Raw genomic sequence first — 43,450 nt, forward strand, 5'->3', positions numbered from 1 at the left:
GGAGTTTTTATTATCAAGGAATTTTTCTTGTAAATAATGGGTAGAAATCGTATATTATAATTAAAGAGAGGATTATTGGGCTTGACGATAATATTTAAAACAATCTATGTATGTACATGGAGAAAGGGGCATTTTTATGAAAAAACTGTTTCTCGTTTTATGCCTAATCTTATCAGGCTGTACAAAATACGAAGACCCATCTATCAGTGAAAGTCACAAGCTGCCGGAAGAAACCGCAACAAACAGTGAAATTGAAAATAATAATGAAACCATTATCGCGCCATCAGCGGATAATGAGAAAATAGATTATAAAGCAATGCTGGATGCGTTAATTCATGATGAACGCGATCAAAGAGCGGCTGATTTATTTGATGAAATGGTCTCAAGCCGTTATGATAATGCGGTATTCACAGCTGTCTTTGCTGACCAGCAGACACAGGTGCAGAGCTTTGATATAAATCAAATCACTCGATTTTTCAGTCTTTTGAAAAATGGTGAAATCATTGCCCTTAATGAATCACAAACGGTAAAGGATAATGACTTAAAAATTGATCTTATCGCATCTAATGCGATGAATCAGCATATTCATTGTCAGTATATTTTTAATGAAGCTGACCCATTGCTGATATTAATGGATAATACGGATGAATATCAGATTCATTTTAAATCGGCATTGGATGAGCCGATGTATAATTATTTTCAATTTCTGAAATTAGGAAACGATGTAGATGCTGATGATGCTGATAATTATGAAAAACAATTTATTAATGAAACCGATATAACAGCAGAATATGATAGAACAGCATATCTATTCAAAGAGAATCTAAGCTTATCCGAGGGGTTAATCAGAAAATCACACAGTGATACGTATGGTCAAAACCCAAATGATCTTAATCGGATTTTAGCGATGTTATTCTATACTGGAGAAATGTCGTCAGCGCCTTCTTTTGATGAGGGAATATTTCGATATATTATCCTGAATCATGAATCAGAACGCATCATCGGCGGTGATGTGGAAGCTCTTTCTGAAATAACTTTTATGCGTGATGGCGTCGAAGAAACAATCAGTTTAGATCGGCCGATTGCCGGGTACAGTATTCTGATGAATGGTGAAGTTTTCCGATCCGCATATCGTCAATTATTCAATCAGGAGTTCAATTGGGATGAATCAAAGTCATATCACAGCGGTGCTTTGGGCCGTGACGGTTATGGCTACTTTGCAGATCATGATCTCTATTATTATGCGTGCTATTGCTTGGGTGCTGTAGGCGGATATGCTGGCTGGAATCTGCTGATTGAAGATGTGTTGGAAAATGATTCGATGGTTAATATCAAGCTGCTTGATTTTTATACAAACTATGATTGGATTGGCAATGATAATTATGCCAAGCTTTATGATAAAGATTGGCAGCCGGTAAGCATTGCGGAGTTAGGGTGGGCAGAAGGCTTACCGCTCAGAAATTTTCTTTTGGATCATCGTGACCGTTTTTTACAATGGGAGGTAAAATTGCTGCATCGAGAGGATGGCAGCTATGCTTTTCTATCAGCGTCGTGCCTCAATCAAAATGAACCTTATATCATGAATGAATCAATGATTGAAATTGTAAAGAAACCAATGGGTCGTATATCATCAAGTGATTTATATTTGATGCCGCAGTTTACAATATCGGGATTGGATGCTTATCTGATTAATCAAGAAATTGCCGACAGCAGTTCTTCAGTCCGCGGCTTCATAGTCGAAAATGATGGTAAACAAGTAACCGTAAAGGCTATCGACCGCTATTTATTGCCATTCAAGTATCAGTATCTATATTTTGTGAAGGCTTCTTATACTTACGATAAAACGACTCAGGCATTTATTAATGCAGAGAAGATTTTAGCTTGGAAGCAATACTACTAAATCGAAAAGGGGGATTGTCATGTGGAAACTGCTGCTTTTGCTTGCACTGTTTATTGGCGGCTGTTCAGTATCAATTAATTCAAATCAAAGAAAAATTGAAAATCATGACTTAAACATGAAAATTGCCAGCCGCTGGATTCAAAAGAATTCCGATATCAATGAATATTCAGATTTTAACTTAGTAAGGGCAACAATTCATTCACCGATTCTGATGCCTGAAGATAATGCTTATTATTTCAGCGATGAGGATTGTTACCGTGATTTTATAGGTTTTTATTGGCGTGATGAACCAAGCAATTTTGACCTTGCCATATATAGTTTTTTCTATACCGGTGAATTTACCAATCAGCCTGAGGAAAATACGTTTAAGTTCATATTTAAGACTACGCCGTATAATATAACTATGGATAATTCCTATAACATGATTACTGATATCAGTTATCTAGAAAATGGCGAAGTAAAAAATTTTCAATCCGATATTGAAATTGGCGCTGACAGCCGTTTGATAAAGGGAGATGTATTTCGCAATCGCTACTTTGAATTGTTTAATTGTGATGCACCCTTTGATGAATCACAGAGCTGGTCACTGACAGATTTAGGTACAACCTATGGTTATATTCATGGCGCGGATATGTACTTTTACAGTCACATTGCGGCAGGTATCGTAATGCCGGGATATTCCGGCTACAATCTTTTAATTGATGAAAAGAATGAAACCGGTAATGAAATAGAAGTATCGGCCCTGCTGTTTTACAGCGAAACAGAATTAAATGAGAAAAATGATTGGGATTCAGGGACACATACTGTTATTTACAAGGCGGATGGCTCAAGACTCAAGCATGCCGATACGCAAAACTGTAATGAAGAATCGCTGAAGGAATGTGTCCTTGCGAATAAGGAAGATTTTAAACAGGTAACTTTGCATATCCTGCACCGTGAGGATGATACGTATGCTTTGCTGTCAGCCAAGATTTTTAATGAAGTTCTTGAAAGAGTAGAGCTGAATGATCCATCTCAGCCCATTATTATGGTTTATCGTGATGCACAAGATTCATGCTTAATCCCGAGTTATAAACAGGCTGTTCCACAGTTCAATCTAAGTGGCAGTGCTGCTTACAAAGTGAATAATTATATTAAGAATACATCAGAATATGCTGGCTATGAAATAGAAATAAATGATCAACAAGCGATTCTGCGATGTTATGCGGAAAATGATTATAATACCCCAAGTAACAAGGCGCTGATAGTGAAGCATGAATATATCTATGATCTAACAACAAAACAGCTCCATGATCAACAGGGGTTTGTATATGGCATAAAAACATTTAAGGAATATCTTGAATATAGTAAAGTGCGTTAGGGGGAAGTATGAAAACATTAAAAATGATCCTATGTTTATCCTTATTATTGATTGGCTGTGCTAAAGAGAAAAGTCAGCCGGTCATGAAATATGGCAGCTCACTGACCGAATTGATTGAAAATGATACGGATCAAAGGACAGCAGAGCTTTATCAGCAGCTTGCAAATAAAGAATATGTCTCAACTGCTTTCAGTTATTTTAACAGTGGCATGATGAACAGTGTTGAATTTGATAATGCCGATAAGCTAACCGAACTCTTTGATTTGATTGAATCGGCAATCGTTGATTTGAATTATTATGGCCCCGGCAGAACCATTCAAGAACTGGATGCTGCCAATTCCTTCTTCATCATCAGTGCGGTGGATGCGATGGGTGAAACCTCTCAATTTACCCTTTATGCCATTGTACCTCATGTGCTGAGAATTAAAGATAATTCTAAAGATTATCTGATTGATTTAGGCGCAGATTTTAACTTATACTCTTTTTTTGATTTTGTTTATGTAGATACCCAACCGAAATCAAATGAATTAATGGGTAAATGGATCTGGGCAAATGCCGATACACCGAATATCTACGACAGTGGAAAGGCATTTAAAATTGATGATTGGCAAGCGAATAATTTTTATCTACAGAAAAAAGATTTAAACTATGACAATGATTTAGATTCTTTTGATAAGGCAATGAATGCAATTATCAATTTAGGCAGTGTGCCAATCCCGCCAGAACCCTCTTTTGAACTATTTATTTATATCATGAAAAACTATCCGAACATACACGCAATATATCCCGATTTGACGGTTACCAGTGATGAAATTCATTATCTTGATGGTGATGAGGAAAAAACCATTCACTTAGCCGAGCCGATTCCTGCAAACTCTACAATCATGAGCGGCGAGCAATTCAGGGCTGCTTATCGTGAATTATTTGACCGTGAATCAAGCTTTGATGAATCTACTTCATGGTACTATTCACCGCAATGGTTTGTGAGCGGACAATATATTAAGCATGAGGATCTATATGTGTACTATGTTTATGCTGACGGTGCAGTATCTAATGATTATACAGGCTGGATCATGAGGATCAATGATCAGCATGAACGGGAGGGTATTGCTATAATTGAAGCATCAGTGGCTTATACTGAGATAAAAGATAATGTTCAGAAAGGCAGAACTGACTGCTTCCTCTATCGTCAGGATTACTCTTTAATTGATGCTTCAACGATTAATTTATCCCTCAATAAGCTTGATGAGCTTCTAAATGTTTTTAAGGATGATTTATTGCAGCTTGGAATTAAATTAAAAGCTCATGCTGATGGAACCTACTCGATTGTGTCCATAGAAACATTGAATGAGCGGGATGTAATGCAGGTTATTGATTCCAGTAAGCCAATCATCAATGTCTATAAAGTCTCAGATAATGATTGGACACCAATTCCACAATTCAATCTCAGCGGTACGCTTGCCAGAGAGGTTAATGAACAATTATATTATCACAGCAATTATCAAAAGGATAAATATAAATTAAAAGCTTATGAAGACGATCAACAGGCATATATTGCTGAATTAGATAAAACTAAGTTAAACGATGAGCCAATCAGCGGCTATCGTTATGATAAAATTACCCATGAGCTTACCGATTTTAATGGTTCAGCCATCACTTTTGGTTATCTTGACCAATTCGGTATTACAGAAGATTATCGTTTATATCATGATTTTAATATCGATAACTGCCGTCGATAAGGGGGAATTGACATGAGGAAAATAATGCTGTGTTTACTGCTTATTCTATGCGGCTGTCAGCATCAGAATGAGAAAATTGATGATCCGCAGGATACGAAAGATATTTCTAATGATGAAAACATTCAGCTTAATGCAACATCAAGTGACAGTGATATTGAGAATCAGAACGATGAAAAATCAGAGACATCGTTAGAGGATTGTATAAAAAATGATTTTGACCAGCAAACCTTGGATTTATTTAATGATATCCGAAGATATGAGTATGATGAACTTACCTTTGAATTATCAATAGGCAATCGAAAAAAAGCTGAAACCATTGCTGATCCTGAAAAAATCAGTGATTTCTTTAAACTGTTTGATATCGCTGAACCCATAAGTTTTAATCAATACTTTCCGGATTATTATAATCAAGATAAAAAGATTCATGCCGATGTAAAATTGCTTACTCAGGATAACGAAGAAATTAATTGCCGGCTCGCGATTGGTTTAAACAATCCAAGTTTTATAATGTGTGATGCTTCCAATACTGAGTATTTCATATCTTTTTCCAATGAATTTCAAAAAACATTTGAAAATTATTTTGATTTTATTAATCTGGGCGTGAGTTTAAAAGGACCAGGAGAAGTGGGTGCTTATGAAAATCAATTTGCTGAGGCATCAGCCAATACGCCTTATCTAATCAATCAAGATGAAGTTTATCCTCAATTAAACATCGGCGGTGATCTGATTATAGATAATAAATTTACCTTTGATGAAACTGATCCGCTGCGCAAAGCTTTATCTTCAGTTTTTATAACAGGAAGTTTTAATGGTACTTTTCATGATATTGGCGAGGCTTATCAGTTTATCATGCTTAATTATCCAACAATACCAATTACCAGCAATTGTTATGAAAAAGATGGTGAGACGATAGTGATGGATTGGGGTTATTCGTTGTCTGATCAAACACGAATTATGCCGGGTGATGAATTCCGTGCGCATCTAAAGGAAGTAACCGCACAGACATTTACTGAAGCTGAAATGAGGTTAGCAGGCTATATTGAAAAATATGATTGTTATGAAATACCTCATGATAATGTATTTAGATATGAAAACTGGCAGATTCTTGTCACTCAGCAAAGCGTTGAAAATGATTTTATATTTGTTGACGCACTAGCTTTCTATACTGAACCAATCATGCTGAACGATCAGCCGCGCATCCTGATTTATGATCAGAATTGGAAACCATTAAAACGTTCAGAATTCAATTATTATGAAGGAATATCGTATGGGGAAGCATTGCTTGCTAATCAAGATCGATTTACGCATTGGACATTTAAAATAAAACAAAAGGAAGATGGTGAACTTATTATGGTGGAGGCGGCTCATGACGCAGTAGATACCAAAAGCGGTTTACTAGATCCTGCTTTGCCCATAGTAAATGTTTACCAAAGTAATGGCTTATATGAAGGGAAATACACATATCCTTCTAATTACCAACAAGCGATGCCGCAATTTAATCTAAGCGGTTATTCAGCCTATTTAATCAATCATCAAATTCAGATGATGCGTGGAACAATTAACGGTTATATCATTGATGAAGATGAGGCAAAAATCGAAGTAAAAGCGATTCGGCGTGATTTAAAGGGTTATGACAACGGCAGTGAATTTGTCTATTATCCCGCAGCGGTATTCATTTATGATAAAGCGAACGGACAGCTGACAAGTGACTTGGATTTGGAGGCTATGAGGATTGTTGAGGTTTTACAATAATGTTTGCAGTTAATCTTATGCAGTGCTCAAAATGTTAATGATAAACCTATAACTCAATGAGCATTTAGTACCTATTTCACTGTACTTTATAGTATAATAAAATCATTACTTGGAGGTTTTGTTATGAAATTAGTCAGTTGGAATGTCAATGGGCTTCGCGCCTGTGTAACGAAGGGTTTTTACGATGTGATGAAAGAGTTAGATGCTGATATTTTTTCCATTCAGGAATCTAAAATGCAGGAGGGTCAGCATGACTTTGCGGCAGATGGCTATCACATTTATATGAATAGTGCTGAAAAGAAAGGGTATTCGGGAACGATCGTTTTTACTAAGCAGGAGCCGCTTTCTGTAAGCTATGGAATCGGTATTGAAGAACACGATCATGAGGGCAGGGTAATTACCTGTGAATATGAGAAATTCTATCTGGTGGACTGTTACACGCCAAACTCAAAGGAAAAGCTTGCCCGTCTTGATTACCGCATGGTTTGGGAAGATGCCTTCCGCGCTTATTTAAAACAGCTGGAAAGTAAGAAACCAGTTATTTTATGTGGGGATCTTAATGTTGCTCATCAGGAAATCGATTTGAAGAATCCATCAAGCAATCGTCAGAATGCTGGTTTCTCTGATCAGGAAAGAAATAAATTCAGCGAATTGCTGGCGGCTGGATTTATTGATACATATCGCTATCTTTATCCGGACAAGGTTGAATATTCTTGGTGGAGTTATCGCTTCAACGCGCGTAAGAATAATGCCGGATGGCGAATTGATTATTTTGTGATTTCAGATTGCTTAAAGGATGCGGTTAAGGATGCGAAAATTCATACGGATATTGTCGGCAGTGATCATTGTCCCGTTGAATTGGAAATCGATCTATGAGTTTTCTGCATATTTTTGATATGGATGGCACCTTGCTTGATTCTATGCATTTGTGGCGTGATATAGATCATCGTTATTTGGCGATGCATCACATTACTTATACAGATGAACAGCTGGATGTGATTAAGAACATGACCAACCGTGAATGTGCCGATTATTTTATCAAGACCTTTCATATCGATAAAGCCCCGGCAGTGATGATGGCTGAATGGGCGGCGATGGCAAAGGCCAGTTATGAGCATGAACTGCAGCTTAAGCCATTTGCGGCTGATTATTTAAAGCTCATTCATCAGCGGCAGGATCGAATGATCGTGGCAACTTCCTGTGATGTCCAATTTGCGTCAGCCGCTTTAAAAAGACTGCATGTGCTGCATTATTTTGAACGCATCATAACTACTCATGAGCTTGGTATCGGTAAGGATAAATCGGCTTTTTTTACTCAATGCGCTAAGCTGATGAACGCTGAGCCAAATATGTGCATTGTCTATGATGATTTGAATACAGCCATCTGCAGTGCGGCCGCTGCCGGTATGCAGACGATAGGTGTTTATGATGCCAGTTCTCATGATGACCAGCATTTATTGAAGGAAAATGCGGCAAGGCTGATAAAAAGCTTCAAAGAATTACTATAAGGCGTGGAATGCGCCTTTTCATATTGGGACAAAGATAGACTGTAAAGGCACCTAGTTTCATGATATAATAAGGCAGGTGATAGCATGATAGCATTTGTGAAAGGAATCGTATTCAGAACCTTAAAAGACTATGTAATTTTAGATAACAACGGCATCGGGTATCAGATTTTCACACCGAATCCGCAAAGCTTTCAGTATGGCAGTGAGGTAACCTTATTTACTTATCAGCATGTTCGTGAGGATGCAATCCTGTTGTTTGGTTTTGCTAAATGGGAGGAATATGAGCTGTTTCTCAGATTGATTGAGGTAAAGGGTTTAGGCCCTAAAACCGCGGTAAACATTCTTAGTGTCAGCTCAGCGGCCCGATTGGTTGAAGCCATCGAACAAAATGATGTGGCTTATCTTAAATCAATGCCAGGCATCGGCGCTAAAACAGCCCAGCAGATCGTATTGGATCTGAAGAATAAATTAGTTGTCGTAGAAAGCGAACTGGGCGGTAAAAAAGAAGTGCTCAGTGACAGCCTGCAGGATGCGAATGACGCTTTGTTGGCATTGGGATATAAACAAAGTGAAATCAATAAGGTATTAAAACAGGTGTCAGCCATGGAATATGCAGGCAGTGATGAGGCAATCCGTTTATCACTGAATCTGCTGGCAAACAGAAAGTGAGAGACTTATGGAAGAAAGATTAGTATCAGCTGAAGAAAGCAGTTTTGATGAAGATGCGTCACTGCGGCCTAAAACGTTGGATGAATATATCGGCCAAAAGGATCTGAAACAGAATCTGACAATATTTATTCAGGCGGCGCTGCAGCGGAATGAAGCGTTGGATCATGTTCTGCTTTATGGTCCGCCGGGTTTAGGCAAGACGACGCTTTCTTATATTTTGGCAAATGAAATGGGAACCCAGATTCGTACAGCCAGCGGTCCTTCCATTGAAAAGGGCGGTGATCTGGCAGCGATTCTGTCAACGCTTCAGCCAGGTGATGTTTTATTTATTGATGAGATTCACCGGCTGCCAAAAGCAGTAGAGGAAATTCTTTATCCGGCGATGGAGGACTTCTGCATCGATATCGTCGTCGGCAAGGAATCAACGGTGCGTACAATTCGATTGAATCTGCCGCCTTTTACCTTAGTCGGCGCGACAACACGTGCCGGTGATCTGACAGCCCCTTTGCGTGACCGCTTTGGGATCGTTTCCCAGCTGCAATTTTATGATTTGGAGGATCTGTCACAGATCGTTCGACGAACAAGCCGGGTGATGGGCAATGCTATTGATGAACAAGCTGTATTAGAAATAGCCCGCCGCAGCCGCGGTACACCGCGTATTGCTAATCGGCTGTTCCGCCGCGTCCGTGATTTTGCACAGGTGATGAATAATGGCATCATCGATCAAAAGATTGCCGCTATGGCTTTGGATCGTTTAAAGGTTGATCATCTTGGCCTAGATCATGTCGATCATCAATATCTTAGAGGCATTATTGAACGCTTCAGCGGCGGCCCGGTAGGACTTGAGGCAATCGCTGCTTCTATCGGTGAAGAAGCCATGACACTTGAGGATGTCTATGAACCGTATTTGCTGCAGATCGGTTTTATTAACCGTACACCGCGCGGCCGTGTTGCGACACCTAAGGCATATGAGCATCTTGGTATTTCCTATCAAAAAGATCTTTTTGGTTTTGATGACTAAAAAGATCTTTTTTCTTTATCGGTTACTGATAATCATTCCCAAAATACAGCCGATACACAGACAGCAGCACTTTAATATTACGCCAAGAATCGGAAAGAACGCTTTCTCACTGATCAGCAATAATATGATGAGCAGAACCGCCGCTGCCTCCAATGCATAGAGGAAAGGCTTGCGGTTAATTTTGATACCGATTATTGATCCGGCACCAAGATAGCATAAACAACCAAGAATCAGTGATGTAAGCTTCATGCTTTTTGGTGAAAAAAGGCCAAAATGGAATAAGAGTGCAAAAATCAGCGATAATAAAAATGTAGATCCAAGCAGGATGCCAAATGAAATTGAAATAGTTATTGCTTTTTGTTTCATGATTCACCTCATTGTAGGATATGAAAAGAAAAATCAATTTATGCTGGGAGGACGTTTATGAGCGAATATTTCACCTTAATCTGGAAGTGTTTCTTCTTTTATTTTGTTATTATTTTTGCCCTGCGCTTAATGGGCAAGCGTGAAGTCGGCGAATTAAGTGTTTTTGATATCGTTATCTATTTAGTTATGTCAGAATTACTGGCATTATCCATCACTGAAGCTGATGATTCCATCTTTAAAGCACTGGTGCCTTTATTTACCTTGGCCTTTCTGCAGATTCTTTTATCGCAGATACTATTGCGCTTTCAAAAAGTCCGCGACTTTGTTGATGGCAAACCGGTAATTCTGATTGATCATGGCGTAATTAATCAAAAAGCCATGCGCAAGGAGCGTTACAGTATCGATGATTTGATGACCCAATTGCGGGATAAGAATATCGGCACCCCGGAAGAAGTTGCTTTTGCGATTCTTGAAAACAGCGGTTCACTTTCTGTACTGCCAGCCAACTGCAATCATATGAAATATCCTTTTCCTTTGATTCAGGATGGCGTTATGCATCATGAGGTCATGGATACCTTAGGTGTTAATGAAGCCGAGTTATTAAAGCTCTGTAAGGCAAATGGGATTGATAAGATTGAAGATTGCTTTATCTGTCTCTATCAGAAAAATGGTTATTTTATGCTGAAGAAGGCTCCTTCCACAAGTAAAAACTAACTCTGATTGCATGCATGAAAGTAGTAATCAGCATGGAGGCAGTCAATGCCAGCGGCAGCGCTGCTTCATTTAATACAGGTGTTAAAAAGGTAATGATCAAGAGGCGAATGACAGACCCGCTCAGGGTATCGATCATCGCCTTTTTACTTTGTCCAAACGCGTGCAGCATGCTGGATAAAACCGGCTGCAAAGCATAGAAGGCAAATGGCCATGCCAATGATTTTAAATAAGAGGAGCCCAATGTATTGTGATAAAACAGATTAAGGCATTGATCGGTAAAAAAGAAGGAAATGGCCGAGCAGCTGAAACCGATCAGCAGACAGATCCAGAAAATAACATTGAAGATTTTCATACCGCGCTTGCGGTTGCCATGGCTTGTCTCATACGTAAAAGAGGGCAGCAGCGTGTTGGCCAAGGTGACAGTAATGAATGAGGGCATCGTTAAGATCGGCAGCACATAGCCGTTTAACTGTCCATAAGTGGCAACGATTGACGATGCATTGCTGACACTGAGCACCATCAGCATCGGTTCAAGAAAAAAGGTCAGTGAGCCGATTAATCTTGAGGAAGTCATTGGAATCGATACCCGCAGTATCTCATCAAAGCTGGCCCTATTCAGCTTTAAGATCAATTCGTTAACCGGAAAAGCGGCCGTCCTTTTAATCATGCAGAAGATAAACATATAGAGTGAAGAACCGCATTCACCGACAAATACGCTGAGCATTGCAATTTCGGCCATTCTTACCGGCGTCATAACTGGCGCGTTGGTAAAACTGATCAATAGATAAATAATGCGGAAGATTTCCTCAAACATTTGGGAAGCACAGGCGCTGACATGTTCCTGCTTGCCCTGCAGATACCCTTTAAGCAAGCCGGACAGCGTCACCATCGGAATCATTGGCAGCATCGCTTTCATGACTGGAATTATTTGAGCATCCTTTAAGATGATCTGCGCTAAAAAAGGGATCAGCAGCATAAATAATGTGATAACAATAATATTATTCACAAGTGAAAGGATGATGCTGGTCAGCAGTGCTGATGCTGAGGATTTACTCTGCGCGATCACTTTTGATAAAGCGGCCGGAATTCCCATTTGGGCAATGGTAATAATGAAAACCAGCGTTGGTGATGCCAGGGAATAGATATTCATCGCATCCGCACTCAGCGTCCGGGCCAGATAAATTCTTACAAAAAAGGACAGTACCTTAGCAATCACTGAAAAGATGATTAAAAGAATTGTTGATTGAATTATTTTATTTTTCAAAATTACCACTCCACATTTATGAGTATATGCTATATAATAGACAAGTATGATTGGAGGGGCTTGAATGGAGAAGTTTGATCTTCAGCAAAATTCACAGATTGATTTAGCAATCGCGATTAAAACAAATCAGCTGCGCCGTGAATATCTCGAGTCGCTTACCGCCAAGCAAGTCAGAGATACTTTATTCGGCTTTATATGGTCTCTTCATACGCCTAAGACTTTAAGTGAAGCTGTTGATGACATCTTAAAATTAAATGTCAATGAGGTTGTTGCCTTCCTGTCTAATCAGGCAGTCGTACTGGGAGCGCAGATGAGTTTGGATGAATTCAGTGATTTATTCGAAAGTTCAGGCATTCAGAAATGAATGTTTTTTCTTTTGTGTTAGAATAGAACCAGAGGTATTTATGAAAATAAACAATGAATTAGTAAAGATCGTATTAGACGCATATGATCTTGATGAAGAAAAACTGAATGAAATATTTAATGAGCCTGTCTTATCAAATCCATATGAAGCAAAGGGTATCCTAGAATGCGGCCGGATTTTGAAAAAGGTAAAAGATGAAAAAGAAAAGATTCTGGTCTGCGGTGATTATGATGCGGATGGCATCTGTGCGACAGCGATACTGGTAATGGCTTTGAAAAAGGCGGGCATTGAATGCGGCTATTATATACCTGATCGCTTAACTGAAGGCTATGGGCTGAATGTCAACACGGTGAACAATGCGTTAGCAAAAGGCTATAAGTATTTTATTACCGTAGATAACGGGGTAAAGGCCGTTGAGGCGATGCAGGCAATCAGGGCAGCCAATGCAACCTTGATTCTCACTGATCATCACAATTATGATGAAAGTGAAATTCTTTGTGACTGCTTTGTGCATCCTTTTAAGATGGATTCAAAGTTTCAAACGCTCAGCGGTGCTGGTGTCGCCTGTCTGATTGCCAGAATGCTGATGAAAGAGAGCCGGGAGGCGGTCATTCTTGCCTGTGTGGCGGCGATTGCTGACTGCATGCCGGTCTGGGGTGAAACCCGCTCACTGATTCGGCTTGGTTTAAAATATTTGAATCAGGGCTGTTATCCGGCCGTCAATCGATTGAAAAACAATCAGTTTGAACGCTGTGATGAAACGACGATCGGTTTTCAAATTGCTCCTAAATTAAACGTAACCGGCCGTTTGGCTGACCGTGCGAAGGCGAATAATACGGTGCGTTATCTGTTAAGCAATGATGAACGGCTGATTGACAGCGGGGTTGTTCAGATTAATGAATTGAATGAGATCCGCAAACAGATTACGATGGAAATGGTCAGCATTTCTGAACGCCAGCTGAGTGAAGCCTTCTTTCAGATCGTTCATGATGATACATTCCATGAAGGGGTTGTAGGTTTAGTCGCCGGCCGGCTGGCAAATCAGCTAAACAAGCCTTTTATGGTTTTAGCGCATAAGGACGGATTATATAAAGGCAGTATCCGCAGTGTTGAGGGTCTTGATCTGACCACCTTCTTTGACGGCTGCTTAGATTTATTGGAGGCTTATGGCGGACATGCGATGGCGGCGGGCATCAGCTTTAAAGAGGAAGCCTATGAAGAAGTATGTCATTATATTGAAGAAAACAGTCATGATTTTGTATATGAAAAGCCGGTTTTGAACACAATTAAGTTAGATGAAACCATGCTGACATTGGAAAACATTGATGCATTGAATTGTTTAAGACCTTTTGGCACTGGCTTTGAAGCACCGATTTTTGAAGTAAAGGTACAGATTAAAGAAGTGAAAACCATGGGCGGCAACGCGCATCTAAAGATTATCAGTCAGTTAAATAATGAGTATATTTTATTTAATGAAGGCGCGGGCGCTGAGCAGTATCGTCAGTGTACAGAAGTTGGTTTTATAGGAAATGTTTCAATCAACAGCTTCAGAGGCAGGCGCACAGTGTCAATGAATGTCATGGAATCTGTATTTTCTTGATGCAAAGCCGCTTAAGTTTTGATATAATGTAGAATATTGAAGGAGGCAGTTTTTATGGATTTAAAAAATTATATTGCAACCATTCCTGATTTTCCGCAGGCAGGAATTTTATTTAGAGATATTACACCTTTAATGGCGGATGGTGAAGCTTTTGCCTATGCGTGCAATGAGTTGATTGACTTTGCCCGTCAGGTAGGCGCAGAAGTAGTCGTAGGACCTGAGTCCAGAGGCTTTATCTTTGGCTGCCCGGTATCTTCTGAATTGAAAATCGGTTTTGTGCCGGTACGCAAGCCAGGAAAACTGCCAAGAGAGACGGTTTCTTTAAAATATGATTTAGAATATGGCAGCAATGAACTGCATATGCATGCTGATTCAATTAAAAAGGGACAGAAGGTATTGATCATTGATGACCTTCTGGCTACTGGCGGTACTGTTGATGCGACGATCAAGCTTGTGGAAGCAATGGGCGGGGAAGTTGTAGGCTGTGCTTTCCTGATTGAATTAACTGGTTTAAAGGGTCGTGAAGCATTAAAAGGTTATAATGTTAAATCGTTAATGAGTTACGAGTAAAAGGGGCTTCCCCTTTTTTTCAAAATAGAAATGTGAGGTGACAGGGATGGAAAATAAAAAAGCGACGTTTGACGATATTATGAATGAAGTTAAAAAATATATGGTCAAACCGGAAAATATCGATTTAATTACGAGAGCTTATGAATTTGCCAATAAGATGCATGAAGGTCAGTTTAGAAAAAGCGGGGAGCCGTATGTCATTCATGTAATTCAGGTTGGCTACATCCTTGCCACCCTGCGCTGCGGTCCGCAGACCATAGCGGCTGGACTGCTTCATGACGTGATTGAAGACTGTGAGACCAGTGATGAAGAAGTCAAAGCGATGTTTGGAGAAGATGTATTAAATCTTGTCGAAAGTGTTACTAAGATCGGTAATATTGAATTCCGTGATGAAAAGGAATATCAAGCCGCCAATCATCGTAAGATTTTCATCGCGATGGCGAAGGATGTCAGAGTTATTTTAATCAAGCTCGTTGACCGGCTGCATAATATGCGTACGCTTCAGTACATGACAGAGGAGAAGCAGCAGCGGATTGCCGCCGAAACGCTTGAGGTATATGCACCGATTGCGCACCGCTTAGGTATCAGTGAAATCAAAAATGAGCTTGAAGATTTAAGCTTCATGTATCTGAATAAGGAAAAATATTATGAGATTGCTCATTTGGTTCAGGTTCGCAAGGCTGAACGTGATGAACAGGTCAAGCTGATGATCAATGATATATCGGCGCTGCTTGATGAGCATCATATCCAATACCGTATCTTTGGCCGCAGTAAGCATCTTTACAGTATTTATAAAAAGATGACCAATAAGCATAAGCGGTTTGAAGAAATCCTCGATCTGCTGGCGATTCGCATCATTACCGATAATGAAACGAGCTGTTACGAAATTCTCGGTTATATTCATGCGACCTACCGGCCGATTCCAGGCAGGTTTAAGGATTATATCGCCATGCCGAAGATGAATATGTATCAGTCGCTGCATACGACCATCGTTGCTGATGAGGGCCATATCTTTGAGGTTCAAATCCGAACGGAAGAAATGGACGCTATTGCTGAAAAGGGTATTGCTGCGCATTGGCGCTATAAAGAGTCGCTGAACGGCGGCAAGGAAGTTCCGCAGAAGGAAATTGAAGAACAGCTGGCATGGCTGAAGGAATTCTCTGTAATGACAGGGGAGGGTGTCAGTGAAGATGCCATGGAGTATATGAATCTTCTGCAAAAGGATATTTTTGAAGCGAATGTCTATGTGATGTCGCCGAAGGGCAGAGTTATCGCACTGCCTAATGGCTCAACGCCGATTGACTTTGCTTACCGTATTCATACGGAAATCGGCCATAAAACAATCGGTGCCAGTGTTAACGGCGGCATTGTACCGTTGAACTATGTTTTGAAAACCGGGGATGTCGTATCGATCCGTACCAGCAATCAGTCTGCCGGACCGAGCGAGGACTGGCTGAAAATCGTGAAGTCTACGCATGCCCGCAATAAGATCCGTCAGTTCTTCATTAAACAGGAAAATGACCGCAAGCAGGCGGACGTTGATAAAGGCCGCGAGATGCTGAGCGATGAACTTATTAAGCGTAATCTTGACCCGGCACTTTACATGGATAAAAAACATTTGGAAGCCTTGGTAAGCAACCTCACCTACGCTTCACCGAATGATATGTATTATGCAATAGCTACGAAGTCACTGTCTGCTTCAACGTGTGTTGAACGGATGCTGACGCATAAAACCTCGACGATGGGTAACGATGATCTCGTTAAAATGTTTAACCGTCAGGAAACTAAGCGCCGCAATCCATTAAATAAGACAGGCGTTAAGGTAGCCGGTATTGATTCAATCTTAGTATCGCTGGCTGCCTGCTGCAACCCAGTGCCTGGTGATGCCATTGTCGGTTATATTTCAAAGGGGCAGGGTGTGAAGGTACATCGTGCCGACTGTCCGAATATCGCTAATGAAACAAGGCTCATTGATGTTGAATGGGAAGATGTGATTGACAATAAGGAATATGAAGCTAAGCTTGTTGTTCATTCCACCGACCGCAATTATCTGCTGAGTGATATTGTGACGGTGGTATCCCAATGCAAAGCGGGTCTGCTTCACGTTGATTCAAAGGTAGATGATGATAAAGTGACTGCCACTACTAAAATGAGCGTTGTAGTCAAGGATAAGGAACATCTGCGCAATCTGATCGCCAATCTGCGCAAAATCAACAGTGTGCGTACCGTTGAACGAGTGATTCAATAATTAAAGCTATCTAAGGCAGTACTGAAAAAGTGCTGTCTTTTTCTTTGTATAAATGATTAAAAAGCCGCTATGCTAATTAAAAACCGATAATTCTAAAATATTTACATATATTATTGATATTGTACGTACATTTTAGTATAATACGGGTAAATAAGAAGCTGAAAGGATAAAAACATATGAAAGAATATCTAGATTTATTTCTTATCTTTGCACGGATCGGCGCGGTAACCTTTGGGGGCGGTTATGCGATGCTGCCTATTCTGCAGAAGGAAATCGTACAAAGCAGGGGATGGGCAAGCGATGAGGAGATTATGGATTATTATGCGATCAGTCAGTGTACACCTGGCATTATCGCGGTTAATACCGCTATCTTTATCGGTTATAAATGCAAAAAAGAATTCGGTGCGATTGCTGCCGCCTTAGGCATGGTGTTTCCATCAATTGTGATCATTTTAATCATCGCGATGTTTTTAAGCAATATTATGGCTTATCCAATGGTGCAGATGGCTTTCTCAGGCGTGCGGATCGCGGTGGGTGTATTGGTTGTTCATGCGACGGTAACACTGTATAAAAAGGGCGTTGTTGATCTTGCTACCTTCATTATTTTCGCTTTAGTCTTCCTCGTTTTAATGTTCACCTCGATTTCACCGATACCGGTTGTTGTCACTTCGGCAATCCTGGGTATTTTGCTGCATAGCAGAAAGGATAAACAATAATGACACTTATCACATTATTTCTTGAATTCTTTAAGATTGGTCTGTTTTCCGTCGGCGGCGGTTTGGCAACACTGCCATTCCTCTATGATTTAGCGGATCGTTATGATTGGTTTACCCGCGTGCAGCTCATTGATATGATTGCTATCTCTGAAAGCACACCAGGTCCAATCGGTGTAAATATGGCCACCTTTGCCGGTTATAATACAGCGGGTATCATCGGCGGCATCACTGCCACAATGGGCATCGTTGTGCCGGCGCTCTTAGTGATCATCACGATTGCCAAGGTTTTGGATAAGTTTAAAGACAATAAGTATGTACAATCCGCATTCTACGGCATCCGGCCGGCTGTTGCCGCCTTGATTCTGGCATCTGCATGGAACGTTATCCAGTCCACACTCTTTCATGCGGGATCTGATCTTTTGGCGTTTTTTAATTGGCCGGCGCTGGCTTGCTTTGCCATCTTATATATCCTGCTTGTAAAATACAAAAAGCATCCAGTTATTTATATTGCCCTCGCGGCAATAGCGGGTATCTTCATCCCATTTTAAATTAAAAAGATTCATCACGTATAAAATGATGAATCTTTTATTTTGCTTAATTAAAAGATGAAAAGGTATATTCATAAAGATCGGAACGATAAAAGGAAGATGTGTAATAGAAGGGAATCGTAGTATCAACATAACGAATCGAAATACTGTTCAGGATCGCCCGATTGGTAGTCTGCAGAATTCTCAGCTGATCCTCATTTCCTTCCATAGCCCGAAGTCTTGTCAAGAAGCCAGTTATATCATAACCCAGCGATTCAATATAGCTTTCCAGTGATTTATCCAAAACGCTTAAATCAAAATGCTCAATGAATTTACGCGGAATATACGTATACTGCAGGGCAATCGGTGTATTATTGCCGGTTCTGAGCCGGACTAATGCATATAGTTCCTCACTGGCTTCAATTTTAAGCTCTTTGGCCACCTCAGGAACTTCTTTTGCTTTAATAATTTTAAATTCTAAAAGCTGACTGCCGGGAACCATGCCGATACTTTGCATATCCTCAGTAAAGCTTTTTTTCTTTTGAATATTGCGGTTAACCGGATGCCGGGATACAAATGAGCCTTTGCCGGGGGTTCTTTCGATAATGCCCATCAGTGCGAGATCAGAAAGGGCAGAGTGAACGGTCTGCCGGCCAAAATTAAATTTCTTTGATAATTCTAATTCCGATGGGATTTGATCGCCGATTTTAAAATGCCCATTGACGATTTCGGTCAGCAAATAATTTTCAATGATTTGCTTTTTAGATGTTTTCTTTGTTGTATTCATATTCCCTCCATAAACTTATATATCTATTTTAACCTATTTACACTTAAATTTATAGGTTTATTTGTAATTAAGTAAGGGTTTTCAAATATTCGTACATTTATTGTGCGTAATTATGATAAATGTATGGACATATTAAAAAATTAATGCTATGATTTGATTAAGCAAAGGATTAGACAATGAAAAAGAGGAGGATAGCAGGGGTTGACAAGACAAGGATAATTCTTTGATAGACGTAATTATACGGAGGTAAAATATGAGTATTACTACAACTTTTATTATTAGCTTAATTACCGGCCTAGCCTATTTACAGCGAAGAGTATTAGGTGACTGCCAGTTAGAGAGACCTTTGGTTTTAGGACCAATCATCGGTTTGATTTTAGGTGATTTCGGCACCGGCTTATTTGTCGGAGCTTCATTAGAACTTGTCTTCATGGGTGCTCAGGCCATTGGCGGCTCAGTACCTTCAAACGTAGCGATTGCCAGTGCATTAGGTACAACCGCGGCTATTTTGAGCGGTACTGGTTTAGAGGGTGCCATGGTCGTAGCGCTGCCGGTTGCGGTAGTCGCCAGTACCTTTGAAACCTTTGCCAAGGCTGCCTGCGCATTCTTCATGCATGCTGCTGATACTTATGCCAATAAAGGTGATTGGAAAGGTATCTCAATGATGATGTGGCTAGGCAATGGCTTGCATTTCTTAGCTTATTTCATTCCGACTTTCTTAGGTTTATATTTTGGCGCTGAATATGTTACCAACATCATGAACAGCATTCCTGCCAACATCATGGCGGGGATCAGTGCCGTAGGCGCATTATTGCCGGCTTTAGGTTTCGGTCTGCTGCTGAATAATCTGAGCACTAAAGAATATATGGGATATTTCTTTATCGGTTTTGCGATGGTAGCGTATATTCCAGCCTTTGGCGTAATGGGTGTAGCCTTCATCGGCATCGCATACTGCGCAGTCTATGTATTTAATAAATTGAATAAAGCGGAAGGAGATCTGTAAGATGGGAGAAAAAGTTACTTTAACAAAAAAGGATTTAAATAAATTATTCATCCGTTCAAATGCGATTCAATCCGCCTTTAACTTTGAACGTCAGCAGGCACTGGGCTTTGAATGGGCAATGATTCCTGTCATCAATAAATTATATCCGACAAAGGAAGAGAGAATTGCCGGTTATAAACGTCATATCGGTTACTTTAACTCACATCCATGGACCTGCGGGCCAATCTTTGGTATCGTGGCATCAATGGAAGAGAAAATGGCAAATGGCGATGAAATCAGTGAAGAAAATATCCAAGCCGTAAAGGGAGCCTTAATGGGACCGCTGGCGGGTATTGGTGATTCCTTGTTATGGAGTACCCTGCGTCCAATTACTGCCGGTATCTGTGCTTCCTTGGCATTGAGCGGCAACGGCATCGCACCATTGGTATTTGTTATCATTATGAATGTGATTCACTTTGGTATGCAATACTGGGGCGTTCATATGGGCTATAATCTTGCTGATCAATTTATGGATAAGATGGAAAGCATGCAGATCAAAGTATGGATGGAAGCGGCAACGATTCTTGGCTTATTTGTTGTCGGCGGCTTAACTGCTACATGGCTGAATGTTACAACTAAATTAACTTATAATGTTGGTGACGCTGCCATTTCTTTACAATCAACGCTTGACGCGATTCTGCCTAAAATGCTGCCATTAGTATGCACACTGGCCGTATTCGGACTGCTGCGCAAAGGCAAGAGCACGACTTGGGTGATGATGGCCATTGTGGTTGTCGGTTTAGTCTTAGGCTTCTTCGGCATCCTGTAATTATAATTAAACACGGAGGACAAATATATGGGTATTGAATTAGTGAGAGTCGATGATCGGCTCATCCATGGACAGGTAGCTATTGGCTGGACACGGTCAAGAGGAATTAATACAATTCTGGCAATTGATGATCCAACTGCCAAAAATAAGATGCAATGTCAGTTAATGAAAATGGCTACGCCTCCGGGTGTTACTCCATATTTCTTAACAATTGATGAAGCAGCTGAAAAAATTCTAAATGATACATACAAGAATAAAAAAGTCATGATCCTTGTGAAGGGGCCTGCTGAATTAGCGGCATTGATTGAAAAAGGCATCGAAATGAAGGAAGTAAATATCGGTAATCAGCGTTCAGGTGAAAACAAGCTTCAGTTAGCAAGTCAGATGTTTGCGACAAAGGAAGAACTTGAAATCTGGAAGGGAATTGCCCAAAAGGGAATTAAATTATATGCCCAAGGCGTTCCCGGCGGCGCTTATGTCGATGTTAATGACGCATTAAAGAAATACTAACAAAAGATAGGAGATGTAAAATGAAGTTTAACGCAATGGATCAGCCCTATCAGCTAAGCCGTTACAGTGTTACGGCCCAGCATGGTATGGTTTGCAGCAGTAGTGCGTTGGCATCTTCTGCAGGATTGGAAATATTAAAAAAGGGCGGGAATGCCGTCGATGCCGCAATTGCGGTGGCGGCCGTTCTCACCGTCGTAGAACCCGTCAGTAATGGACTGGGCGGCGATGCCTTTGCGATTGTCTGGATGAAAGATAAAATGGTTGGCTTAAATGCATCTGGTTATAGTCCAAAGGAAATCTCCATCGATAAACTCAAAGCAGCCGGTTATAATAAAATGCCAAAGCACGGCTGGCTTCCGGTCACAGTTCCTGGTCAGCCTAAAGCATGGGCAGCGCTTTCCAAACGCTTTGGCAAGCTGAGCCTTGAAGACGTGTTAGCCCCCGCTATCCGTTATGCTGAAGAAGGCTACCCGGTTTCTGCTGTTGTTTCCGTTTTGTGGGACAAATATGTTCGTCAGGATTCTAAACTGTTTAAAGATAATCCCATTTTTGATGAATGGTTTAAAACCTTTACCAAAAATGGTGAGCCTTACCAATTTGGTGAGATCGTTAAATTTAAGAATCATGCGAAGACTCTGCGTTTAATTGCGCAAAGTAATGCTGATGCTTTTTATAAGGGTGAAATTGCCGATCAGATTGATGCGCAAAGCAAACGTGACGGCGGTTTTATCCGCAAGGAGGATCTGGCTGAATATGATGTTGAATGGGTCGATCCGATTCATGTCAGCTACCGCGGCTATGATGTTTGGGAAATCCCGCCGAATGGTCAGGGAATTGTTGCCTTAATGGCATTAAATATACTGAAAAATTTTGAGTTCACATCAAGGGATGACACCGATACCGTTCATAAGCAATTCGAAGCGATGAAAATGGCTTTCTCAGACGCTTATGCGACAGTTACGGACAGTAAGGATATGAAGGTTGATTATCGTTATTATCTCAGTGATGAATACGGTAAGAAACGGGCGGCTGAAATCACTAATCAGGCTCAGCAGCCAAAACCGGTAGAACCGCCGAAAAGCGGTACGGTTTATCTGTGCACAGCCGATGATGAAGGAAACATGGTCTCCTACATTCAAAGCAATTATATGGATTTTGGCAGCGGCATCGTCATTGAAGATTACGGCATCGCCTTACAGAACCGCGGGCATGATTTTTCCTTAGATCCTGCCAGCATTAATGCTCTGGCACCAAGAAAACGCAGTTATCATACAATCATTCCGGGTTTTCTGACAAAAGACGGCAAGGCCTTGGGACCTTTTGGTGTGATGGGCGGTTATATGCAGCCGCAGGGTCATGTGCAGGTTATGATGAATCTGATTGATTTTCATCTGAATCCGCAGATGTGTCTCGACGCGCCGAGGTGGCAATGGAAAGAGGGCATACGTTTCGATGTTGAACCGGATGTTCCTGAAGCATTGATAGAAGCGCTGAAAAAGCGCGGGCATCAGATGGTTGCGGCGGAAAACAAGCTGTCTTTCGGCCGGGCTGAAATGATTTTAAGAATGGAAAATGGTGTCTACATCGGCGCCTGCGAATCACGTACCGATGGCAGTGTCGCCAGTTACTAAGAAAGAAAGACTTTAAGAGTCTTTTTTTCAAAATAATCAAGCTTTGATAAAGGATGTGAAACGATGAAAGAAATATTTAAAGCCGGCAGAATTTACACTGAACAGCGGATCATGGATGATGCTTATTTGGTTGTTGAAGACGGTCGGATCAGTGAGCTTCTTGATGATTATACTGGCATGCTGCCGGTGCATGATCACACGGATAAAATTATCATTCCAGGTATCATCGATATTCATTCCCATGGCTGCATGGGCTATTCCGCAACGTGTAAAGACATGGATGAGGTATATGGGTTTACCAAGGCCATTGCCGCAACTGGTGTCACTGGCGTTTTCGCAACCACTCAGGAATTTGACAGTATGGCTAAGGTTGCCGATGTAATTGATTCCGGGATTGTTAAGGGAGCGCGCATCCTTGGCATACAGGCTGAGGGGCCTTTCCGCCATCCTAAATATATGGGTGCCAGCAAAGGCTTTAACTGGCCTAAGCCAAGCGTTGATTATGCGAAACAAATGAGAGAAGCGGCCAAGGGTCATTTGAAATATATGTCAGTATCGACGGATCTTGAGGGGATTGAACCCGTTATGCAGTATTTACTGAGTCAAAACATTCGCATTGCTGCCGGTCATACCGATGCTGATTATGAAGAAATGAAAAAAGGTTTTAAAATGGGTGCTACCAGTATCTCTCATTTTGGCAATGCGATGCGGCCGATTCATCAGCGCAGCGGCGGTGCCATAACCGCCTGCTTATTAGATGAAGATATCATTCTGGAAATCATCTGCGATCATGTGCATCTGGCTCCGGAAATCATCGATTTATATTTCAGAGTCAAAGACAGTGAGCATTTTATTCTGATTTCTGATTCATCAGAGCTTGCCTGTATGCCGGCGGGCCGATATTATGCAAGAGGCAAAGAACGCATCGTAACCGAAGCGGGGCACATTGTGCTTGATGACGGCACGATCAGCGGCAGCGGAAAGTATGTTTTATATGATATGCGCAATCTGATCTTTAAACACCAGATGCCTGTGGATAAAGTGATTAAAATGGCTTCGCTGCAGCCAGCCAAATATTTTCATTTAGAAGAAAAGAAAGGCAGTATCGCAATCGGCAAGGACGCTGATTTTGTCATTCTCGATCAGGATTGGCATGTTGTTCAAACATATGTTGAGGGAATAAAACAGTATGATTGTCAAATCGATACACAGCTGATCAATCCTGCCATGAAGAATCTGCTGGCTGTTTAAAAACCTAAAAATTAATCAAATTTAGGGTTGACAATTCTGAAAGCGCATACTATTATAGACAATGTAAATAGGTTAGTTACTCTTTGAGGCTTGTCCTAGAACACAAATATTTTTTGTGTTGCTGGCGGCATCGAAGAGTTTTTTTTATAGGCGGGTGAAACTATGAGAGTGATTAAAAATATTCATAACAATATATCTTTATGCCTTGATTCTAAGGGGAATGAAGTAATCGCATTTGGCAAAGGGATCGGTTTTAGAAAGCCGCCTTATGATATCCCTGTTTCGCAGATTGAACGTACTTTCTATAACGCGAATCCCATTCTTGTTGATACTTTATCGCAGATACCGGAGGCGATCATCCAAGTCAGTACCGATATTATTGATTATGCGAATCAGATGCTGAACGGTAAATTTAACGATAATCTGATATTTACACTGGCAGATCATATTATGTTCAGTATGAAACGTCAGAAAGAGCACATCAATATCAATCTGCCGCTGGCCCATGAGGTCAAGCATATGTATCCAACGGAAATCAAAATCGGTGAATATGCGTTAAAAATTATAAAAGAAAAACTAAATGCCGAGCTGCCGAAGCAGGAAGCGGCGATCATCACCCTGCATGTGATTGATTATGGTCTGGTTGATAATCAGCTGACCAACAGCAATAGTCAAAGCAGAATCGATCAATGCGCGGAAATCGTAGAAGAATGTATGAATATAAAGATCGATAAGGAAGGGTTTAATTATTCAAGATTTGTTTCGCATATGTATTATTTATTAGATCGTGTCGCAAACAACAAAGAAATTAAAACACAGAATCAAAAGATGTTTGATCAATTGATTCTCGAATATCCCCAAACTTATGAATGTGCAATAAGAATATGTAAAGCATTGGAAATTAAACTCAATGATGAAGAATTGCTGTATTTAATTCTGCATGTAAATCGTTTAAGCAGCAGAGAAGAAACCCTTTAAGTTTTTTACGAACCATTGGCGCCGATGAATTCGAAAAAAATAGATAGCTGTAAGGAGGAAACACAAAGTGGCTAAAAAGAATTATGATGAATTATCTGAAAAGATTCTGATCGAAGTAGGCGGCAGGGAGAATATTGCCCGTGCTTATCACTGTATGACGCGTTTGCGTTTAGATGTAAAGGATAAAGGCTTAGTTAATACAGAAGCGTTGGAAAAGCTAAGCGGTATTGCCGGCTGTCAGTGGAATGGCAGTCAGATGCAGATCATTGTCGGTCAGGAGGTCGATGATTTGTATGTGAATTTCTGCAAGACTGCCGGCATTGACGCGGAAAGAAAAATCGAAGAGAATTTAGACAAAGAAAAGAAAAAATTCAGCATCGGTTTAATCTTTCAAACATTATCTGCAATTTTATTACCGGTCATTCCCGCATTAGCCGGCGCTGGTATGATCAAGGGTCTGTCAACGATTTTAACTTCTTATTTAGGGGTAGATGCTGCCTCAACATTTATTACAGTCATGAATATGGCGGGCGATTGTGCCTTCTATTTCTTACCGTTCTTAGTTGCCTGGTCAGCATCAAAGCGTTTTGAAACCAATACGGCATTAGCCATTTCACTGGCTGGTGTACTCTTATACCCAACGATGACAGCCGGTAATACAGCCGGTGCAGAAGCAATGAGTTTGTTTGGTATGCCGATTCCATTTCCAAGTTATTTTGGCAGTACGATTCCTATTATCTTAACGGTGTGGGTGTTAAGCTATGTATATAAGTATATCAATAAATTTATGCCAAAAAGTCTGCGCATCGTATTTACACCGACGCTTGTCTTATTGATTATGACGCCATTAACCTTAACCGCAATCGGTCCGCTGGCGATGTATATTTCAACACTGCTAGTTGGCTTATTCAATTTCCTATATGGCTTATCGCCGATTATCGCAGGAACAATTATCGGCGGTACACGATTGTTTGTCGTTATGACCGGAATGCATTTATCGTTAAGCACAATTTGTATCGGCAATCTTGCAGAGCTTGGCTATGACTGGCTGCTGCCGATGCATACGATGGGAACTCTTGCTTTATTCGGTGCTTGTATGGGTGTCTGGGTAAAAGCTAAAAATACGGAAAACAAACAGATCGGCGCTTCCACAGCCATTTCATCTTTTATCGGAATTACCGAACCTGGTATTTATGGCATTTTCCTGAAATTTAAAAACGCGATGCTGGCAACGATTGTCGGCGGTGCTGTCGGCGGCGCTATTGTTGGTTTGTTTGGCGGCCGTGCCTTAGCATACGTTAATTCATCTATCCTTTCAACACCGGTATTTATGACTGAAAATTTCTGGTGTGTAGCTCTTGGCATGTTTGTCTCAGCGGCCATTGCGTTTTCAATGGTTATGGTTCTGGGCGTTAATGACGATAAATAAAACTTGAAGATTGCGGGAAGGAGGAGAGCTATGGGTTTATTAGATTTATTTAGTAAAAAAGAAAAACTGCCTGCAGTATCCGATCAAAATATCGTCGCAGTTGTGAAAGGTGAGATGATTGCGCCGAATCAGATCGAGGATAAGGTCTTCGCAAATGAAACTTTAGGCAAAACAATTGGTTTTATTCCAAGTTCAAATAAATTTGTATCACCCTGCAATGGTACCTTAGAGGTAATGTTTCCAACCGGTCATGCTTTTGCAATCCGGATGCAGGACGGTACGGGTGTACTGGTGCATATCGGTATCAATACCGTTGATTTGCAGGGTCATGGCTTTAAAGTACTTGCTAAACAAGGAGCCAAAGTACAAGCGGGGCAAAAAATCGTTGAGGCTGATTTAGCCGCAATTCAAGCCGCTGGTTATTCAATGACCACGATGCTGATCATCACTGAACCAACCAAAGATGAATATGTATTTTCATCATTCGGTCTTAAAGAAAAAGCTGAAATCATTTTATAAAAGGAGGAGTTAAATGTATACCAATCAAAGTGAATTAAGATTTCCTCAGGGCTTCCTGTGGGGCGGCGCTACGGCCGCAAATCAATGTGAAGGAGCATGGGATATCGACGGCAAGGGAATGACGATTCAGGACTGTCTGGAATTCAGAGCCGGCAATATTTCCAATATGACTAAACAGTTTGCTTTTACTTCTGAGGATTTAAACAAAGCGCAGAGCGTGAATACAATCAATTATCCTAAACGCAGAGGTATTGATTTTTATCATCATTATAAAGAAGATATCGCTCTATTCGCGGAAATGGGTTTTAAGGTTTATCGTATGTCGATCTGCTGGTCAAGAATCTTCACTGACCCTGAAGATGAAACACCCAATGAAAAGGGAATTGAATTTTATGTTAATGTTTTAAAAGAATGTAAAAAGTATAACATTGAACCTTTGGTGACCTTATCACATTATGATGTACCTGTCGCATTAATCAAGAAATACCGCGGCTGGTACGGCAGAGAATGTGTCGGTTTATTCGTTAAATACGCGAAGGTATGCTTTGAACATTTCGGGCCCTATGTCAAATACTGGTTAACCTTTAATGAGGTTGATGCGATGCTGCGCCATCCGGTAACCAGCGGCGGTCTGATTGAGGATCAGTTTGAGGATGTGCCGTTTGAACAGGCGATGTATCAGGCAATGCATCACCAAATGATTGCCAGCGCGTTAGCGGTTAAAGCCGGTCATGAATTATACCCTGACGCGCAAATCGGCTGTATGATGACCAAGCTGTGTTTTTACCCTTATACGTGCAAGCCGGAGGATAATCTGGCGACTCAGCAGCGAATGAGAAGTATTTACCGATATGTAGACATACAGGTATTTGGTGAATATCCAATCTATCTGAAGAAAGAAATCAGCAATAAGGGATATACGGTTAAATTTGAAGAAAATGATGAACAAATATTAAAAGAAGGAATTGTAGATTTTGTCAGCTTTTCTTACTACATGACCTCCTGCTGGGCTGCGGATACGAATGGCTTGGAGCTTTCGCCGGGCAACACGTTTAACGGTGTTAAAAACCCATATCTGCCAAGCAGTGAATGGGGCTGGCAGACAGATGCTTCCGGCTTGCGCTATTCTTTAGTGGAATTATATGATCGTTTCAGGAAACCGCTTTTCATTGTTGAAAATGGGTTAGGCGCCAGAGATACGGTTAGCGAAGATGGTCATATCCATGATCCTTACCGTAAAGCCTATCTAAAGGAACATGTCTGCGCGATGAGTGACGCGATTAATCTAGATGGCGTTGACTTGATGGGCTACACATGGTGGGGCTGCATCGATCTGTTATCGGAATCAACAAGAGAAATGTCAAAGCGTTATGGCTTTATCTATGTTGACTTGGATGATTATGGCAGCGGTACCGGCAAGCGGATCAAGAAGGACAGCTTTGATTACTACAAGCAGGTCATCGCATCCAATGGAACGATGCTTGAATGATGAAAATATTTGTCAGTGATCTGGATGGTACGCTGATTGATCAGTCGCTGCAAAACAATGATGCAGTGAAAGCCTGTGTGCAGCAGATCCTGCATTCAAAAAATGAGTTAGTTATTGCCACCGGCCGTTCACTGCATGGTATAAAGGTTTTGAATTTTTATGACGCGCCGATTTATTTCATCATCATGAACGGCGCGATACTTTTAGACCGCAATAAAGCGGTGCTTTATAAAAAGGCGATTGATGAACAGGTGGTACGTGCTGCTTATCGCCGATATCCAAATGATAATGTAGAATATATCACCCAAAATAAAACATTTATGGCCATCTCAAAAGAAGCTTATCTGATGAATTATGGTCAATGGGATGTCTGGCAAAAGAAAATGAGCGTCAATGATGAACAGTTTCAATTCATGTTATCACACTATGTCTTTGATGCGGATATCAGCCAAATTAAAGATCAAGTGGTAAAAATAAATATTTTGGAGATGGATGCGAAAAAATATAAAGAGAAAGAAGCTTTTTTCAAAACCTTTGATGAGGTCGTCAACAACCCTTTTGATACTCATGTTTTAGAACTAACCGCAGCCGGTGTCACAAAGCAAAGCGCGATGGATAAGCTGCTTCAGCTTACCGGTTGGCATAAGGATAACATCTATGTCTTTGGTGACGGCGATAATGATGCGATGCTGTTAGCGGCCTATGATCATTCCTATGCCGTTGACAATGCGTCTGAAAAAGCAAAAAACAGTGCTAAATATATTATTGGCAGCTGTAAAGATAACGCTGTTATCAATCAGATTGCTCAAATTATGACCTTGTAATTTTCTTTTCTTTGGCTGTGTGCAGCCTTAATGATTAAGTCTTGACAAAACCTTCAAAGATGGTAAACTTATAGTAAATCCTATGAATAAGCGTGTTTTAGAAGTCATGCGAAGAGAGAAGGCGGTTGGTGTAAGCCTTTGTTGAGTTCTGAAACTGGACACTTTGGAGGAGCTGTTCTGATAAGGTTCAGCCGTTAATTCCGCGTTAGGGAACAAAGTTGCAGCATTCGTGCTGAACTAAGGTGGTACCGCGCTTATGCGTCCTTAGATGAGGGCGCTTTTTATTTACCAAAAAGGAGAAATAGTATGAGCAATTATCAAATGCCAAGAGGCACTCAGGATATTCTGCCGGCAATGTCATCGAAATGGCACAAGCTGGAAGACTTACTGCGTCAGTTCTGTTATGTCTATGATTACAGTGAAATCCGCACACCGATCTTTGAACACACAGAAGTATTTAAACGCGGCAATGATTCATCAGATATGGTGAACAAGGAAATGTATACGTTTATGGATAACGGCGGCCGTTCGTTAACTCTGCGGCCGGAGGGAACGGCTGGGGTTGCCCGCAGCTTTGTAGAGAATAAACTGTTTGGCAGTGCGGATCTGCCGGTTAAAATGTATTACATGGGACCGCAGTTTCGTTATGAACGTCCGCAGAAGGGAAGACAGCGCATCTTCAATCAGTTTGGTGTTGAGGTAATCGGCGCTAAAAATCCGCTGCTTGATGTTGAAGCCATCTCTTTAGGCTGGTCAATCCTGTCTGCCTTAGGCTTGTCAGATTTGAAAGTCTTATTAAATACATTGGGTGATGACGAATCACGGGATGCCTACCGAACAGCTTTAAAGGAACACTTTAAAAAGGATATTTCTTCCATGTGTTCTGACTGTCAGCGCCGTTATGAACAGAATCCGTTAAGAATTCTGGATTGCAAGGTTGACGCTGAAGCTGAAATTATGAAAACCGTACCTAAGATTCACGACTATCTGACCCCTGAATCAAAGGCGTATTTTGACGCTGTATGCGCTGGCTTAGATGCGCTGGGAATTCCCTATGTAATTGAAGACCGCTTAGTGCGCGGTTTGGATTATTATACACATACGGTCTTTGAGGTTGTTTCCGTGAATGAACAGATGGGTTCGCAAAGCACTGTCTTAGCCGGCGGCCGTTATGATGGTTTAGTAGAATATTTCGGCGGTCCGCAGGGCATGTCCGGCATTGGCTGGGCAATGGGCATGGAACGAATCCTGATAGCTCTTGAAGCTGAAGGCATCGATATGAGTGATCCTGAGGAATTAGATGCCTATGTGCTGTGTCTTGATGAAAGTGCTGCCTTAGAAGCCTTTAAAATCACGACTGAATTAAGAGCTGCCGGATATCGCTCAGACATGGATTATCTGAACCGTTCCTTTAAGGCTCAATTTAAAACGGTAGACCGCAAGAAGGCAAAGGCTGCTATCTTGATCGGTGAAACTGAAGTTAAAAATCAAAGTGTCACGATTAAACGCATCGATGATCAAACACAGGTCAGCGTCCCGATGAGCGATTTGATTGATGCCATGGATTCAATGTTTGCCATGGAGGATGAACATGAACATACTTGCACATGTGGCGAGGGTAACTGCACATGCGGCAATCATGAATAGGAGGATCAATAAATGAAACGTACACATAGCTGCGGCGAATTAAGCATGCTTGAAGCAGGACAAAATGTCACTCTGATTGGCTGGGTAGCCAAACGAAGAAATTTCGGATCATTAGTTTTTATCGATTTAAGAGATCGTACCGGCATTACACAATGTGTCTTTGATGAAACGATTTCTGATCAGATTACATCTGTCCGCAATGAATATATCTTGGAAGTAAGCGGCAACGTCTGCGAACGTAAGGATAAGAATCCTAAAATGGCTACCGGTGATATTGAAATCATCGTTGAAAAAGTAACCATTATCAACAGTGCTGAAACAACACCTTTATTGATTGCGGATGAAACCGACGCTTTAGAGGATACTCGTTTAAAATACCGTTATCTTGATTTAAGAAGACCAGTGATGCAGAAAAAGCTCATCGAACGGGCACAGATTACCCGTGTGATGCGCCGGGTGCTTGATGATCAGGGCTTCATTGAGATTGAAACACCGATTCTTGGTAAATCTACGCCGGAAGGGGCTCGTGATTATCTGGTTCCTTCACGCATTCATCCGGGCCAGTTCTATGCGCTGCCGCAGTCTCCGCAATTGTTTAAGCAATTGCTGATGGTTTCCGGCTTTGAACGTTATTACCAAGTAGCCCGCTGTTTCCGTGATGAGGATTTACGTGCTGACCGTCAGCTGGATTTTACACAGTTTGATATTGAAACCAGCTTTATGAGCGAAGATGAAATTATTGAAATGACTGAAAACATGCTTAAGGCAGTGATGAAGGAAGTTAAGGGCATCGATGTTAAAACACCATTCTTGCGCATGACATGGCATGATGCGATGAATAAATACGGCAGTGACAAGCCGGACAACCGTTTTGGCTATGAGCTGCATGATCTTTCAGATCTGTTTGTTAACTGTGAGTTTAAGGTATTTAAGGATTGTCTTGCCAATAAGGGTGTAATTAAAGCAATCTGTGTTGATCATCAAAGTCATATGACACGCAAGGACATTGATCATGCTACTGATTTTGCTAAGAAATATGGCGCTAAAGGGCTTGTTGTATTAAAGGTGCTTAATGGCACGGTAGAAGGCAGTGCAGCCAAGTTCTTTAATGAGGATGAAAAAGCAGCGATGATTAAAGCGATGAATGCTCAGGAAGAGGATGTAATCTTTATTGTCTCTGACAAATGGAAGACAGCCTGTGATGTATTAGGAGCATTGCGCGGTTACTTTGCGAAAGAGAAAAACCTGCTTGATGTAAATACATTCAGCTTTTTATGGGTTACTGATTTCCCATTGCTTGAATATAACGAAGAAGATGGCCGCTATTATGCGATGCATCATCCATTTACAATGCCAAAAGCTGAAGATCTGCCGCTTTTGGATACCGATCCAGGCGCGGTTAAAGCTGCCGCTTATGACATTGTCTTAAATGGTTATGAGCTTGGCGGCGGTTCACTGCGTATCTATGATCAAAAGCTTCAAGAAAAGATGTTTGAAGTATTGGGCTTTACTGAAGAAAAAATTCGTTCAAGCTTTGGCTGGTTTGTTGATGCCTTCAAATACGGAACACCTCCGCATGGCGGTTTGGCACTTGGCTTAGACCGTGTTGCGATGATCTTGACTGGTTCAGATTCTATCCGTGACGTTATCGCATTCCCGAAAAACGCCAATGCCCGCTGTCCGATGTGTGAAGCGCCTGACAGTGTAGATCCGGCACAGCTTGAGGAACTGCATATTCGTATCAATCAAGAATAAAATCCGCTTATGCGGATTTTTTGAAAGGAGCATTATGAAAGAAAACAAATATGATGATGAACAATTTTTCAAGAAATACAGTGAGATGGACCGCTCTTTAAAAGGTCTTCAGGGAGCCGGCGAATGGCCGGCATTGGAGAAACTGCTGCCTGATTTTGAACATAAACGTGTGCTTGATTTAGGCTGCGGTTATGGCTGGCACTGCATCTATGCGGCTCAGCACCATGCTGATCAGGTAATCGGCATTGATCTCTCTGAAAAAATGCTGGCTGTAGCGAGAAGTAAGACACCCTATGAGCAGGTCAGCTATCAGCGTGAATCAATGGAAGATTTTGCGTTTGCGGATGCATCCTTTGATATTGTATTAAGCTCACTGGCTTTTCATTATGTCAAGGATTTTGACGCCTTGGCAGCCAAAATCAGCCGCGTTTTAAGCAAAGACGGCATTCTGATATTCTCTTGTGAGCATCCGCTTTTTACCGCTGAAGGAAAGCAGGACTGGTATTATGATGAGGACGGCAGCATTTTGCATTTTCCGGTTGATAATTACTTTATAGAAGGGGAACGCAAGGCAATCTTCTTAGGTGAAGAAGTCACAAAATATCATAAAACATTAACGACTTATCTGAATACATTGCTGAATCACGGCTTTGAACTATTAAATATCGTTGAGCCAAAGCCCAGCGATGAGATGCTGGAAAGTGTCGCAGGCATGAAGGATGAACTGCGGCGGCCAATGATGCTGATCGTTAAAGCCAGAAAAAAATAAGATATAGCGCCTGCTATGTCTTTTTCTTTTCTTCACTCAGCAGCTTTTCCATATGCGATAAAAAGCAGCGGGCAGGCGGTGCAAGAGTATCCCGGCTTTTATAAGTAACGACAATCTGGGTATAGAAGCTGTCTTCGGCAATAGGAACCGCGGCAAGGTTATCACTCGCAAACATCGGCAGCAGGGAAGCCGGGACAAGGCCTACGCCCATACCGGCTTTTGCCCAGCAGTAGGTCGTTCTCGCATCATCATTTAAACAAGCCAGCTGCAATTCACAGCCGGCATCCGCAAAAGCTGTTCTGACCAGCTTTTCAAAACGGCGGTAAATAATTAATGGGTGCTTGCTTAATTCCTGAATGGTAATTGACTCATGCCCGCAAAGCGGCTGGGTAGAAACCGCAAGCATCGCTTCACTTTGCAGATGCAGCTTAACGACATCATCTTTAAAGGGCGTTCTGACGATTGCCAGATCAAGCAGCCCTTTTTTTAATTCCTCCAATAATTCAAAAGTATTGCCTTCAAACAGCTGAAAAGTAATCAGCGGATATTGTTGATGAAATTGATCCAGCTGCTGATTCAATAAGACGGATACGGCTGATGAGATCACACCGATCCGCAGGGTACCGCTGACATGATTGCCGGCTTGCTGCAGCTCAGCGGCTGCCAGAGAGCTTAGCTCAAGAATCTGCAGCGCCCGCTTATAAAGCTGAAGCCCTGCCTCGGTGCAGACACACTGGCGTGAACCGCGCTGAATCAAGGTGACATTTAATTCCTTCTCAAGATTGCTGAGCTGATACGATAAGGGCGGCTGTGAACAATGCAGCCGTTTAGCGGCTGCTGATAAGGTGCCTTCTTCTACGATGGCAGTAAAGACTTCAAGCTGATGCAGATCCATAATTCCTCCTATATACTTTTTGAATAGTATGTATATAAATTAAATAATATTCATATATTATCGGATATGCTACTATGATAACTGGAAGAGGATAAAAAAGCAAGGGAGAGAAGTTATGAAAAAGCTGCTTATCTATTTAAAAAAATATCAGAAGGAATTAGTATTAGGCCCGCTGTTTAAGCTGGTCGAAGCAATATTTGAACTGATTGTACCGTTAATTATGGCTGCCATCATCGATCAGGGAATCAAGGGGCATGATCTGCCTTTAATTCTTCATTACGGCTTGCTGCTGGTGCTGCTGGCGGTTGTCGGTCTAGCCAGCTCATTGATCTGTCAGTATTTTGCGGCATTGGCTTCGCAGGGCTTCGGCACTGACCTTCGCAATGCCATGTTTGCCCATATTCAGTCACTTTCTTATTTCGAAGTGGATCAAATCGGTACACTCTCCTTGATCACACGCTGCAACAATGATATTAATCAGCTTCAGTTAGCGGTTGCGATGATAATACGTCTCGCTCTGCGGGCACCTTTTTTAGTTCTTGGCAGCTGTATCATGGCTATGCGCATTGATTGGCAGCTGGCTTTAGTCTTTCTGATTGCAGCACCGCTGATAACTATTGTTCTGTATCTGATCATGAGCCGCTCTATCCCATACTACCGCTCTATTCAAAGCAAATTGGACAGACTCTCTTTGCTGACCCGTGAGAATCTTGACGGAATCAGGGTAATCCGGGCAACTTCAAACCAGGAACATGAGCAGCAGCGGTTTACCCTGGCAGTTGAAGAGCTTTTTGACACTTCAATTAAGGCCGGTAAAATTCAGTCTAATCTGAATCCGCTGACTTATTTGATCGTAAATTTTTCGATTCTGGCAATTATCTATTATGGCTCACATCGCGTCTACGGCGGATCGCTGACACAAGGTGAAATTATCGCCTTTGTCAGTTATATGACACAGATGCTTCTGGCTTTGAATGTGGTCGCTAATTTAGTTGTGATATTTACTAAAGCGGGCGCCAGTGCCAACCGAGTGAGTGAAGTGCTGAGCTTAAGCTCCTCAATTCAATTTAACGATCATCAGCCCTTGGCAAAGGATAGCGAAGCAACCGTGACGATGAAGCACGTTTCCTTCCATTATCCAAACAGTGAGGAGAATATTTTAGAGGATATCAGCTTTACGCTGAAACCCGGTGAGGTATTAGGCATTATTGGCGGTACCGGTGCTGGTAAATCCACATTGATTCATTTAATCAATCGTTTCTATGACATCAGTGAAGGTGAGCTGACCCTTTACGGCAGAGATCCCAAAAACATAACCGAGGATGAGCTTCGCGGTTTAATCGGTCTGGTGCCGCAGAAAAATATTTTGTTTACCGGTACGATCCGTGAAAATATGTGCTGGGGAAAGCCTGATGCTGATGATGAAGAAATATGGGAAGCATTGCGTGATGCTCAAGCGGCGGATTTTGTGATGCAGCAAAAATCTGGCTTGGATACACTGGTGAATCAGGGCGGCCGTAATTTCTCCGGCGGTCAGCGCCAGCGGCTTGCAATCGCCCGCGCATTAGTTAAAAAACCGGCGCTGCTGATTCTTGATGACAGCTCCTCAGCCCTTGACTACGCAACCGATGCCAAGCTTCAAAAAGCCTTAAAGCTAAAAGGCAAAAAGCGTTCCTTGATACTCATTTCACAGCGGGCGAATTCACTTCGTTATGCTGATCAGATTTTGGTGCTTGATGATGGTAAAATGGCTGGCTTGGGTACTCATGAGGAGCTGTTGAAAAGCTCACCGGTCTATGTTGAAATCTGTGCTTCACAGTTGAGTGAGAAGGAGATGAATAATTTATGAAAATAATGAAACGGCTGATGCGCTATCTGCTTCCATACAAACATTATCTGCTGCTGGCAATTCTTTCGGCAATTTTGAGTGTGACAGCATCACTTTATGCGCCGATCATTATCGGTCATGCGATTGACTGCATCATTGCGATAGGTAATGTGGATTTTAGTTTAATGTCACACTATTTGGCTCAGCTTGCCTTTGTTTTGATTGTTTCTGCCTTTTTTCAAAAAACGATGATGCTGGCGACCAATCAAATGACCTATGGCAGTATCCGTGATTTACGGCAGTCAGCATTTCAAAAGTTTTCACGGCTGCCGCTTAAAACGATTGATAATCATTCACGCGGTGATTTAATTGCCCGTATTATCGCTGATATTGACATCATTTCCGATGGCTTGCTGCAGACCTTTTCACAGCTTTTTACCGGTCTTGTAACCATTGTCGTTACCTTGCTTTTCATGGCTTCAATCAATCGGCTCATCATGCTGTTAGTTGTTGTATTAACGCCGTTATCCCTATGGCTGACAAGCTTTATAGCCAAAAGAAATTATCACTACTTTCGCTCACAGTCAAGACTGCGCGGTGAGTTAAGCGCGAATATTGAGGAAATGGTTGGCTCAATGAAAGTAGTCAAAGCATTTCATCATGAAGCGGCCGCCCAAAAACAGTTCGAAGAAATGAATCAGCGGTTATATGACAGCGGTGTTAAAAGTCAGTTTTTTTCTTCTATAGCCAATCCCGCCACGCGTTTCATTAATGCTCTGATTTATGCGTGTGTAGGGATTAGCGGTGCTGTTCTTGTCTTTAATGGGATGCTGACAACTGGCCAGCTTTCTAGTTTTTTAGCCTATGCCAACCAATACAGCAAACCCTTTAATGAGATTACCGGTGTTGTGAGCGAGCTGCAGAATGCCTTTGCTTCAGCCGCCAGAGTTTTTGAATTGCTTGACAGCGAGGAAGAAATCGCTGATAGCAGTGAAAGCTTGCCTTTAAGCAAGGGTCACGTACAGCTTGATAAGCTGAAATTTTCTTATACCAATCAGCCCTTTATTGACGATTTCAGTATTGATGTAAAAAGCGGCCAGCATATTGCGTTAGTGGGTCCCACCGGCTGCGGCAAGACAACCTTAATCAACCTGCTGATGCGCTTCTATGAATTGGAGGGCGGATCTATAAAAATCGATGGCATCGATATCCGCACCGTCAGCAAAAAAAGCCTGCGTTCTCAGATAGGGATGGTGCTGCAGGATACTTGGCTGTTTTCCGGTACGATTCGTGATAATATTGCTTATGGTAAGCCCAACGCTTCTGATGAGGAAATCATTGCCGCTGCCAAAGCGGCCTATGCCCACAGTTTTATCAAAAGGCTTCCGCAGGGCTATGATACCCAGATAAGTGAAGGCGATAATCTCTCAGCCGGACAGAAACAGCTTCTATGCATTGCCCGCATCATGCTGATGCAGCCCTCAATTTTAATTTTAGATGAAGCAACCAGTAATATTGACACCCGAACTGAGGTCAAGATTCAGCGGGCCTTTGATAAAATCATGGCTGGGAAGACCAGTTTTGTGGTCGCTCACCGCCTTTCTACCATCAAAGAAGCAGACTGTATTTTAGTGATGAAGGATGGCCGGGTGATTGAAAAAGGGAACCATGAGACATTATTGAATCAGCATGGTTTCTATGCCTCATTGTATGCTTCACAATTTGTCCAATCGTAATTAAAGCTGCTTTTCTATCCCATAACGTTTGAACTATTGCTTTTTTTGTCCTACAATAGATAGAGAAACAGGGGTGATGCAATGACCTTAAATGATATTGTCCGGCTTAATATAATTACAATATTAAAATCACGGGGTTATTATAAAAATAAACGCCTGACCCTGCCAATGGATATGAAATATCTCTATTCTACCTTATCATCGATTATTAAGGGCAGCGGCGGGATGACGCTGAATACCTTGGAAACAGTAGCACACGCATTGGATGTTGAAGTAGCGGAATTAATCCGCTGGGAATAAATGGAGAACGTTATGTGTAAAGAATGTTATGTCACAGATAGCCGGTGTACACCGCTTTTAAAACCATTAGATTGTTTAAAAAATCATACCCAATACATTTGCTCTACCTGCGGCCGCTGCATCTGTATTGAAGCAGATCCTAAACGCTCTTTGCAGCGTTGGAATTTTCCTTTCAAGACATTGGAAATTGCGAAGATGTATCTGCGGGCAGCAGATTATACTACAAAAAAAGCCTGCGGAATCTATCAGATAGAAAACAGCAGGGGACAATCAATTTATAAAATATTTACCGGCGCTGATGATTTGCAGCTTTATCTGAATAAGCATAAGGATAAAAGCTGCTCGGCGATGGCGCCTGTCTATACGGCAAAAGAATTCATTGCCTATCCAAACACACAGGTACGCCGCCTGAGTGATGAAGAAATTGAAAAATATCTGTCAGAACGCTGACAGTTTTCTTTTTAGCTAAAATAAAAGGCAGGCATCGCTGCCTGCCACCAAAAGGTGAGACCTTTTCCCTGTATATACAGGTGGGCATCCTGTGTAAGTTTTTAGGATTCCTGCACTCGTGCAGGCATTCACACCAAAATACAACGTCCGGATTCCCTTATCTCAACTTGTAGGAAAAATTTTATACCTTTTGGATAATCTTATTATATCTTAAAAAAATCTAAATAATACTCTTGACTTTTAGGAAATGTTTAGAAATTTTATTTCGTCATACTTTCTCATCTCAAAACAAGCATCAGGAAAAGGCCGCAAATCGTTTTCTCAACATGCTTCTTATTTTATGTTATAATAAAGCAGAAGCCATGAGGTGAATAAATAATGGATGGAATTCTTTTAATTAATAAAGCGGCCGGCATGACAAGTCATGATGTCGTGTTTAAATTACGAAAGCTGCTGAATACTAAAAAAATCGGTCATACTGGAACGCTTGATCCGGATGCGACAGGTGTTCTGATCGTCTTAGTCGGCAGAGCCTGCAAGATTTTGCCGTTTTTGGAAAATACCGATAAAGAATATATCGCTCAGCTTATGCTGGGTCAGACAACTGATACTGAAGATATTTGGGGCAAGGTGCTTGCCACCGGTGAAATTAAACCGATTGAGGATTTTGAAGGCTTATTGAAAAGCTTTGAGGGCAGACAGAAGCAGCTGCCGCCAATGGTTTCATCAATTAAGGTGAATGGGAAGAAGCTTTATGAATATGCCCGAAGCGGCGAGGCGGTAGAACGGCCGCTCAGAGACATTGAAATCTATGAAACCCAAGTGCTGGATGCCAAAGAGCTGCGTTTTCGCGTAGCTTGTTCAAGCGGTACTTATATCCGTTCGCTGTGCCGTGATTTGGCTGAGAAAAGCGGAAATCTGGGCTGCATGAGCTCATTAGTGCGCAGTAAGGCAGGTCATTTTACCTTGGCTCAATGTGTCAGCCTTGAGGATGTCGCTAAAGGCAATTACAAACTGCTGCCGATGATTGAAGCATTAAAGCATCTGCCAATGATTACACCGGCCAATGAAGCTGATATAAGAAATGGCAAGCGGGTGCAATTAAACTGCGATGAAGCGCAGGTCGTGATGATCAGCAACGATGAAGTGCTGGCTGTCTATGAACGTGAAAAAGAAAATATCTATCGCTGTGTGCGGGGATTATGGTAAGGAGAGAGTTATGGAAGTAATAAGAATGGGTATCGGTTCGATTCAATCATCGCCGGTACCGTTATCAGCTTGTATCGGATATTTTGACGGTCTGCATTTAGGCCATCAGCAGCTGGTAGCCAACGCAATCGCAGCTGCCAAGGATCATCACTGCCAAAGCGCGCTGATCACCTTTGATCCTGACCCTTGGGCAGTATTAAAAGATCTTCAGGATATCGACCATTTGACAACGATGGCAGAACGCATTGAATTAGGCGCTAAGCTGGGCATTGAAAAATGGATTATCTTGGAATTTACAAAAGAGCTGGCCGCGTTAACGCCGGAAGCTTTTTTAAATCAGATTTTGATTCCGCTGAATCTGCACACATTAGTCTGCGGCTTTGATTATCATTATGGCTGCCGCGGGCAGGGGAACGTCGATACGCTGAAAAAACAGAGTGTTTTTGATGTCAAGGTAGTTGCGGAGGTCGATTATGCGGGGGAGAAGATCAGTTCCACAAGAATTGAAAAAGCGATCAGTGAAGGCGATATGGTTTTGAGTGAAAAGCTTTTGGGCCGTCCTTACAGCCTGCATGGCAGCGTTGTGCGCGGCAATCACGTCGGCACCAACGTACTGGGCTTTCCAACTGCCAATTTAGCTCTCAGCGATCATTATGTGATTCCTAAGCGCGGTGTCTATGTTGGCGCCTGCCGCTGTAACGGTGAATTGATAAAGGCGATGATCAACATTGGACATAACCCAACATGCAACCATCGTGATGAGCTCAGCGTCGAAGCCCACCTGATCGATTTCAATCAGGATCTTTATGGTCAGACGATTACGCTGTATTTTTATGAAAAGCTGCGTGATGAAGTAAAGTTTGCCAGTGCTGATGAGCTGATTGCTCAGTTAAACGCTGACCGGCTCAATACAAAGAATTATCAAAGAAAAGAGGGAATGGCATGCGTTTAAGTATCTTTGATACCATTGATTCCACGCTGGCTCTGCTTGATGAGCGAAATGATCTTTATCATGAATTGGAACAGCAGCTGAAATCAGATCTTTATGCTATTTTTGAAGCAGACGCGGAAATGATCGTCGATATTTTTTCACGTGTTAAGACGCGCGAGAGTCTGCGTGAAAAAATCATCCGCAATCGTTTCTATATCAACTATGACAACAGTGAGGATATCCTCGACAATCTTTCTGATTTGATTGGTGTCAGCATCGAATGCCGCTTTATTGAAGAAGAATATAAGGTACTAAAACGTCTGCGTGAATATTTCATCGTCCCTGATGAAGCAAGCGGTTATTTTTATAATGAGAATCATCCTGAGCTGTTTTTAGATACTGCTTCAAGACAGCCGCAGGTTCAGAAAAATGGTTTTTCAATTTATCGGATTGATGGTTTTATCATGCATAACGGCATGAAGATCAACTTTGAACTGCAGATTAAAGCACTGGTTCATGCGTTTTGGGGTGATATTGAACATAAGCTCGTTTATAAGAATACAAATTATTATGTCTATGATAGTTTTATGGTTGATATTCTCTCCTCAATAAAAGCGAATCTGACGATCATTGACCGCCAGCTCAGCATCATTTACAATCAGATGCAGAATTCAAGTATGAGTGATGTTTCAATCAGTGAGAAGAGTTTTGAGAAAATCGTTACAAAGGCGATTAATGATCTCTTTGCGATGAAGATGAATGAATCAATCGGCTTTACGATTAATTTAAAGAGTACCAGTTCAATTTTAGGTCATTATATTTTTATCAAGGATATCCGTCATTCCTCAATGAATAATGACCGCATCTCGCTGTTATTTAAAACGTTTAAGAAAGTGAATAATTCACAGATGGATTTTGAAAATGAAATCGTACTGGATGGTGATTTCAGTTCAAATGACCCGTTTATTCAAATTCTCGGTGAATATCTTGTTTCAGTCATCAATATAGATTATGACTGGTATGTTTTCTTCAAGATGCTGTTTTTTATTGAACCAGGCAATAATACTGAAGATTTTGTTTTATTCCTTAAAGTCATCAAAAATTATTTGGTCGATGATTATTGGCTGAAAACCAGCTTTGTAAGATTAAGCATGAGTGAAAGTGTCATGGTTCAAGATGAATGTGCGGCCATTCTGGCACGTTCCCTGGTTGCTATTAAAACGATAGCGATCATCGATGATGACAAGATGATTGCTGTTAATAAAGCTTTTGTTTTATTCATTCAGGAGCTGGAAACCAGAGTCATTAATTACAGTGATTTCATGAATTATAAAGAAGCTTATTATCATGATTGGTTAAATCGGATGAATCATATTTTTAATCGTTAGCATAAACCTTTGCGCTGCGGCATAGGCTACAGTAGCAAAGGAGGTTTGCTTATGAATCGACAAGCCATTGCGTTTATCTCTTTGTTTTCCTTGATACTGATGCTTTCCGTCTATTATGTAAGCATGGATAACGATGATGTAGCCGTCATTCAGCCGCAGGATCATGAAGTGGTTTCAACGCTGAGCGATGGTTCACAGCCTTTAAAGGATCAAATCAATGAACAGGATCAAAGTGAGATCCAAAAGCAGAAGGAAATTCTTGGTACTAAGGGTGACAGTGAAGAAAAATCGGAAGCGCTGGATGCGATTGCCAAGCTGGAAAACAAACAGAAGCAGCAGCAGGAATATGAAGCACTGCTTAGTGAACAGGGCTTTAAATGTGTTGTAGAGATTGATGAGAGTGTGGTCAGAGTAACGGTCTATGAACAGGGAAAAGATCTGAATCTGGCAAATCAGATCATGAATCTGCTTTATGAAAAGGTCGGAAATGAAAAAACAATCGAAGTATCTTTTAGTTGAAATGTCTTAGGACATCAAGTATAATACAGGTAGAAGGTGATAATTATGGCTCAGGAATACATCGCAGTAAAACAGAAAAATGATTTAGGTTTAATCGCTATCAGCAAGTCCGTTTTTCAAACGATTGCCGAGATAGAGGTAGAGGAAGAGGAAAATGTGGCTTTAGCTGAGGCAACGCCATTTAAGAGTCCACTGGGTTGCAAGATTACCGATGACCGTCTTTACTTGTCCGTAGATATTAAAGTGATGTATAATGCAAATGTAAATGAGATTTGCGCAAAGCTTCAAAATAAGATCTATGACTCGATCAAGCACATGAGTGAATATGCGCCGGATGTGATTGATATTAAGGTTACAGGCTTTTTGTTCTAGTCATTTTTCAAAAATACTCCTTTGGGGGTATTTTTTCGTTATATAGGAAATTTCATTTTCTAGCATCCAAGCGCCATGAAGGAAATCATTTTCTTGTTTCTTTA

The 43,450-nt window shown here is 41.4% G+C and carries 41 protein-coding genes, 1 other RNA gene and 1 other annotated feature; of the genes, 37 read left to right on the plus strand and 5 right to left on the minus strand.

Translation table 11 applies throughout. From position 1 onward, the window contains the following. Positions 1 to 136 precede the first annotated feature (136 nt). From DAHG_RS07665 to ruvB, 8 genes are all read left to right on the plus strand, one after another. Positions 137 to 1,900: a hypothetical protein gene (locus DAHG_RS07665; RefSeq protein WP_022937757.1), complete on the plus strand. Its 1,764-nt coding sequence runs from the start codon at positions 137 to 139 to the stop codon at positions 1,898 to 1,900. Between the two features lie 19 nt (positions 1,901 to 1,919). After that, positions 1,920 to 3,260: a hypothetical protein gene (locus DAHG_RS07670; RefSeq protein WP_022937758.1), complete on the plus strand. Its 1,341-nt coding sequence runs from the start codon at positions 1,920 to 1,922 to the stop codon at positions 3,258 to 3,260. Between the two features lie 8 nt (positions 3,261 to 3,268). After that, positions 3,269 to 4,999: a hypothetical protein gene (locus DAHG_RS07675; RefSeq protein ID WP_022937759.1), complete on the plus strand. Its 1,731-nt coding sequence runs from the start codon at positions 3,269 to 3,271 to the stop codon at positions 4,997 to 4,999. A gap of 12 nt (positions 5,000 to 5,011) precedes the next feature. Then, entirely contained in the window at positions 5,012 to 6,751 is a 1,740-nt protein-coding gene (locus DAHG_RS07680; protein ID WP_146211932.1) for a hypothetical protein, read from the plus strand. Positions 6,752 to 6,874: 123 nt separating this feature from the next. Then, positions 6,875 to 7,627, plus strand: coding sequence for an exodeoxyribonuclease III (locus DAHG_RS07685; protein ID WP_022937761.1), 753 nt, complete (start codon positions 6,875 to 6,877; stop codon positions 7,625 to 7,627). Next, positions 7,624 to 8,259, plus strand: a complete 636-nt coding sequence (locus tag DAHG_RS07690; protein ID WP_022937762.1) for an HAD family hydrolase — start codon at positions 7,624 to 7,626, stop codon at positions 8,257 to 8,259. Before DAHG_RS07685 ends, DAHG_RS07690 begins: the two co-directional genes overlap by 4 nt. 84 nt (positions 8,260 to 8,343) lie before the next feature. Next, complete coding sequence (gene ruvA / locus DAHG_RS07695) at positions 8,344 to 8,928, plus strand: Holliday junction branch migration protein RuvA (protein ID WP_022937763.1); 585 nt, start codon at positions 8,344 to 8,346, stop codon at positions 8,926 to 8,928. A gap of 7 nt (positions 8,929 to 8,935) precedes the next feature. Continuing rightward, a complete protein-coding gene (ruvB, locus tag DAHG_RS07700; protein WP_022937764.1) occupies positions 8,936 to 9,949 on the plus strand; it encodes a Holliday junction branch migration DNA helicase RuvB in 1,014 nt (337 codons plus the stop codon). Positions 9,950 to 9,964: 15 nt separating this feature from the next. Here the strand turns inward: ruvB and DAHG_RS07705 are convergent, their stop codons facing one another. Further along, positions 9,965 to 10,315 (minus strand): DUF3792 family protein, encoded by a 351-nt coding sequence (locus tag DAHG_RS07705; protein ID WP_022937765.1) that lies wholly within the window; start codon positions 10,313 to 10,315, stop codon positions 9,965 to 9,967. Positions 10,316 to 10,372: 57 nt separating this feature from the next. On the opposite strand from DAHG_RS07705, the gene DAHG_RS07710 reads away from it, so the two are divergent. Then, positions 10,373 to 11,029, plus strand: a complete 657-nt coding sequence (locus DAHG_RS07710; protein ID WP_022937766.1) for a DUF421 domain-containing protein — start codon at positions 10,373 to 10,375, stop codon at positions 11,027 to 11,029. On the opposite strand, the gene DAHG_RS07715 is transcribed toward DAHG_RS07710, so the two are convergent. Then, positions 10,992 to 12,293 carry an oligosaccharide flippase family protein gene (locus tag DAHG_RS07715; RefSeq protein WP_022937767.1) on the minus strand — a complete coding sequence of 434 codons (1,302 nt, stop codon included), beginning with the start codon at positions 12,291 to 12,293 and terminating at the stop codon, positions 10,992 to 10,994. The genes DAHG_RS07710 and DAHG_RS07715 overlap by 38 nt on opposite strands. 64 nt (positions 12,294 to 12,357) lie before the next feature. On the opposite strand from DAHG_RS07715, the gene DAHG_RS07720 reads away from it, so the two are divergent. From DAHG_RS07720 to DAHG_RS07745, 6 genes are all read left to right on the plus strand, one after another. Beyond that, positions 12,358 to 12,657 (plus strand): post-transcriptional regulator, encoded by a 300-nt coding sequence (locus DAHG_RS07720; protein WP_022937768.1) that lies wholly within the window; start codon positions 12,358 to 12,360, stop codon positions 12,655 to 12,657. Positions 12,658 to 12,697: 40 nt separating this feature from the next. After that, positions 12,698 to 14,257, plus strand: coding sequence for a single-stranded-DNA-specific exonuclease RecJ (locus DAHG_RS07725; protein ID WP_022937769.1), 1,560 nt, complete (start codon positions 12,698 to 12,700; stop codon positions 14,255 to 14,257). A gap of 54 nt (positions 14,258 to 14,311) precedes the next feature. After that, a complete protein-coding gene (locus DAHG_RS07730) occupies positions 14,312 to 14,827 on the plus strand; it encodes an adenine phosphoribosyltransferase (protein WP_022937770.1) in 516 nt (171 codons plus the stop codon). Between the two features lie 46 nt (positions 14,828 to 14,873). Next, complete coding sequence (locus DAHG_RS07735; RefSeq protein WP_022937771.1) at positions 14,874 to 17,075, plus strand: RelA/SpoT family protein; 2,202 nt, start codon at positions 14,874 to 14,876, stop codon at positions 17,073 to 17,075. Between the two features lie 176 nt (positions 17,076 to 17,251). Then, complete coding sequence (locus DAHG_RS07740; RefSeq protein WP_022937772.1) at positions 17,252 to 17,791, plus strand: chromate transporter; 540 nt, start codon at positions 17,252 to 17,254, stop codon at positions 17,789 to 17,791. Next, entirely contained in the window at positions 17,791 to 18,339 is a 549-nt protein-coding gene (locus DAHG_RS07745) for a chromate transporter (RefSeq protein WP_022937773.1), read from the plus strand. The genes DAHG_RS07740 and DAHG_RS07745 overlap by 1 nt, the downstream gene beginning before the upstream one ends. A 46-nt stretch (positions 18,340 to 18,385) precedes the next feature. Here the strand turns inward: DAHG_RS07745 and DAHG_RS07750 are convergent, their stop codons facing one another. Further along, positions 18,386 to 19,105, minus strand: a complete 720-nt coding sequence (locus DAHG_RS07750) for a GntR family transcriptional regulator (RefSeq protein ID WP_022937774.1) — start codon at positions 19,103 to 19,105, stop codon at positions 18,386 to 18,388. Positions 19,106 to 19,358: 253 nt separating this feature from the next. Here DAHG_RS07750 and DAHG_RS19070 point away from each other — a divergent pair, with 253 nt between their 5' ends. The 13 genes from DAHG_RS19070 (at position 19,359) to DAHG_RS07815 (ending at position 33,718) form a co-directional block, all read left to right on the plus strand. Continuing rightward, a complete protein-coding gene (locus DAHG_RS19070; RefSeq protein WP_022937775.1) occupies positions 19,359 to 20,108 on the plus strand; it encodes a PTS mannose/fructose/sorbose/N-acetylgalactosamine transporter subunit IIC in 750 nt (249 codons plus the stop codon). A 1-nt stretch (position 20,109) separates the two neighbouring features. Beyond that, the gene (locus tag DAHG_RS07760) at positions 20,110 to 20,916 is read left to right on the plus strand and encodes a PTS system mannose/fructose/sorbose family transporter subunit IID (RefSeq protein ID WP_022937776.1); all 807 of its coding nucleotides are present in this window, start codon (positions 20,110 to 20,112) and stop codon (positions 20,914 to 20,916) included. A 27-nt stretch (positions 20,917 to 20,943) separates the two neighbouring features. After that, on the plus strand, positions 20,944 to 21,426 hold the full coding sequence (locus tag DAHG_RS07765; protein WP_022937777.1) for a PTS system mannose/fructose/N-acetylgalactosamine-transporter subunit IIB: 483 nt from the start codon (positions 20,944 to 20,946) through the stop codon (positions 21,424 to 21,426). 20 nt (positions 21,427 to 21,446) lie between these two features. Beyond that, positions 21,447 to 23,057, plus strand: a complete 1,611-nt coding sequence (gene ggt, locus DAHG_RS07770; RefSeq protein ID WP_022937778.1) for a gamma-glutamyltransferase — start codon at positions 21,447 to 21,449, stop codon at positions 23,055 to 23,057. Positions 23,058 to 23,120: 63 nt separating this feature from the next. After that, positions 23,121 to 24,308, plus strand: coding sequence for an N-acetylglucosamine-6-phosphate deacetylase (gene nagA / locus DAHG_RS07775; RefSeq protein WP_022937779.1), 1,188 nt, complete (start codon positions 23,121 to 23,123; stop codon positions 24,306 to 24,308). 162 nt (positions 24,309 to 24,470) lie between these two features. Beyond that, entirely contained in the window at positions 24,471 to 25,286 is an 816-nt protein-coding gene (locus DAHG_RS07780) for a PRD domain-containing protein (RefSeq protein ID WP_022937780.1), read from the plus strand. Positions 25,287 to 25,353: 67 nt separating this feature from the next. Beyond that, positions 25,354 to 26,715, plus strand: coding sequence for a PTS transporter subunit EIIC (locus DAHG_RS07785; protein WP_022937781.1), 1,362 nt, complete (start codon positions 25,354 to 25,356; stop codon positions 26,713 to 26,715). A 30-nt stretch (positions 26,716 to 26,745) separates the two neighbouring features. Then, positions 26,746 to 27,234: a PTS sugar transporter subunit IIA gene (locus tag DAHG_RS19075; RefSeq protein ID WP_022937782.1), complete on the plus strand. Its 489-nt coding sequence runs from the start codon at positions 26,746 to 26,748 to the stop codon at positions 27,232 to 27,234. A 13-nt stretch (positions 27,235 to 27,247) separates the two neighbouring features. Continuing rightward, positions 27,248 to 28,723 (plus strand): glycoside hydrolase family 1 protein, encoded by a 1,476-nt coding sequence (locus tag DAHG_RS07795; RefSeq protein ID WP_022937783.1) that lies wholly within the window; start codon positions 27,248 to 27,250, stop codon positions 28,721 to 28,723. Further along, positions 28,720 to 29,547, plus strand: a complete 828-nt coding sequence (locus tag DAHG_RS20515; protein ID WP_022937784.1) for a Cof-type HAD-IIB family hydrolase — start codon at positions 28,720 to 28,722, stop codon at positions 29,545 to 29,547. The genes DAHG_RS07795 and DAHG_RS20515 overlap by 4 nt, the downstream gene beginning before the upstream one ends. 73 nt (positions 29,548 to 29,620) lie before the next feature. Next, positions 29,621 to 29,816, plus strand: a binding site (T-box leader). Positions 29,817 to 29,853: 37 nt separating this feature from the next. Next, positions 29,854 to 31,194, plus strand: coding sequence for a histidine--tRNA ligase (gene hisS, locus DAHG_RS07805; protein WP_022937785.1), 1,341 nt, complete (start codon positions 29,854 to 29,856; stop codon positions 31,192 to 31,194). 12 nt (positions 31,195 to 31,206) lie between these two features. Continuing rightward, positions 31,207 to 32,949 carry an aspartate--tRNA ligase gene (gene aspS, locus DAHG_RS07810; RefSeq protein WP_022937786.1) on the plus strand — a complete coding sequence of 581 codons (1,743 nt, stop codon included), beginning with the start codon at positions 31,207 to 31,209 and terminating at the stop codon, positions 32,947 to 32,949. A gap of 34 nt (positions 32,950 to 32,983) precedes the next feature. Further along, positions 32,984 to 33,718: a class I SAM-dependent methyltransferase gene (locus DAHG_RS07815; RefSeq protein WP_022937787.1), complete on the plus strand. Its 735-nt coding sequence runs from the start codon at positions 32,984 to 32,986 to the stop codon at positions 33,716 to 33,718. Positions 33,719 to 33,731: 13 nt separating this feature from the next. Here the strand turns inward: DAHG_RS07815 and DAHG_RS07820 are convergent, their stop codons facing one another. Beyond that, on the minus strand, positions 33,732 to 34,613 hold the full coding sequence (locus DAHG_RS07820; protein ID WP_022937788.1) for a LysR family transcriptional regulator: 882 nt from the start codon (positions 34,611 to 34,613) through the stop codon (positions 33,732 to 33,734). Positions 34,614 to 34,728: 115 nt separating this feature from the next. On the opposite strand from DAHG_RS07820, the gene DAHG_RS07825 reads away from it, so the two are divergent. From DAHG_RS07825 to DAHG_RS07840, 4 genes are all read left to right on the plus strand, one after another. After that, a complete protein-coding gene (locus tag DAHG_RS07825; RefSeq protein WP_022937789.1) occupies positions 34,729 to 36,462 on the plus strand; it encodes an ABC transporter ATP-binding protein in 1,734 nt (577 codons plus the stop codon). Then, positions 36,459 to 38,177 carry an ABC transporter ATP-binding protein gene (locus tag DAHG_RS07830; protein WP_022937790.1) on the plus strand — a complete coding sequence of 573 codons (1,719 nt, stop codon included), beginning with the start codon at positions 36,459 to 36,461 and terminating at the stop codon, positions 38,175 to 38,177. The genes DAHG_RS07825 and DAHG_RS07830 overlap by 4 nt, the downstream gene beginning before the upstream one ends. Before the next feature lie 81 nt (positions 38,178 to 38,258). Continuing rightward, positions 38,259 to 38,477, plus strand: a complete 219-nt coding sequence (locus tag DAHG_RS07835; protein ID WP_022937791.1) for a helix-turn-helix domain-containing protein — start codon at positions 38,259 to 38,261, stop codon at positions 38,475 to 38,477. 12 nt (positions 38,478 to 38,489) lie between these two features. Beyond that, complete coding sequence (locus DAHG_RS07840) at positions 38,490 to 38,927, plus strand: hypothetical protein (protein ID WP_022937792.1); 438 nt, start codon at positions 38,490 to 38,492, stop codon at positions 38,925 to 38,927. 66 nt (positions 38,928 to 38,993) lie between these two features. Here the strand turns inward: DAHG_RS07840 and ssrS are convergent. Next, a non-coding RNA gene (ssrS, locus tag DAHG_RS20885) (6S RNA) lies at positions 38,994 to 39,102 on the minus strand. A 203-nt stretch (positions 39,103 to 39,305) separates the two neighbouring features. Here ssrS and truB point away from each other — a divergent pair. Genes truB through DAHG_RS07865 form a run of 5 tightly spaced genes read left to right on the plus strand, consistent with a single transcriptional unit; the run spans position 39,306 to position 43,346 of the window. Beyond that, positions 39,306 to 40,136: a tRNA pseudouridine(55) synthase TruB gene (gene truB / locus DAHG_RS07845; protein WP_022937793.1), complete on the plus strand. Its 831-nt coding sequence runs from the start codon at positions 39,306 to 39,308 to the stop codon at positions 40,134 to 40,136. A gap of 10 nt (positions 40,137 to 40,146) precedes the next feature. Next, positions 40,147 to 41,088 (plus strand): bifunctional riboflavin kinase/FAD synthetase, encoded by a 942-nt coding sequence (locus DAHG_RS07850; protein ID WP_022937794.1) that lies wholly within the window; start codon positions 40,147 to 40,149, stop codon positions 41,086 to 41,088. Beyond that, a complete protein-coding gene (locus tag DAHG_RS07855; RefSeq protein ID WP_022937795.1) occupies positions 41,079 to 42,455 on the plus strand; it encodes a nucleotidyltransferase family protein in 1,377 nt (458 codons plus the stop codon). The genes DAHG_RS07850 and DAHG_RS07855 overlap by 10 nt, the downstream gene beginning before the upstream one ends. A gap of 51 nt (positions 42,456 to 42,506) precedes the next feature. Beyond that, a complete protein-coding gene (locus DAHG_RS07860; RefSeq protein ID WP_022937796.1) occupies positions 42,507 to 42,974 on the plus strand; it encodes a SpoIIIAH-like family protein in 468 nt (155 codons plus the stop codon). Positions 42,975 to 43,019: 45 nt separating this feature from the next. Further along, complete coding sequence (locus DAHG_RS07865) at positions 43,020 to 43,346, plus strand: Asp23/Gls24 family envelope stress response protein (RefSeq protein WP_022937797.1); 327 nt, start codon at positions 43,020 to 43,022, stop codon at positions 43,344 to 43,346. Positions 43,347 to 43,450 lie beyond the last annotated feature (104 nt).

Source organism: Dielma fastidiosa, assembly GCF_000313565.1.
GTDB lineage: Bacteria > Bacillota_I > Bacilli_A > Erysipelotrichales > Erysipelotrichaceae > Dielma > Dielma fastidiosa.

Excerpts from the sequence above, each read along its gene's own strand:
- DAHG_RS07860 (WP_022937796.1), top strand. The coding sequence starts at position 42,507 with ATGAATCGACAAGCCATTGCGTTTATCTCTTTGTTTTCCTTGATACTG.
- DAHG_RS07850 (WP_022937794.1), top strand. The coding sequence starts at position 40,147 with ATGGAAGTAATAAGAATGGGTATCGGTTCGATTCAATCATCGCCGGTA.
- DAHG_RS07725 (WP_022937769.1), top strand. The coding sequence starts at position 12,698 with ATGAAAATAAACAATGAATTAGTAAAGATCGTATTAGACGCATATGAT.
- DAHG_RS07835 (WP_022937791.1), top strand. The coding sequence starts at position 38,259 with ATGACCTTAAATGATATTGTCCGGCTTAATATAATTACAATATTAAAA.
- DAHG_RS07855 (WP_022937795.1), top strand. The coding sequence starts at position 41,079 with ATGCGTTTAAGTATCTTTGATACCATTGATTCCACGCTGGCTCTGCTT.
- hisS (WP_022937785.1), top strand. The coding sequence starts at position 29,854 with ATGAGCAATTATCAAATGCCAAGAGGCACTCAGGATATTCTGCCGGCA.
- DAHG_RS07680 (WP_146211932.1), top strand. The coding sequence starts at position 5,012 with ATGAGGAAAATAATGCTGTGTTTACTGCTTATTCTATGCGGCTGTCAG.
- DAHG_RS07750 (WP_022937774.1), bottom strand. The coding sequence starts at position 19,105 with ATGAATACAACAAAGAAAACATCTAAAAAGCAAATCATTGAAAATTAT.
- DAHG_RS07820 (WP_022937788.1), bottom strand. The coding sequence starts at position 34,613 with ATGGATCTGCATCAGCTTGAAGTCTTTACTGCCATCGTAGAAGAAGGC.
- ruvA (WP_022937763.1), top strand. The coding sequence starts at position 8,344 with ATGATAGCATTTGTGAAAGGAATCGTATTCAGAACCTTAAAAGACTAT.
- truB (WP_022937793.1), top strand. The coding sequence starts at position 39,306 with ATGGATGGAATTCTTTTAATTAATAAAGCGGCCGGCATGACAAGTCAT.
- DAHG_RS07840 (WP_022937792.1), top strand. The coding sequence starts at position 38,490 with ATGTGTAAAGAATGTTATGTCACAGATAGCCGGTGTACACCGCTTTTA.
- DAHG_RS19070 (WP_022937775.1), top strand. The coding sequence starts at position 19,359 with ATGAGTATTACTACAACTTTTATTATTAGCTTAATTACCGGCCTAGCC.
- DAHG_RS07685 (WP_022937761.1), top strand. The coding sequence starts at position 6,875 with ATGAAATTAGTCAGTTGGAATGTCAATGGGCTTCGCGCCTGTGTAACG.
- DAHG_RS07765 (WP_022937777.1), top strand. The coding sequence starts at position 20,944 with ATGGGTATTGAATTAGTGAGAGTCGATGATCGGCTCATCCATGGACAG.
- nagA (WP_022937779.1), top strand. The coding sequence starts at position 23,121 with ATGAAAGAAATATTTAAAGCCGGCAGAATTTACACTGAACAGCGGATC.
- DAHG_RS20515 (WP_022937784.1), top strand. The coding sequence starts at position 28,720 with ATGATGAAAATATTTGTCAGTGATCTGGATGGTACGCTGATTGATCAG.
- ggt (WP_022937778.1), top strand. The coding sequence starts at position 21,447 with ATGAAGTTTAACGCAATGGATCAGCCCTATCAGCTAAGCCGTTACAGT.
- DAHG_RS07760 (WP_022937776.1), top strand. The coding sequence starts at position 20,110 with ATGGGAGAAAAAGTTACTTTAACAAAAAAGGATTTAAATAAATTATTC.
- DAHG_RS07815 (WP_022937787.1), top strand. The coding sequence starts at position 32,984 with ATGAAAGAAAACAAATATGATGATGAACAATTTTTCAAGAAATACAGT.
- DAHG_RS19075 (WP_022937782.1), top strand. The coding sequence starts at position 26,746 with ATGGGTTTATTAGATTTATTTAGTAAAAAAGAAAAACTGCCTGCAGTA.
- DAHG_RS07735 (WP_022937771.1), top strand. The coding sequence starts at position 14,874 with ATGGAAAATAAAAAAGCGACGTTTGACGATATTATGAATGAAGTTAAA.
- ruvB (WP_022937764.1), top strand. The coding sequence starts at position 8,936 with ATGGAAGAAAGATTAGTATCAGCTGAAGAAAGCAGTTTTGATGAAGAT.
- DAHG_RS07670 (WP_022937758.1), top strand. The coding sequence starts at position 1,920 with ATGTGGAAACTGCTGCTTTTGCTTGCACTGTTTATTGGCGGCTGTTCA.
- DAHG_RS07825 (WP_022937789.1), top strand. The coding sequence starts at position 34,729 with ATGAAAAAGCTGCTTATCTATTTAAAAAAATATCAGAAGGAATTAGTA.
- DAHG_RS07720 (WP_022937768.1), top strand. The coding sequence starts at position 12,358 with ATGGAGAAGTTTGATCTTCAGCAAAATTCACAGATTGATTTAGCAATC.
- DAHG_RS07830 (WP_022937790.1), top strand. The coding sequence starts at position 36,459 with ATGAAAATAATGAAACGGCTGATGCGCTATCTGCTTCCATACAAACAT.
- DAHG_RS07865 (WP_022937797.1), top strand. The coding sequence starts at position 43,020 with ATGGCTCAGGAATACATCGCAGTAAAACAGAAAAATGATTTAGGTTTA.
- DAHG_RS07740 (WP_022937772.1), top strand. The coding sequence starts at position 17,252 with ATGAAAGAATATCTAGATTTATTTCTTATCTTTGCACGGATCGGCGCG.
- DAHG_RS07690 (WP_022937762.1), top strand. The coding sequence starts at position 7,624 with ATGAGTTTTCTGCATATTTTTGATATGGATGGCACCTTGCTTGATTCT.
- DAHG_RS07730 (WP_022937770.1), top strand. The coding sequence starts at position 14,312 with ATGGATTTAAAAAATTATATTGCAACCATTCCTGATTTTCCGCAGGCA.
- DAHG_RS07745 (WP_022937773.1), top strand. The coding sequence starts at position 17,791 with ATGACACTTATCACATTATTTCTTGAATTCTTTAAGATTGGTCTGTTT.
- DAHG_RS07795 (WP_022937783.1), top strand. The coding sequence starts at position 27,248 with ATGTATACCAATCAAAGTGAATTAAGATTTCCTCAGGGCTTCCTGTGG.
- DAHG_RS07665 (WP_022937757.1), top strand. The coding sequence starts at position 137 with ATGAAAAAACTGTTTCTCGTTTTATGCCTAATCTTATCAGGCTGTACA.
- DAHG_RS07705 (WP_022937765.1), bottom strand. The coding sequence starts at position 10,315 with ATGAAACAAAAAGCAATAACTATTTCAATTTCATTTGGCATCCTGCTT.
- aspS (WP_022937786.1), top strand. The coding sequence starts at position 31,207 with ATGAAACGTACACATAGCTGCGGCGAATTAAGCATGCTTGAAGCAGGA.
- DAHG_RS07675 (WP_022937759.1), top strand. The coding sequence starts at position 3,269 with ATGAAAACATTAAAAATGATCCTATGTTTATCCTTATTATTGATTGGC.
- DAHG_RS07780 (WP_022937780.1), top strand. The coding sequence starts at position 24,471 with ATGAGAGTGATTAAAAATATTCATAACAATATATCTTTATGCCTTGAT.
- DAHG_RS07710 (WP_022937766.1), top strand. The coding sequence starts at position 10,373 with ATGAGCGAATATTTCACCTTAATCTGGAAGTGTTTCTTCTTTTATTTT.